37 protein-coding genes, 2 tRNA genes and 2 pseudogenes are annotated in these 44,456 nt (G+C 41.8%); 23 read left to right on the top strand and 18 right to left on the bottom strand.

The window, feature by feature from the left end; translation table 11 throughout:
• The 3 genes from FTU92_RS12795 to FTU92_RS12785 form a co-directional block, all read right to left on the bottom strand.
• Positions 1–925: transposase (locus tag FTU92_RS12795; RefSeq protein WP_180096402.1), on the bottom strand; the 925-nt coding region annotated here is incomplete at its 3' end.
• Positions 926–1,113: 188 nt separating this feature from the next.
• Positions 1,114–1,425: a helix-turn-helix domain-containing protein gene (locus FTU92_RS12790; RefSeq protein ID WP_104852853.1), complete on the bottom strand. Its 312-nt coding sequence runs from the start codon at positions 1,423–1,425 to the stop codon at positions 1,114–1,116.
• Between the two features lie 349 nt (positions 1,426–1,774).
• A tRNA-Gly gene (locus FTU92_RS12785) sits at positions 1,775–1,850 on the bottom strand.
• Positions 1,851–2,086: 236 nt separating this feature from the next.
• On the opposite strand from FTU92_RS12785, the gene FTU92_RS12780 reads away from it, so the two are divergent.
• The 5 genes from FTU92_RS12780 to FTU92_RS12760 all read left to right on the top strand — a co-directional run bounded on the left by FTU92_RS12780 (position 2,087) and on the right by FTU92_RS12760 (position 4,967).
• On the top strand, positions 2,087–2,398 hold the full coding sequence (locus FTU92_RS12780) for a BolA family transcriptional regulator (protein ID WP_104852854.1): 312 nt from the start codon (positions 2,087–2,089) through the stop codon (positions 2,396–2,398).
• Between the two features lie 13 nt (positions 2,399–2,411).
• Positions 2,412–2,804, top strand: a complete 393-nt coding sequence (locus FTU92_RS12775; protein ID WP_104852855.1) for a SirB2 family protein — start codon at positions 2,412–2,414, stop codon at positions 2,802–2,804.
• A 101-nt stretch (positions 2,805–2,905) separates the two neighbouring features.
• Positions 2,906–3,742, top strand: a complete 837-nt coding sequence (locus FTU92_RS12770; RefSeq protein WP_154321185.1) for a ParA family protein — start codon at positions 2,906–2,908, stop codon at positions 3,740–3,742.
• Between the two features lie 13 nt (positions 3,743–3,755).
• Positions 3,756–4,151 carry a hypothetical protein gene (locus FTU92_RS12765; RefSeq protein WP_180096401.1) on the top strand — a complete coding sequence of 132 codons (396 nt, stop codon included), beginning with the start codon at positions 3,756–3,758 and terminating at the stop codon, positions 4,149–4,151.
• A 225-nt stretch (positions 4,152–4,376) separates the two neighbouring features.
• Positions 4,377–4,967 carry a LysE family translocator gene (locus tag FTU92_RS12760; protein WP_168418964.1) on the top strand — a complete coding sequence of 197 codons (591 nt, stop codon included), beginning with the start codon at positions 4,377–4,379 and terminating at the stop codon, positions 4,965–4,967.
• A 104-nt stretch (positions 4,968–5,071) separates the two neighbouring features.
• On the opposite strand, the gene FTU92_RS12755 is transcribed toward FTU92_RS12760, so the two are convergent.
• Entirely contained in the window at positions 5,072–5,707 is a 636-nt protein-coding gene (locus tag FTU92_RS12755) for a DedA family protein (RefSeq protein ID WP_180096400.1), read from the bottom strand.
• A 231-nt stretch (positions 5,708–5,938) separates the two neighbouring features.
• On the opposite strand from FTU92_RS12755, the gene FTU92_RS12750 reads away from it, so the two are divergent.
• Positions 5,939–6,361 carry a DoxX family protein gene (locus tag FTU92_RS12750; protein WP_004970234.1) on the top strand — a complete coding sequence of 141 codons (423 nt, stop codon included), beginning with the start codon at positions 5,939–5,941 and terminating at the stop codon, positions 6,359–6,361.
• Positions 6,362–6,585: 224 nt separating this feature from the next.
• Positions 6,586–8,154, top strand: coding sequence for a glutamine-hydrolyzing GMP synthase (gene guaA / locus FTU92_RS12745; protein WP_180005906.1), 1,569 nt, complete (start codon positions 6,586–6,588; stop codon positions 8,152–8,154).
• A 232-nt stretch (positions 8,155–8,386) separates the two neighbouring features.
• Here the strand turns inward: guaA and FTU92_RS12740 are convergent, their stop codons facing one another.
• Positions 8,387–9,679: a GGDEF domain-containing protein gene (locus tag FTU92_RS12740; protein ID WP_180096399.1), complete on the bottom strand. Its 1,293-nt coding sequence runs from the start codon at positions 9,677–9,679 to the stop codon at positions 8,387–8,389.
• A gap of 245 nt (positions 9,680–9,924) precedes the next feature.
• Here FTU92_RS12740 and FTU92_RS12735 point away from each other — a divergent pair, with 245 nt between their 5' ends.
• The 3 genes from FTU92_RS12735 to FTU92_RS12725 all read left to right on the top strand — a co-directional run bounded on the left by FTU92_RS12735 (position 9,925) and on the right by FTU92_RS12725 (position 12,081).
• On the top strand, positions 9,925–10,872 hold the full coding sequence (locus FTU92_RS12735) for a pirin family protein (protein ID WP_004970229.1): 948 nt from the start codon (positions 9,925–9,927) through the stop codon (positions 10,870–10,872).
• A gap of 32 nt (positions 10,873–10,904) precedes the next feature.
• Positions 10,905–11,303 (top strand): OsmC family protein, encoded by a 399-nt coding sequence (locus FTU92_RS12730; protein ID WP_004970227.1) that lies wholly within the window; start codon positions 10,905–10,907, stop codon positions 11,301–11,303.
• Between the two features lie 124 nt (positions 11,304–11,427).
• The gene (locus FTU92_RS12725) at positions 11,428–12,081 is read left to right on the top strand and encodes a glutathione S-transferase family protein (protein WP_154321182.1); all 654 of its coding nucleotides are present in this window, start codon (positions 11,428–11,430) and stop codon (positions 12,079–12,081) included.
• Positions 12,082–12,176: 95 nt separating this feature from the next.
• On the opposite strand, the gene FTU92_RS12720 is transcribed toward FTU92_RS12725, so the two are convergent.
• Positions 12,177–12,785: an SPOR domain-containing protein gene (locus tag FTU92_RS12720; RefSeq protein WP_004970222.1), complete on the bottom strand. Its 609-nt coding sequence runs from the start codon at positions 12,783–12,785 to the stop codon at positions 12,177–12,179.
• 34 nt (positions 12,786–12,819) lie between these two features.
• Positions 12,820–14,610, bottom strand: a complete 1,791-nt coding sequence (gene argS, locus FTU92_RS12715; protein WP_104852866.1) for an arginine--tRNA ligase — start codon at positions 14,608–14,610, stop codon at positions 12,820–12,822.
• A gap of 195 nt (positions 14,611–14,805) precedes the next feature.
• Here argS and FTU92_RS12710 point away from each other — a divergent pair, with 195 nt between their 5' ends.
• Positions 14,806–15,087 (top strand): DUF2798 domain-containing protein, encoded by a 282-nt coding sequence (locus FTU92_RS12710; protein ID WP_004970219.1) that lies wholly within the window; start codon positions 14,806–14,808, stop codon positions 15,085–15,087.
• Between the two features lie 170 nt (positions 15,088–15,257).
• Positions 15,258–16,958 carry an NAD-dependent malic enzyme gene (locus tag FTU92_RS12705; protein WP_004970216.1) on the top strand — a complete coding sequence of 567 codons (1,701 nt, stop codon included), beginning with the start codon at positions 15,258–15,260 and terminating at the stop codon, positions 16,956–16,958.
• A gap of 125 nt (positions 16,959–17,083) precedes the next feature.
• Here FTU92_RS12705 and FTU92_RS12700 read toward each other — a convergent pair whose 3' ends face one another.
• Both FTU92_RS12700 and FTU92_RS12695 read right to left on the bottom strand, forming a co-directional pair.
• Entirely contained in the window at positions 17,084–17,851 is a 768-nt protein-coding gene (locus FTU92_RS12700) for a hypothetical protein (protein WP_096902222.1), read from the bottom strand.
• Between the two features lie 536 nt (positions 17,852–18,387).
• Complete coding sequence (locus tag FTU92_RS12695; protein ID WP_180062372.1) at positions 18,388–21,879, bottom strand: PAS domain-containing hybrid sensor histidine kinase/response regulator; 3,492 nt, start codon at positions 21,877–21,879, stop codon at positions 18,388–18,390.
• Between the two features lie 185 nt (positions 21,880–22,064).
• Between FTU92_RS12695 and FTU92_RS12690 the strand changes: the two genes are divergently transcribed.
• From FTU92_RS12690 to FTU92_RS12680, 3 genes are all read left to right on the top strand, one after another.
• Positions 22,065–22,397 carry a DUF485 domain-containing protein gene (locus FTU92_RS12690; protein ID WP_167845675.1) on the top strand — a complete coding sequence of 111 codons (333 nt, stop codon included), beginning with the start codon at positions 22,065–22,067 and terminating at the stop codon, positions 22,395–22,397.
• Position 22,398: 1 nt separating this feature from the next.
• Entirely contained in the window at positions 22,399–24,108 is a 1,710-nt protein-coding gene (locus FTU92_RS12685) for a cation acetate symporter (RefSeq protein WP_179996437.1), read from the top strand.
• A 208-nt stretch (positions 24,109–24,316) separates the two neighbouring features.
• Positions 24,317–25,015: an ion channel gene (locus FTU92_RS12680; RefSeq protein WP_180096398.1), complete on the top strand. Its 699-nt coding sequence runs from the start codon at positions 24,317–24,319 to the stop codon at positions 25,013–25,015.
• A 90-nt stretch (positions 25,016–25,105) separates the two neighbouring features.
• On the opposite strand, the gene omp33-36 is transcribed toward FTU92_RS12680, so the two are convergent.
• A complete protein-coding gene (gene omp33-36, locus FTU92_RS12675) occupies positions 25,106–26,053 on the bottom strand; it encodes a porin Omp33-36 (protein WP_257218831.1) in 948 nt (315 codons plus the stop codon).
• 1,070 nt (positions 26,054–27,123) lie between these two features.
• Between omp33-36 and FTU92_RS12670 the strand changes: the two genes are divergently transcribed.
• Positions 27,124–28,824 carry a GGDEF domain-containing protein gene (locus FTU92_RS12670; protein ID WP_180096404.1) on the top strand — a complete coding sequence of 567 codons (1,701 nt, stop codon included), beginning with the start codon at positions 27,124–27,126 and terminating at the stop codon, positions 28,822–28,824.
• A gap of 124 nt (positions 28,825–28,948) precedes the next feature.
• Here FTU92_RS12670 and uvrA read toward each other — a convergent pair whose 3' ends face one another.
• Both uvrA and tenA read right to left on the bottom strand, forming a co-directional pair.
• Positions 28,949–31,783: an excinuclease ABC subunit UvrA gene (uvrA, locus tag FTU92_RS12665; protein WP_179994352.1), complete on the bottom strand. Its 2,835-nt coding sequence runs from the start codon at positions 31,781–31,783 to the stop codon at positions 28,949–28,951.
• A 146-nt stretch (positions 31,784–31,929) separates the two neighbouring features.
• Positions 31,930–32,604: a thiaminase II gene (tenA, locus tag FTU92_RS12660; RefSeq protein ID WP_004970198.1), complete on the bottom strand. Its 675-nt coding sequence runs from the start codon at positions 32,602–32,604 to the stop codon at positions 31,930–31,932.
• A 304-nt stretch (positions 32,605–32,908) separates the two neighbouring features.
• Between tenA and FTU92_RS12655 the strand changes: the two genes are divergently transcribed.
• From FTU92_RS12655 to FTU92_RS12625, 7 genes are all read left to right on the top strand, one after another.
• Positions 32,909–33,994, top strand: coding sequence for a DUF475 domain-containing protein (locus tag FTU92_RS12655; RefSeq protein ID WP_004970195.1), 1,086 nt, complete (start codon positions 32,909–32,911; stop codon positions 33,992–33,994).
• Between the two features lie 215 nt (positions 33,995–34,209).
• Entirely contained in the window at positions 34,210–35,574 is a 1,365-nt protein-coding gene (locus FTU92_RS12650; protein ID WP_104852874.1) for an MFS transporter, read from the top strand.
• A gap of 51 nt (positions 35,575–35,625) precedes the next feature.
• Positions 35,626–36,201 (top strand): single-stranded DNA-binding protein, encoded by a 576-nt coding sequence (gene ssb, locus FTU92_RS12645; protein WP_096902231.1) that lies wholly within the window; start codon positions 35,626–35,628, stop codon positions 36,199–36,201.
• Between the two features lie 250 nt (positions 36,202–36,451).
• A complete protein-coding gene (gene ahpC / locus FTU92_RS12640) occupies positions 36,452–37,015 on the top strand; it encodes an alkyl hydroperoxide reductase subunit C (protein WP_179995287.1) in 564 nt (187 codons plus the stop codon).
• A gap of 196 nt (positions 37,016–37,211) precedes the next feature.
• Complete coding sequence (locus tag FTU92_RS12635; protein WP_154321175.1) at positions 37,212–38,096, top strand: pirin family protein; 885 nt, start codon at positions 37,212–37,214, stop codon at positions 38,094–38,096.
• A 423-nt stretch (positions 38,097–38,519) separates the two neighbouring features.
• Positions 38,520–39,827 carry an FAD-dependent oxidoreductase gene (locus tag FTU92_RS12630; RefSeq protein ID WP_004970183.1) on the top strand — a complete coding sequence of 436 codons (1,308 nt, stop codon included), beginning with the start codon at positions 38,520–38,522 and terminating at the stop codon, positions 39,825–39,827.
• A 297-nt stretch (positions 39,828–40,124) separates the two neighbouring features.
• Entirely contained in the window at positions 40,125–40,955 is an 831-nt protein-coding gene (locus FTU92_RS12625; RefSeq protein WP_154321174.1) for a cyclopropane-fatty-acyl-phospholipid synthase family protein, read from the top strand.
• 70 nt (positions 40,956–41,025) lie between these two features.
• Here FTU92_RS12625 and FTU92_RS12620 read toward each other — a convergent pair.
• From FTU92_RS12620 to FTU92_RS12595, 6 genes and pseudogenes are all read right to left on the bottom strand, one after another.
• Positions 41,026–41,283 (bottom strand): annotated as a pseudogene (locus tag FTU92_RS12620) (PAAR domain-containing protein); the annotation flags it as partial.
• Positions 41,284–41,646: 363 nt separating this feature from the next.
• Positions 41,647–41,722 (bottom strand) — tRNA-Thr (locus tag FTU92_RS12615).
• A gap of 206 nt (positions 41,723–41,928) precedes the next feature.
• The gene (locus tag FTU92_RS12610) at positions 41,929–42,156 is read right to left on the bottom strand and encodes a hypothetical protein (RefSeq protein ID WP_004970172.1); all 228 of its coding nucleotides are present in this window, start codon (positions 42,154–42,156) and stop codon (positions 41,929–41,931) included.
• Positions 42,157–42,362: 206 nt separating this feature from the next.
• Positions 42,363–43,520, bottom strand: a complete 1,158-nt coding sequence (locus tag FTU92_RS12605) for an RNA-guided endonuclease TnpB family protein (protein ID WP_154320786.1) — start codon at positions 43,518–43,520, stop codon at positions 42,363–42,365.
• Positions 43,517–44,080, bottom strand: a complete 564-nt coding sequence (locus FTU92_RS12600) for an IS607 family transposase (protein ID WP_180096403.1) — start codon at positions 44,078–44,080, stop codon at positions 43,517–43,519. Before FTU92_RS12600 ends, FTU92_RS12605 begins: the two co-directional genes overlap by 4 nt.
• A 49-nt stretch (positions 44,081–44,129) precedes the next feature.
• Positions 44,130–44,456: pseudogene (locus FTU92_RS12595) on the bottom strand (integrase core domain-containing protein); the annotation flags it as partial.

Raw genomic sequence — 44,456 nt, 5'->3', positions numbered from 1 at the left:
TGGCTTTATCAACCAACTTGTGAGTTGCTGTAAATATTAATGTTTTGAGCTTTGCTTTTTGAGTATCTTGTCGCTTATCTAGTTTTTTTCGACCTAGATTATTTAACTCAATTTTCTGTTTCTTGTGCGGTTTGGCTTTAGCAATCGCTCTGAGCTTATTTCTACGTTTGTACTTTTGATTTAGGTAGTCTGATTCACTTGAGATCAATTTACCTAAACCATTGCCATATACTTCACCATCAGAATCCACAAAGGCTTCTGAATAACCTTTATCAACACCTACGGTTTCCTGACCACAATCTTGTGTTTCAACTGCATCATAGGTTGAATGAACTTCAATATTGCCATTTTTTAGAATAATTCTTAATGTGCCTTGCGGTGCAAAATCAACAGTCGTATTTAATGGGATTTTAATGGTTTGTCGAGGGATTAGGCTTGGTACTTTAAGCCAACATTGACCATTTAACTCAAAGGTTTTACACATATCCGCACGAACAATAATTTGATTATGTGTGTGATTAACACCATGCCTAAAGTGATTACGCATTTGACGATGGAGGAAATTATCAGTCATCCATTCATCTTTTTTAAGCAAGGTGTATAGTCTTTTTTGTTCATTATTACAGGAGGTGCGTTTTCGGATCGCCTGCTTTACTTTGTCTTTTGATGCTTCTCGATAGGCTTTAATATCACCTATGCAATCACTTAGCGTTTCTTTCCACGCATTTGCAGAAACACCAAAGTCACGACTTTCTTTCATCCACGCATCACGAATAGCTCTGTCACTGATATTCAAACCTGAAATAGCACCATATTTAGCCCACACCTCGCTACGAATACGACCAAGTAAAACAGCTTGTTTCTCAAGCTGTTTGTACTTTTGCACATTCAAGTTTTTACAGTGATGAATGCGTGTTAATTTCACAAAGTCATGCCTAGGTTAAGGGATTGGATAATCAATAGATATGGATGCTAATATACCAAGACACTCACCTAAAATACAAAAGATAATCATTTAAATCTCTAATAAATACCCACCTTGCCACTACTGAATCGACATAGACAAAATGAGCACTTATGCAAATATTTGTCTATATTTTTAGTTATAGTTAATTACTCTCCTCCGAGAAGACCTTTCCATGGGTTAGACATTAAGTCATCTTGATCTTCAATAGTGACTTTAATTTCATCATTCAATAATTGTCTAATCAAATGAACCTTATCATCTGGGATGAGCATCAGTTGAGCATTTAGTCCTGCCGCAATAATTTCTAAGGTATCTAATCGAGGATTGCCTTGACTTTCCAGTTTTTGGTACTGCTGTCTTGAAATGCCTGTACGTGATTGCATATCAACTTGCTTTAAACCCAATAGGGTTCGTCTTTTTTTGACTTGCTGTAGTAAAGACTTATTTAGTGTAGACATATTTATTGCTTTTTGGTGGTATAAGAAGCATATTAGTTGCTTTTTTATTAAGAAGCAATGACAGAAATTATTAACAGGCTCCGCGGCATCAATATTTAGGATCTAGGCAAGCTGATCTTGTTTAACATAAGCCACTTAGTAGTAGCTAATACTATCTTTTGTTTTGGAGTTTTTTTTATCTTGTATGATTGATACTTTGGAGCATCATCTACACGGTTTTTTGTTCACAGTTTTGAAAGAGCACTTTTGTAAACTTACTTTTTTAAGTATAAAAATTTCTTATGAAGTAAAATATTGAATAAAACAACAATAAAAAAGCCCCAGTCATTCAACTGAGGCTTTTAGAATCTGGAGCGGGAAACGAGACTCGAACTCGCGACCCCAACCTTGGCAAGGTTGTGCTCTACCAACTGAGCTATTCCCGCATGCGGTGTATAATACATTATGCAAAAATAGGGTCAATCCATTTATGCAAAAAATTAGCTTAATTGCATAAATAAACGACATTTTTTAGAACAACTGGCGATGAGATCGCCAAATTTAAGTAGAAAAACACGCTGTAACAGCACCAAGCACGAATGATTCTGCCAAAGTGCTGAGAATTGTATAGAACGCAGTTATACTGCTAGGCAGCCTTTAAACCATTTTGGGAAATACAATCATGAGTTTAGAACAACAATTGTTGCAACGCTTAGCTGCTTTAAATCCAAGTCATTTAGAAGTTGTGAATGAATCTGCAGGGCATGGCGGTTATTTCCCAGGAAAAGAATCCCATTTTAAAGTGGTGATGGTCAGTGATGTTTTTCAGGGCTTACGTTCGGTACAACGTCATCAAAAAATTTATGCCGCTGTGGGTGATCTACTCGCGCCAAATAAAATTCATGCGCTTGCGATTCATGCCTTTGTTGCCTCTGAGTGGCAAGGCCAAGATACGTCAAGCCCTGAATGTGCACATGCACCAAAAGATGCGTAAGGGAAGGCTATAGATGGAAAATTTATCAATGCTGAACAATATTCACGTTGCTGCAGTGGCTTTGTTGCTGTTGGTGATTGTGGTGCGTGCCATGACTTTATTTAAAGGTACATTGAACCACTCTCCAAACCCTAAAGCATGGAAAGTCTTTGTAGCTTTGCAGCATTCGGCACTCACGCTGATTGTGGTGACAGGAGTCATTGCCTTATTTCTGAAGGATTTTCAGGTCGAAGCTTGGTTTTATGCCAAAATTATTTTATTTTTTGTGATGCTTTCTTCTTTGATTAAAGCGTATAAAAAAGATGAGCGTATTTTGCTGGTGCAGCGCCGTGTTGGCTGGGGACTGGCCCTGATTGCTTTCATTGCCATTTTAGGTTTGGTTATGCTTAAACCAAGTTTTGGCTAGGGCAAGTTTAAGGATTGTTAGACACTATGTGCCAACAATCATAGCGGGTCGGTTAAACTGAACATATAACAAGAACTGAAGTCATTCAACGAGGGGCGACAATGCGCACACGTGTGGTGTTTAATCAGAAAGGTGGTGTTGGAAAATCCAGTATTACCGTGAATTTGGCAGCAATCAGTGCTCATCAGGGGCTAAAAACACTGGTGATTGATCTCGACCCGCAAGCCAACTCCAGTCAATATTTACTGGGCGATGATGCGACCTATTCTGCCGATAAACCTGCACTTGAACCCAATATTGAAAATTATTTTGAAGAGGTTTTGGGGGGCAATCAGTCCAAAGGTTTATTGGGCAATGCGCTAGGCTCTATTTTAAAAAACCGCAGCAAAGGTTTAGAAGCTTATGTGCATCAGTCACCGTTTAAGAATCTGGATGTGATTCCTGCTAGCCCGCAATTAGGTGGTTTGGCACATGCCTTAGAATCTAAACATAAAATTTACAAACTACGTGATGCCTTGCAACAATTGTCCGATCAATATGACCGCGTGTTTATTGATACCCCGCCTGCATTTAACTTCTTTACCTTGTCGGCATTAATTGCTGCAGATCGGGTGCTCATTCCATTTGACTGCGATGTCTTTTCTAAACGTGCTTTGCAAAGTTTGATTGAAAATGTGTTGGAAACTCAGGATGACCACAATGCAAACTTGCAAATTGAAGGCATTGTGGTGAATCAGTTTCAGGCGCAGGCCAAGTTGCCGCGTGAAGTGGTTCAGCAACTCAAAGATGAAGGTTTACCTGTTTTGAATAGCATGTTACCGCCTTCGGTGTTGATGAAAGAATCACATCATAAAAATTTGCCATTAATTCATTTGGCAACAGATCATAAATTGACGCAGGCCTATCAATCATTGTTCAATGAAATTGAGCAAGCGTGATACAGAGGTAGACATGAAAACATTTGCAATTGGTCTTGTCGCGGCAAGTAGTTTATTGCTAGGGGCTTGTGCGACCACAGTGAAACCTAGCTATGTGTCGCCTACACATTATCAGGCTTTGAATTGCCAACAATTACAAAGCGAATATAACCGTATTCAGCAATATATTGAAAGCGGTGTTGAAGCACCGAAACGTACAGGTGTTGGTGTGGGTATCGGTTTAGGCGGTGGTTGGGGCAGCCGAGGTGGTTGGGGCATTGGACCTAGTGTTTCGGTGAATATGGGACAGTCTTCCAATACCAAAAATACCGAATTAGCACGTTTATTGGGTGAGCAAGAAGCGATTGTGCAGGCTGCAAAATTTAAAGCCTGCCCGATTATAGTGAAGCTTAAACCTGCAACATCTTAAGAAAAAACACTGTGGTTGTGCCTATATGGCACAGCCATAGCTGAAAATTTTTTAGCAAAATGTTTCAGAGCTTCCCTAAAATGAAACATATAAAAACAAAAACTTAGATTGAATTGTCGTTATATTTATACGCTTTGGTCAGTATTGGCGTATTAGAAAAACTTGTCTTTTTTTATGGCTTTCATATAAGGTGTGCTCCTGTTTGACTGGCGTACTTTGGTGTTTATGATTGAAAGTTGGTGGTTTGTCTTGGCCATGATCGCGGTCTTGATGATTCCTGGACCGACCAATGCATTATTGGCAAGTTCAGCGCATCAACAGGGCATTGCGAAAACCAGTATGCTGATTCCTGCAGAATTATTTGGCTATGCTTATGCAATTAGCTTATGGGCTCTGCTGATTCATTTAAGTGCCCCAATCTGGCCGTATTTTATTGATATTTTGCATATTTTGAGTGCGGGCTATGTATTTTGGATGGCCTTTCATTTATGGAAGCAGTCGCATTTAGAGCAGCACAGTCAGAAGCATCCAACCATTCGCCCTGCGCAATTATTTTTCTCAACTTTTAAAAATCCAAAGGCTTTGTTATTTGCTGCAGGTATTTTCCCTGTAGAAACTTGGAATAACCCGACCAATGTAGCTGTGGTCTATGTGCTATTTAGTTTGGTGTTGTTGCCTACCGCATTATTTTGGATGTCATTTGGACGGGTGATTTTGGCCAGAGAAACTAAAAAAGTCACAGCCGATTTGCTCTATAAAGGTTCGGCCTTACTTTTAGTGGTATGTATGTTGCCTGTGGTGGCACGGTTCTTTTAAAGGCACAAATATAGAATCGAAGTAAAGATCATCAAACCAAGGATGCGTAGTGCATCCTTGTAGGTAGAGTATTCAACGCTTGAATTTTTCCAATATGCGTACACTTAAGCAGCCTTTTTCTTGAGTTTTTGGCGAATAAAACCAATCACCCCTGGCAAAACACTCAGAATAATAATACCGAAAATTAAATAGGTGAAATTGTCTTTCACAATTGGCATATTTCCAAATAAGTAGCCTAGGGTAATAAACGAAGCAATCCAACAAAATGCCCCAACCACGTTATAGGTTAGAAAGTATTTATAATTCATGCTACCTGCACCCGCCACAAAGGGTGCAAAGGTACGTGCAAAAGGCACAAAGCGGGCAAAAATAATGGTTTTACCCCCATGACGTTCAAAAAACTTTTGAGTTTCAATCAAATGCTTTTTATTAATAAAACGTGATTCAAGCTCGAAAACTCGCGGGCCAATATATTTACCAATATGATAATTCAGAGTATCGCCCAGTACTGCGGCAATAAATAATAAAATCCCGAGTAACCAAGGATCCATCACGCCTGTTGAAGCCGCGAGTGCACCTGCTGCAAAAAGTAAACTGTCGCCTGGTAAAAATGGCATGACCACTAAGCCTGTTTCTACAAAAATAATCAGGAATAAAATGGCGTAAATCCATACCCCATATTGGGTGATGAATTCGAGCAAATGTTCATCGACGTGTAATATAAAATCAATCAGTTCCATGGGAAAAAACAAGCGAAAGTGTGCTCAAATCCTAGCAGTCCACAGGCGGAAAGTCAGTATGAAAAGGTAAATAATTTTCACAGCAATTTTAGGGATGCCAGACCAGCCACATCGGTTTTTTTTCGTTGCATAGATGCAACAACATGTCTTTTAAATGCGTATTTATCCTAAATTTTGAAAAAACTAAGATGTATTTGTCTTCAAGAATGAATCAAAAATATAGGTGATCTGATGTTTAATCCAAATGTTGTGTTAAAAAGTGTGGTCGAAAAAGCAAGTGTGCAAGCCATTGTAAGTTTATTTGCACGTGCTTTTTTAGCGTATTTATTTATTGTATCTGGTTGGGGCAAAATAGCAGGCTATGATGCGACAGTGGGCTATATGCAAGCTATGGGTGTTTCAGGTTCATTGCTACCTTTGGTGATTTTGCTAGAACTTGGTGGTGGTTTGGCAATTCTATTCGGTTTACAAGCACGTGTCGTGGGTTTGGGTTTAGGTGTTTTTAGTCTTTTAACTGCATTTTTATTCCATGCTGCACCAGAAGATGCGCTGAACTTTATGAAAAATATTGGTTTGGCTGGCGGTTTCTTCTACATCATGCTTTACGGTGCAGGCAAAATAAGTCTAGACCATCTTTTGGAAGCAAAAAAGTAAGTCATTGATTTCCACATCAGCTCAACAATTTAAGCAATCTTCAAGAAGGTTGCTTTTTTTATGCCATAGAAAATGCATAGTCTTTTAAAACTTAGAGTATGTGGTCACTGCAATATCACGAAGAAAAATAGCCATTTTTAGGATTGTCTGAATAGTGTGCGCAAGGCGTGGAAAAATGCTAGAATAGCGCGCTTAATTCGTTTGCCTTTCTATAGTTGTTTGTCATGACTACCAATACTCAAATTACTGAAGATCGTATCCTGATTCTGGATTTCGGTTCGCAATATAGCCAGCTGATCGCACGTCGTGTTCGTGAAGCGGGCGTATATTCTGAAATGTATGCCTACGATATGTCGGAAGAAGACATTCGTGCATTTAATCCAAACGGTATTATCTTATCGGGTGGACCTGAAAGTGTTCACCAAGCGGGTAGTCCACGCGCACCTGAAATTGTATTTAACTTAGGCGTACCTGTACTGGGTATCTGCTATGGTTTACAAACCATGTCAGAACAACTGGGCGGTAAAGTTGAAGCGGGTTCAGTACATGAATTCGGTTATGCCGAAGTCGATATTTTGGTACGTGACAAACTGATTGGTAACTTGCAAGACCGTGAAAACCAATTGCACGTTTGGATGAGCCATGGCGATAAAGTGGCACGCATTCCAGAAGGCTTCCAAATTACGGCTAGCACACCAAGCTGCCCTGTGGCGATGATTTCTGATGAAACACGCCGTTTCTATGGTATTCAATTCCACCCAGAAGTAACGCACACGGCTAAAGGTGCAGAATTACTGTCTAACTTCGTACATCAAATTTGTGGATGTCGTGGTTTGTGGACACCAGAACACATTATCGACTTGCGTGTAGAGCAATTACGTCAGCAAATTGGCGATGAAAAAGTATTGCTTGGTTTGTCGGGCGGTGTGGATTCTTCTGTGGTTGCGGCATTGTTGCATAAAGCCATTGGCGATCAATTAACGTGTGTATTTGTAGACAATGGTTTGTTGCGCTTGAACGAAGGCGATCAAGTGATGCAAATGTTTGCAGAAAACATGGGGATTCGCGTGATTCGTGCCGACGCTGAACAGCGTTTCTTGGGTGCATTGGCTGGCGAAGTTGATCCAGAGAAAAAACGTAAAATCATTGGTCGTGAATTTATTGAAGTTTTTGCCGAAGAAGCACGTAAGCTGGATGGCGTGAAATTCTTGGCACAAGGTACGATTTACCCAGACGTGATTGAATCTGCAGCCAGCAAACAAGGCAAAGCGCATGTGATTAAATCACACCACAACGTGGGTGGTTTACCAGAAGATTTAGCCTTTGAATTGGTTGAACCTTTACGTGATTTATTTAAAGATGAAGTGCGTAAACTCGGCACGACTCTAGGCTTGCCACACAGCATGATTTACCGTCATCCATTCCCAGGTCCAGGTTTGGGCGTGCGTATTTTGGGTGAAGTGAAAAAAGAATATGCAGACATTTTACGTTTAGCCGATGACATTTTCATGCAGGAACTGCGTGCAAGTGGTTGGTATGACAAAACAGCACAAGCGTTTGCGGTATTCCAGCCTGTGAAATCTGTTGGTGTCGTCGGCGATGGTCGTCGTTATGCATGGGTAATTGCACTTCGTGCTGTAGAAACAGTGGACTTTATGACAGCACGTTTCGCACATTTACCGTACGATTTAGTCGACAAAATCTCTACCCGCATCATGAATGAAATTGCAGACGTTTCACGTGTCACTTACGACGTATCGTCTAAACCACCTGCAACAATTGAATGGGAGTAATTCAGGGATTTCACGAAGCACTGCTTCGTGCCTGAATTACGCCAAGCGCTATGCGCGCGGCAGTCGGGGTTTCAAGCAGCACTGCTGCTTGCCAGTTTTACGCCATGAGCCTATTTTAAAACACCGCTATTTAAGATGGGCGCAAGATGCGCGCAGCAGCTAGGGTTTTTTAAACATACTCTAGCCAAAAACCCAAAAAATGAGCACGTAATGTGCTCATTTTTTTATATCTTTAGATCATCCAAGATTTAACTTCTTTTTTTAAAATCGGTTCGGGTGGCTCAGACATTCCCACATCATAACTGATCACGCAGTTACGTCCGCTTTGTTTGGCTTGGTAAAGTGCGAGGTCGGCTTCTTTAATCAACAGCTGTAAGTCAGTTTGTTGCGGTTTTAAACTGGATACTCCAATGGAGACAGTGAAATTAAAACATTTTTTATCAATGCACATTTCATGCTGTGCAATTTTTTGTCTTAAACGCTCTGAAATCATCAGTGCTTCATCTAAGCTGGTTTCACTAAGCAGAGCGATAAACTCTTCACCGCCAAAGCGTGCCAAAATATCCTTGCGGCGCATTTCTTTACGAGCAATTTCAGCAATATTTTGCAACACCCGATCTCCAATATCGTGCCCATAGGTATCGTTAATTTGTTTAAAAAAGTCGACATCAAACATTAGTAAGCAGACCGATTCAGATTTAGGCCATGCATGAATTTTGTGTTCTGCCATGTGTACAAACTGACGTCGGTTATTGAGTTGGGTCAGTTCATCGGTGTGTGCCAAGGCTTGCAAGGTATGAAAATTCCAGTCATCCAGCAAACTGCGTAAAAAGTGATGGCGGGCATTTAGGGTGTTGATCCAACTGATATACAAACTCAACAAACATACAGGGATATACACCACCATAAAAACTAAGGCATCCTGCAAATTGGTGAGGGAAATCACCCCCAAAAACATGAGTACGCTCATGACCAATGAATTGTAGACCGCAGGGCGGAAACGCACTTGAATACATAGGTTCGCCATGAGCACAAAAATGACCGAGGCATACACATAAGTGGAAATCCAAGGGCTTTGTGATTGCGACAGGATATAGAACCAAATACCGCAGCACAGTGTGGCGCTGACCGGTAAAATTAAATCTAGCAGGCGAATATCTTTGATCAATTTAAAGCAGAAATAATTGCCAATCAGCGCCAATACAACAGCACTGAGACGGAGTGTGGCCGAGAGTGTAGTGACATCTGGAATGATGAAATAATCGATAAAGAAATACAGCAGGAACGTCATTTGCCCAATGTAATTGACTTGGCGTAAATAACGACGCTGATGTAAATTCTGGTGTTGATAAAAATGTGTTTCAAATTGCGGCGGGAGTTGCGCAGCAGGGTGCTGCAATGCTTTTTCAATTGCTTGTCGGTTTTCAAGATCACACTCAGTTGTTTTTAAAAGTTTTTCTGAGGCTTCCTGATTGCTTAAAATCTTCGAACGGGTCTGTTCCCCCATTCGAGCTTTTACAGACATAGCGATATTTACTCAAATTGACAACTTATAGTGAGGATTATGCGCAAAATGCAGAAAAAATAACCTCCCTAAATTTGGGTATTTTCTCTATTTTTTTAAATTTTGGTCAAAATTATGCCATATATTTTAAGGTGTAGTTCAAGTTTGAACCATAAAAATCAGAACAACAAATTTCATCTTGCTCTTCGTTAGTGATTTACTATATTTAATAGTCAAGGAATTTACAGAAATATAAGAGGTATAGGATGAGCAACAGCAATTATACCGAGCTTTCCAATTCAGACGATTGTGATAAGTACGTCAAGCAATTTATACAGGAATTTCCACTGCGTAGTGCTGAAATTGGGCAGGGAACTTTAATTAAACGTGCTTTACCGAGTCGGCATAAACGCATGATTGGGGCATGGTGTTTTCTAGATCACGCAGGTCCTGTTAATTTTCCACAAGGTGAAGGCTTAGATGTCGGGCCGCATCCACATATTGGTTTGCAAACATTCACCTGGATGATTGAAGGCAGCATTATGCATACCGACAGTTTGGGTACTAAGCAATTGATTCGTCCCAAACAGGTTAATTTAATGACCGCGGGTTATGGTATTTCACATACCGAAGTTGCTCCCGACACCGAAACACACATGCATACAGCGCAACTGTGGATTGCTTTACCTGATGATCAGCGCAATATGGCGCCACGTTTTGATCATTACCCTGACTTGCCTGTGGTTTTGCTAGATGGAGTGGAATTTACCATCTTAGTTGGTGAATTTTTAAATACCACTTCACCAGTATTAGTACATAGTGAGTTGCTAGGGGTAGATATTTATAGTGAAACCAGCACGACAACCCGTTTGCCGCTGAATCCTAAATTTGAATATGGTTTGATGATGCTGGAAGGCACAGCCACTGTGCATGGGCATGAATTAAACGATGAAAATATGCTGGTGCTTGAACCGGGCTTAACCGAAATTCAGCTAGATTTACATGCGGGTGCGCGTCTGTTGCTATTGGGCGGTTTACCTTTTGAGTCGCCAATTTTGTTGTGGTGGAATCTCGTCGGTCGTACCCAAGAGGAACTCAGCATTGCACGTGAGCAATGGGTCAATCATGATCCTCGTTTTGGCACAATACCAGACTACGATGGACCACGTTTAGAAGCGCCGACTTTCCCCGCAAAAATGCGTGCATCAAAATAAATGATGGAATATCAATCTATAGGGAGCATCTTATGGCCAAGATTGGCACAGCACAGGTACGCAGTTTAGACACGGCATGGCAAGGTCAGATCCAAAGTGGTCAGCACCAATGGAAGGTAGATGAGCCTGAAAAGTTAGGTGGTCAAGATGCAGGTCCTGCACCTTATGATCTGTTATGTAGCAGTTTGGTCGCTTGCACCATGATTACCTTGCGTATGTATGCACAGCATAAGGGTTTGGATTTTGGCAAAATTCAGGTCGAGGCGGACTTCTTTACCAATCAGGAAGGGCAGGAGTGGATTGAACGCCGTGTGCAAACTGAAGCAGCGTTAGATGCAGAATTACAGCAAAAAGTACTGAATATCTGTCAAAAAACACCTGTGACGAAAACCTTGTTACGCAGTGTGGAAATTCGTACTGAATTGGGTTAAACCTAGAGTTGAATCCGTCTCTTATAAAAAGGCATGCAGGACATGCCTTTTTATAATGTTGCGTGAAACAGAAGATATAACAATCACTTAAAAACAGATGTAATAAAAACAAAATAGGACGTTTATGATTACTTTACACCACCTTGATCAATCCCGCTCTTTCCGCATTTTGTGGGCGCTCGAAGAGCTGGGTTTGGACTATGAAATCAAGTTTTACCACCGTCAGCCCAATTTAAGTGCGCCCAATGAATTGAAGCTGATTCACCCATTGGGTAAAGCACCAATTTTGACGGATGCAGAGCAGACCATTGCAGAATCTGCAGTCATTTTGGAGTACTTGCAGCAGCATTATGATACGCAAAGGCAGTTTAAACCGCAGCAGGCTTCAGCACAGCAAGCATATCAATACTGGATGCATTATGCCGAAGGCTCGCTAATGCCATTGTTAGTGATGCAATTGGTGATAACCAATGTGCCGCAGCATGTGCCATGGTTAGTTCGACCAATGGCGCAAAAAATTACTGCAGGTGTTAAAGCAGGGTTTATTCAGCCTCGTTTAAAAGATCATATTGCTTATTTAGAAGATTATTTGGGCAAACATGATTATTTTGCAGGGGATTTTTCTTTTGCCGATATTCAAATGGGTTTCCCGCTCCAAGCATTGCAAAGCCGTACCGGGCATCATTATCCACAGATTGCGGCTTATTTGGCACGCGTGGAACAGCGTCTTGCATTTCAGCGTGCACGCGAACGTGAGCAGCAGTTAATGCAAATCTAGCGATGATTTTTGTGAGTACATCGTTCTATAGACCTAAAAAAAGATGCCGAGGCATCTTTTTTTAATTGATTTTGGTCGATTGATAACAATGAGGCTTAGCGTTTCACGACAATTGAATCAATTCCACTATGCTGCAAAGTTTGCTGAGCAATCACTGCAGCATCGGCTGAATCATAAGGGCCTGAAATCACCCGATACCAAGTTTCACCACCTTCTACACTTTTCACTACATCTGCCGATAAACCATTCAAAATAATTTCGGCACGACGTGCATCTGCAGCATCTGGGTCGGTATAGCTACGCACTTGTAGAATATAGCTGGCTTGTACCACAGGGGCAGGCATTTCTGTCAGACCAACATTGGCTTCGCTGGCCGCTGGCGCCTCTACAGCAGCAGGCGCTTCAACAATGACTACGGTATTCTGTTGCTGTGTTTCAGGCACCGCTTGCTCAGGAATTGGGGTAACCTGTTGCTGTGGCAGCAAATCATAAAAACGATAGTCTTTGTTGGTATCTTCCTGATAATGCTCAGAATTGATTTGCCCTTTAGGCTGTACAGGTGCCCACGGTTTCCATAGCATTAAGGCTACAGCAAAACACAACACGATTAAAATCACCACGAGTGTGCCTAACCACGTTGGAATTAGTGGTTTTTTTGGCTTATTCGGTCGTTCAGATACACCGCGTTGCGTTTTTCCAAACACGTGGACTTCCTCTTGTTATGCTTTTATTTGGCTTTTACATTGTTTCTGGTGCAGAGACACCTAATAATTCTAAACCATTACGCAAGACTTGTTGTACGTTTACTGAAAGCAATAAGCGTGCTTGAGTCAAGGCTGCATCATCATTCAGAACTTTATGCTCATTGTACCAACCGTGGAACAATGCTGCTAATTCTTTCAAATAGTTACCTACCTGATGCGGTTCGTGGCTGTTGGCAGCACGTACTAAAATTTCAGGATACGCAGCCAGTTTGGCTAAAATTTCAGTTTCAGCATCTAGCTCAAGTTTAGCGGCAAACTGACGTGCAGTTGTCGCATTAAAATTCAATTGCGTAGCAGCAGCTTTTTCGAGCATACGACAAATACGTGCATGAGCATATTGAATATAGTAGACCGCATTGTCTTTACTTTGTGAAACGGCCAAATCTAGGTCAAAGTCAATGTGCTGTTCAGATTTGCGCATGACGTAATAGAAACGTGCAGCATCGTTGCCGACTTCTTTACGCAAATCACGCAAGGTCACGTACTGACCTGAACGGGATGACATTTGTACCATTTCACCACCACGCCATAAGCTCACGAACTGCACTAACAGTACCGTTAATTTTTTCGAGTCGTAGCCTAGTGCATCAATGGCCGCTTTCACACGTGAAATATAACCGTGGTGATCTGAACCCCAAATATCAATTAGGTCTGTGTAGCCACGTTGTAATTTATTCAGGTGATAAGCAATGTCTGAAGCAAAGTAAGTGGTTTGACCATTGCGGCGTTTCACCACACGGTCTTTTTCATCGCCAAATGCGGTCGATTTAAACCAGATATTGCCGTCTTGTTCGTATAGATAACCACGTTGATCTAGTGTTTGCAGAGCTTCATCAATTTTTTCAGTCAATGACGCTTCGCTAAACCATTGGTTAAAGGTGACACCAAACTCGCCCAAGTCATCTTTAATGTCGGCCAAAATAGCATTCAGCGCAGCCTGATGGAACACGCGATAATCATCACCCAAGAGCGTTTGTGAATTGAAAATCAAACCATCAATGTGTTTTTCTTTGTCGCCCGACAAGACCACTTTGTTGCCATCGGCATCGAGTTCTGCCGCATATTGCACATCTTCAGGCACATTGTTATATACATCTGCAACAGGGCGTACATGGCGTTCACCATCCTGTTTTAAAATGCTTTGTGCGATGTCTTTAACGTAATCACCCTGATACGCATTTTTGGGGAACACCAGCGTTTGACCTGCCAGTTCCAAATAACGCAAGTAAGTTGAAGTCGCCAAAATATCCATTTGACGGCCAGCATCATTGACATAGTATTCACGGTCAACTTTAGCACCTGTGGCTTCAAGTAAATTGGCAACTGTCATACCATAAGCAGCACCACGACCATGACCCACGTGTAGGCTTGAGGTTGGGTTAGCAGAAACGAACTCGACCTGAATGCGTTTTTCTGCATTGATTTGGCTGCGTCCAAATTGTTGTTTTTGTGCTTGAATTTGATCTAAAACACTAAAACGCTGGTCGGCATTTAAAAAGAAGTTAATAAAACCAGGGCCTGCAATCTCTGCTTTGCTGATGTCTGCAACTTCAGGCAGAGCAGCAAGAATTTTTTCGGCTAAATCGCGTGGCTTCATGCCTGCGGCTTTAGAGGCAATCATGGCAATATTTGATGCGAAATCACCGTGGCTGCGGTCTTTGGTACGGGTTAAATTACTCGTATTGTTCCAGTCAGATGGGAGTACACCTTCAGCTTGAAGGGATTGCACTGCATGATCGAGCGCTGCTTGTATTGCCGTATTCATATTTAGTCGAAAAATAGATGTGCAGAAAAACGCTAAATATAGCAAATTTCAGGGGCTTTAGGGGAGTGCAATTGTATGCTTTATCGAATTTCAGAGATTGTAGCTAAGCATGAACAAATTGCCTGAAAAATCATCCTTTAAGCAAGCAATTCATGGCATAGTATGCGGCATTCAGTGAGGCGAAAAGGCTAGAGCATGAAACAACGTGCAATGATTTTTGGCAATGTACCCAAATTACCCATGAAATGGGCCACGGTGGTAATGCCTTTCTTTTTATCATGTTTGATGAGTGGCATCATTTCGTTGATTAATATGATCCGAAATTTGGGCTGGATTGAGGGATTTTTTACCCTGTGGTTGCATAACTGGATGATTTCTTGGGCGTTTGCTTTTCCAGTCGTATTATGTGTGCTGCCTTTGGTGCGTAAGTTCACTGGCTTAATTGTAGATATGACGCCACTGCAACCACCCAAATAAATTAGGTTCGATGCCTATATAACATGGGCTATCAGAAATAAAAATCATTCAGATTTGGTTATCAAACTTCTAAATGCCCTATTTGCTGCAATTCGGGCTAAGCTAGTCAGATGTCAGATGGTGCATCTCAATCCATGCGCCATCAGCAACCGATTAGAATGAGATGAACAATGACAACCGCAAATTTGCAGCAGAAACGTCCTTTATATATTCCCTATGCGGGCAACGGCCTTTTAGAATTGCCTTTATTAAATAAAGGTTCTGCATTTTCAGAAGAAGAACGCACCCGTTTTAACTTGCATGGCTTAATTCCACATGCAATTGAAAATATTGAAGAACAAAGCCAGCGTTCGTATCAGCAATATTCTGCTTTTAGCGATGCCATCAACAAGCATATTTATTTGCGCAACATTCAGGACACCAATGAAACCCTGTTTTATCACCTGATTGAACAGCATTTGAGTGAAATGATGCCTATTATTTACACCCCAACTGTAGGCGAGGCATGTCAGCGTTTTTCCGATATTTACCGCCGTCATCGGGGTATTTTTATTTCCTATCCAGACCGTGCCCATATTGATGATATTGTACAAAACATCAATAAAAAGAATGTCAAAGTGATTGTGATTACCGATGGTGAGCGTATTTTAGGCTTGGGTGATCAGGGCATTGGCGGCATGGGTATTCCAATTGGAAAACTGTCTTTATATACAGCATGTGGCGGTATTAGTCCTGCCTATACCTTACCCATTACCTTAGATGTAGGCACCAATAACCCACAATTACTGAATGATCCGATCTATATGGGCTGGAATCAGCCACGTATTAGTGGTGAGGAATACTATCAATTTGTCGATCAGGTGATTGATGCGGTGAAACGCCGTTGGCCAAAGGCATTGATTCAGTTTGAAGATTTTGCTCAGAAAAATGCCATGCCGTTATTAAACAAATATCGTGATCAAATTTGTTGTTTTAATGATGATATTCAAGGCACGGCAGCCGTTTCTGTGGGCAGCTTAATTGCAGCATCACGGGCTGCAGGCAAACAACTGAAAGATCAAACCATTGCCTTCTTGGGCGCAGGTTCGGCAGGTTGTGGTATTGCCGAGCAAATTGTGGCGCAAATGGTGGTGGAAGGCTTAAGCGATGCTGAAGCACGTGCTCGTGTGTATATGGTGGATCGTTTTGGCTTATTCACCAGCAATCAGCCAAACTTGCTCGATTTCCAACGTAAATTGGCACAAAGTCCTGACCGTGTTGCACATTGGGGCAATCCTGAAGGTGTGATTTCTCTGTTGGACGTCATTCAAAACGCCAAGCCAACGGTATTGATTGGGGTTTCGGGGCAACCGGGTTTATTTACTGAAGAGGTGATTAAAACCTTGGCTGCCAATTGCGAGCGTCCAATTGTGTTGCCATTGTCAAACCCAACCTCACAAGTTGAAGCATTTCCTGCCGATATTTTGGAGTGGACTGAAGGCAAGGCCTTAATTGCAACAGGTAGCCCATTTGAGCCAGTGAACTATCAGGGCAAACTTTATAATATTTCCCAATGCAATAACTCGTATATTTTCCCAGGTATTGGCTTAGGGGTAATCGCTGCAGGGGCAACACGTGTGACAGACAGTATGTTAATTGCATCCAGTAATGCGCTGGCGGACTGCTCACCATTGTTGCAGGATCCAAATGCAGATTTATTGCCTGATTTAAATGAAATTCAGCAGGTGTCTAAATTTATTGCATTTAGAGTCGCAAAAGCAGCAATGGATGCAGGCGTTGCAGCTGTCATGAGTGATGAGGCATTACGAGAGGCAATTGAGGCTAATTTCTGGAAGCCTGAATATCGTGATTATAAACGTGTGACGTTTTAAGCAAAATTCATTCGTGTATTGTTAATGAAATAAGCCACAAGGCGTGCTATTGCACGCCTTGTTTTTATTTGGAATAGGATGGGGTTTGCGATGTGATTACTTGGAATTTAAGTCTTCAACTCACACTAAGCAATATAGTTCTGTTTTGGATTTAAATCGGCACAATTCAAAGGATTTAAGGCACATTGCAATTCATCAATTTGCTGCTCACTGACATAGCCTTGTCCAATCAGGTATTTTGCAACGTGGTCATCTCTCAGGCTTATAAACGCAGCATCGTACACGCCTAAATCGACAAATAAGGCTGCCGTTTCAAGACTGTTAAAACGGTCTAAATACACGTCATTGCCATACAGTAGAAAAATATGTTCAGTGGGTGCATGCGCATCGACTTTTAAGCGTTCTGCCAGCTCAAAAGGTGAGGTTTTAATGAACAGCAAATCGGACAATTCATCAAATTGAGCTGTATCGAGTTGTGCCTCATCTGTTTTGACTTTGCCTAACCATGCTTTAAAGACCAGTACCGCACCACCACGTAATAACATACTCCAAATATGCTGGCGGGTGCTTTGATCTAAGCCTTGCGCTTCTTGTTCCAAAACATCCAGTAATTGCTCCTCCTGTGCTGAAAGTTTGTTGAACAGACCTAAACCTTGTGGTTGATACGCCGCAGGGCGAAACACATCAAAATTGAGTTCTTCAAAGACTTGTAGGGCTAAGGGTACTGCGGTTTGATACAGGGTATTCAGCGCTTGTAGATGAGGAGCTTTGAGTTTGCTGTTTTGAAACAGACGATCCCAGTGAATTTCGGGCAATAGCGCATTTACGCCATATTGACGCTGTAGCTGCTGTGTTTGTTCTGCGAGCTGCTGTTCATGGTTCACGGTATTCATGAGATTCTTCCTAAAACGTGGAAACAGGTCGATCAACGCTTAATAGGGCAGGAAATTTGTTTGGATGTGGCTTGAAGATGAATGCGCTGATCATTTCTTGTACTTAGTTATGCGCGCAGATAGTCAATAGATGTATAAGACTAAAGTCTAATGTATTGCAATGTGCTCAGAAAAGCCTTTACAAACTCGGCAATTAAAGAAATTGTAAGCAAGTTTGGGTGTATTTGCTTACGATCTTGTCAGACTTTGCCATAGCGAATCTGACCATGATATTTAATGTGAATTGTAGCGCATCAAAAGGCAGTGTTTTTGAAAAGTTTGGTCAATTGGTGTGCTGCATCAGGTCAATCGCTGTCAATATTGACAGCAAATGTGTTGGATTTTCATTGTAGCCATATTTCGCTATGTAAAGTGAAGCTTGGTCATCAGACTAACAAATGTAACCAAACCAGAAAATGTAACAAGGTCGGTGCGTTCATCTCAGCTTTATCTCTGTGGGATGAGCGCCCCAAATTAGCCAAAGTTAGGTATGTGAATCAAGTCTCCGAAATTTTCAGACCCGATAACCAAGAACGTAGCGATGCTGGTTTTAATGGTTTTTTCAGCAAGACGATGTTGAGTTCTTTTAAGCGTTGCGGTAGTTCTGGATCAGAGTCAGCAGTAATTAACGCCACAGGTACATCGGCTTGACGATGTTCCAGAATAAAATCTAAACCGATTTTATCGTCATTTAAGTGCTGATCGACCAACCAAACTTGAATGTGCTCACGTTGAATCAACTCAATTGCTTGTTCAGGTTCGGTGGCTTTAAATACGTGATAGCCCCATTTACTCAGCAGGGTCGCCATGCCTTCCAAAATGGTTTCATCATTGTCTAAACACAAAATTTTATAGGCTTTTGTTTTCAACGGCACCACTTGCACAGGTGCAGCCACTACTTTTGGAGCTTCGACAATCGGCACTTCAATCATAAAGCACGAGCCTTTGCCCAATTCCGAATAGACATGCACAGGGTAGTTCAGCAAACTGGTCATACGCTGCACAATCGCTAACCCAAGACCTAGACCTTGCTCACCCCAAGGCGACGTATGTCCGCAACGCTCAAATTCCTGAAACAGTTTAATACGTTGTTCTTCGGCAATACCCGGACCTGTATCCCACACCCCAATTCTAATATGTTGTGGATGTTCTGCAGAACGTAACACGCCCACGACCACACGCCCTTTGGCGGTATAGCGCAGCGCATTGCTGACAAAGTTTTGAATAATACGACGAATCCATTGTGGGTCGGTATCAATCCAGAACTGTACGTCATGCACACGGAATTCAATGCCACGTTGTGCCGCAATGGATTTAAATTGCAGGCTTAAATCGCTGAGTAAGTCATGCAGTGGATAAGCCTGACGTTTCGGCTGAATCGTACCGCCTTCCAAACGGGCAATATCCAACAAGGCCGAGAGCATACTTTCTGCACCATGCAGGGCACGATCCAGTTGTTGTAGGGTTTTACGGTCTTCATCGGACTGAATACTTTGCTCTAAAGCCGTACTGAATAAGCGCGCTGCATGCATTGGCTGTAATAAGTCATGACTGGCAGCGGCAATAAAGCGGCTTTTGGACATATTGGCTTTGTCGGCTTGTTCACGTGCCAATTGCTGTTCTGCCAAAGCATCGGCCAATTGTTGTGTGCGATCTTGTACCCGTGCTTCAAGTACGGCTTCGTTTTCACGGAAAGCGGTAATATCGGCAAAGGTGGTCACGAAACCACCGCCTTCAATTGGATTACCACGCATTTGAATTACACGACCATCTTTACGGATGCGTTCAAACTCGTGTGCACTGCCCATTTTCATCCAGTGAATACGTTTACGCACGTGTTCTTCAATTGAGCCCGGACCACATTCACCACGTTCTGCGTTATAGCGAATCAAATCGGCAATTGGGCACCCGACATAGACAATATCTTTAGGATAATCAAATAGTTTGAGATATTGATTATTCCATGCTACCAAACACATATTTTCATCTACCACACTCACGCCTTGGGTCATGTGGTCAATCATGGTCATGATTAGGTTTTGGTTAAAGCGTTGCCATTGTGAGGCTTGGTCAAGAATATTCGCAACTTGCCCTAAAGCGAGTCCGTTATTGACCATGGCAGTGGTGAGCAAAGTACGCGCAGATGCTGCACCAATGGTGCCTGCCAAATATTGTTCGGTAAAACGCCACCACATGCCGTTGGCATTGGCATTTTCATTCAGCACCACATTATTTTGCTGACTAAACTGCTCAAAGGCTTGTCGGGTTGGAGATTCGCCTGTAATGCGTTTTGCCAGTGTGATTAAATCGCCTACTTTTAAACGCGCTACATCCTGATGTGAATAGCTGACCTCGTTGCTCATGTTCTGAGTTGGCAAAGGCTTGGTTTCATAATAAAAGAAACTTTCGGCCTGAATCTGTTCTGCCACACTTGGGCGGAAAATACGTGACACCCAAACATATAACAAAATATTTAAACCGAGCGCCCAAACCACCCCATGTGTGAGCGGGGCAAAAGATTCAAAGCCAAGCAAGGCTTCAGGGCGTAACCAGTTGATGCCCAAAGGCCCAAGCAGTAAAAACTCACGGGTAAAGTCGCTGAACTGACTTGGCAGGCTGCGTAAAATGGTCGGAAGCAGCAGGGTATAGGCCCACATCGCAAAACCAACAATTAAACCTGCATAAACGCCCTGTTTACTGCCACCGCGCCAATACAAACCACCAATCAGGGCAGGGGAGAACTGCGCCACTGCACTAAAGGCCAACAAGCCAAACACAGAAAGTTGATCAATATCGTTAAAGAAGTTGAAGAACAGGAAGCCGAGCAGCATCACCGCTAAAATACAAATGCGTCGGGTGAATTTCAGTACCAAAGGCAAGCGCTTGTCATGGCGTGAGAAAATGCCCATGCGCCACAAGGCAGGCATGATCAGGTCATTACTCAGCATGATCGACAGTGCTACTGAAGATACCAATAGCATGCCTGTTGAGGCGGAGAATCCTCCCAAGAACGCCAACAGCGTCAACCAGTCTTGGTTATAACTGAGTGGCAAAGACAAAACCGCTACATCTGGGATGGCTAAATATTGCGGAGCTGCGTGCAAGGCCCAACTGGCAATTGGAACAATCGCGATGGTGGTTAAAATCAGATAAACGGCAAACCAGCGACGCGCACCCCGAATATGTTTTTCATCGCGCAGTTCGACCACAGCAACGTGAAACTGACGCGGCAAACAAATAATCGCTAATGCCGCCAATAAGGTTTGCACCCAAAAGGTTTCAGGCACACCAAACAGCTGTACTTCATGGAAGGTAATTGAAACATCATTGGCAATTTGATGAATATTGTCAGGCGCTTCAAATACAAAGAAGAAGGCCACAGCCAGCAAGGCAAATAGTTTGACAAAGGACTCAAAGGCAACCGCAAGCATTAAGCCGCCGTGTTGTTCGGTATTGGCAATTTGTCGAGTACCAAACAGCATCGCCAAAATAGCCAATAAACCTGTCAGGAATAACACCGCATTGGTGGTACTTTCAACATTGGTGCTTTGATCCAAAATCACTGCGGCACTCAGCGCAATTGCGCGTAATTGCAAAGCCAAATAGGGAATAATTGCAATCACCGCCAAAATTGTGACCAGTGATGCCAATGGCCCGCTTTTACCGTAACGTGCAGCAACAAAGTCAGCAATCGATGAAATGGCGTGGTGTTGTCGCACTCGACCTAAACGTCGCCAAATATCATAACCAACAGCGACAAACAGCAATGGCCCTAAATAAATGGGTAAAAAAATGATCCCTTCACGAACGGCTGCGCCCGTTGCACCATAAAAAGTCCATGATGAACAGTACACCCCTAAAGTTAAGCTGAACATGAGCATGCGCCCACGCGTGCTTAAACGACTGGCGTGTTTTTCCCCATAGAAAGCACAGATAAAAAGTAATGCGATATAGAGGGCTAAAACCCCCATAATGAGCCAGCTGTTCATGATGCCTTAAAAGTATCGACAATAGGGCTATGATAGCCTATTCCATTGCCTTTGCGCTGAGGTTGATCATTTTTTTAGCGACCAAAGTCTAAATTGCAAATCGGCTCCAACATTGTTAATTTTAAGTTCGAAATAATTCGAATTAAAAATTTGCGCCTAAGGCAGGGCGCTTGAAGGAGCAGGTTATGGATGAGGTACAAGTAGAACGCATTCTACAAAACCCAAAATTCAAAGAAATGGTTCGCAGAAAAAGTAACCTAAGTTGGACATTAACAGCAATCATGTTGTTTGTGTACGTAGGTTTCATGCTTTTAGTGGGCTATAACAAAGAATTCTTATTGAGTTCAATTTCTGGCGGTGTGACGACTTGGGGTATTCCATTAGGTCTGAGCATTATCGTTTTATCTTTCATTTTGTGTGCTGTTTATTCATCAATTGCGAATGGCAAACTTGACCAATTGAACGAAGAAGCGATGCGTGAAGTTGAAGCAATTACACATGAGAAAGGAACGCACTAAGATGAAATGGAATTCATTGAAAGCACTGGCTGCGTCTACTGTATTAATGTCAGGTATGGCATTTGCAGGACCAGATTTAGGTGCAGCAGAACAGCAGCCAACCAACTGGCCTGCAATTATTATGTTCTTGATTTTCGTGGGCGCAACTTTGTTCATTACTAAATGGGCAGCGAAGCAAACCACAAGCACTAAGGACTTCTATACCGCAGGTGGTGGTATTTCAGGTTTCCAAAATGGTCTCGCGATTGCAGGTGACTATATGTCAGCAGCGTCGTTCCTGGGTATTTCCGCAATGGTGTTTATGTCAGGCTTTGACGGCTTGCTATACTCACTGGGCTTCATGGTGGGCTGGCCAATCGTATTGTTCTTGATTGCTGAACGTTTACGTAACTTAGGGAAATATAACCTTTCTGACGTGGTCTCGTTCCGTTTATCTGAAAAGCCAGTACGTACCCTTGCAGCATTCAGTTCGCTTGTCGTAGTTGCATTCTACCTGATTGCACAAATGGTAGGTGCGGGTCAGTTAATCAAACTTCTCTTCGGTTTGAACTACAACCTTGCTGTAGTGATCGTGGGTCTACTCATGATGGCTTACGTAATGTTCGGTGGTATGTTGGCAACAACTTGGGTACAGATCATCAAAGCGGTGATGTTACTTTCAGGTGCAACTTTCATGGCCTTCATGGTAATGAAAGGTGTGGGCTTCAGCTTCACTAACATGTTCGAGCAATCGATCCAAGTTTTCTCTAAAGTACATGACTTGAGCTTGGCAGATGCTGCAAACATTATGGGTCCTGGTAAATTAGCATCTAACCCAATTGATGCAATCTCACTTGGTCTTGCGTTAATGTTCGGTACTGCAGGTTTACCACACATCTTGATGCGTTTCTTCACGGTAAAAGACGCGAAAGAAGCACGTAAATCAGTAGTTGTAGCAACCGGTTTCATTGGTTACTTCTACCTATTAACCTTCATCATTGGTTTTGGTGCGATCCTTTATGTATCAAACAACCCACAATTCCTTGATGTTGCGAAAATGGCAGTTACTGGCAAGTTAGAACTTGTTGGTGGTAACAACATGGCTGCGGTGCACTTGGCTGATGCGGTTGGCGGTGACTTGTTCATGGGCTTCATTTCAGCAGTAGCATTCGCAACAATTCTTGCGGTAGTTGCTGGTTTGACATTGTCTGGCGCTTCAGCAATCTCTCACGACTTGTATGCTAACGTATTCAAGAAAGGTCAAACGACACCTGAATCAGAACTTCGCATGTCTAAAATTGCGACTTTAGGTTTAGCAATCTTCGCAATGATCTTGGGTATTCTTTTCGAGAAACAAAACGTTGCGTTCATGGTTGGTTTGGCGTTCTCTGTAGCGGCATGTGCAAACTTCCCAGTACTTGTATTGTCTATGTTCTGGAGAGGCTTAACGACTCGCGGTGCGGTGATTGGTGGTGTAGCAGGCTTAGCTTCAGCAGTAACCTTGATTGTATTGTCTAAAGCAGTTTGGGTAGATACGCTTCAAATTTCTGACACACCAATCAACCCATTTAACGGTCCTGCGATCTTTGCAATGCCACTTTCATTCTTCTGCTGCTGGTTGTTCTCTATCACTGACAACTCTGCGCAAGCACAAGCTGAACGTAAAGCATTTGATGCACAGTTCGTACGCTCACAAACTGGTATTGGTATCTCTGGTGCATCTGACCACTAAGGTCTGAAACACCTCAAAAAAGTCCCAGCAATGGGACTTTTTTTATGGCTAAAATTTCGTGGATGATCTATCTAGCATCTAGGAGGGCTATTTCATCTAAAGCATAGAGAGGTTTTATATATGCAATTTTGATACAGAGTCCATGCATGCGGTGATCTGGCAGCATGTTATGTTAGAAATCAAAACAATAAAAAGGCAGCCGAGGCGTATGCAAGCACTACAAAATGTATGGAAAGGTTTTCGGATATTACCTTCGGCATGGCTGTTGTTCTTACAATTTGTGATTTTGCTGCTCTCACTTTTTGCACATCACAACATGCCCTATAAAGTCATCACGTGGATGGTGGGGGTATTGGTGTTGCTGCTCATTGCTAAAGTGATTCGACAAACGCCAATGTTGAGTGTTTTGGGGCTCAGTTTTGTTTATGCGGCTTTGTTCTTTTCATTCTTTATTTTACTAGGTGTGCGGCATCCTCTTATTTTGGTGATGAGTCATGCTTGTGAAGCTGCAGCCTATTTTAGCGCAGCGTATGGCTTATTGCGTTATATGTTCCATGATCGTTATTTAACTAAAGATGAGCTGTTTGCTGCTGCAGCGGTGTTTACCTTAATCGCTTGGGGGTTTGCCTTTTTATATAGCATCTGTCAAATTTTGATTCCGCAAAGTTTTCAGAACCCAAATGCTGCAGGTTTGCAAAGCTGGCTTGATTTACTGTTTTTAAGTTTTAGTTTGCAGTCCGCGACAGGCTTATCCGACCTTATACCGATCAGCCCAGAAGCACGGGTGATTGCCATGTTGCAAATGTTCTGTGGCGTGATGTATTTGGCATTGATCGTGTCACGTTTAATCGCATTGCAGTACATTCGCCACTTACCACATCATCACCATGATGATTCGGCTGAGTAAAACAGCGTGCAAATTTTTCATGACATATTTCAGGCATAAAAAAAGACGCTCAGATGAGCGTCTTTTTTAACTTCGGTATCTAATGTGAAATTAGAAACGGAATTTAGCGTTTACACCAACAGTTTGAGTGTCAAGTACATCAGCGTCTTCTTCTGCTGCTTTAGCTGCTTCGAAGTTTGCATTTACATAGCTTGCACCTACTGAAACCGCAGGAGTGATGAAGTAGTTTACGTTCGCGCCCCAAGCTTTATTTGGAGAATCGTTGTAGCTTGACTCCATGTATGACGCACCAACGCTAAGCGCTGGTGTTAAGTAAAGATCTGTTTTTAAGTTGTACATAGTATCTTCACCATATACAAGACCTGCTTCAAAACCAACAGCCATATTGGTGCCGTCAATTGCGCCTACGTATTTTGTACGTGCAGTGATTGCATCTTGATCTTGATTGATTGTGCCCGACTCAAGTGCTGCTTTAGCAACACCATTAGAAAGGATGTTGAAAGCATCATAAGAAGCTTGGTCTGCAACGCTTGTATAACCTACAGCAACTAAGAAGTTCGGCGCTACTACTGCACCAAGTTCTAAGGCATAACGGTCGCCTTGGTCATCAAATTTAAGGTTATTTTTGCTGTCATTAATTGTATGGCTATATGCTGCACTTGCATAAACTGGAACCAATTGAGTTGGTACATACGCTTCAGCTTTAGCACCATAAACATGAGATTCAACGTCTGAACGACCACCTGCACGAGGAGCGTCATATTGAGCGTATTGGTAAGCTAAAGCAACGTTAGATGCTTGGTTTAAGAAAGCAGCTTCTGCTAAAGGACCTTTAGTCGCATCAACATTTTTGAAGTAGTAAGTACCTTGAACAGCACCAGTGAAGTTTTGGTTGTTTTCAGTAGTGTCTAGAAATTCTGATTGACCTTGAACTTCGAATTGGTACGCTTGAGCACCGGTCATGGCTAATAATAATGCAGTGGCTAAACCGAGTTTTTTCATGATAGTTACCAGTTTTGTTAAAAATGGATGAAACATTGATCATTTTAGTGTAACAAATTATTAAGTCAATGAACTAAAAGGACTTTATTTAAGAATTAAGTCCAATTGACTTTGGTGTTTAAAAAATATTCAAATAAAATTTTTGCTGTCAACCTAAAAACTGTATGGATAACAAGTCGATATGTTCGTTTTTGCAACAAAAGTAGAAATAATAAGCAAAGCATTAATTGGATTAATCGATAAATTTAATTGAAATTATCTGTAATAATAATTCTTGGAGAGTGAAGAATAACGGAAAAATTCACCTGTTTTAGGGTGAAATCATGATATTTGGGTAAAAAACAAGCAATAAAGAAGGCTTGTTTAGACTGAATTTGAGTGGAATATTTGAATTAATGTGATTTTAGTCACATTAAATTTTAATATTTGTATAAAAATAAATCAGACTGGTTGACTAGGCTTTACATAAACTGTGATTTATTTCATAATTCCACCATGAAGTCCTACTACTTAAGTCGGGTTTGTAAATTATGTGACTTATCTCATAATTTAACCATCAAATCCTAAGCTTGGTTCATCCAGTAGTGCGATCTGATTCTCCATAATTGTTTGCTTTTTATCTGCCCAACTTTCCCCAAGGTTGGGTTTTTTTTTGCATGTGAAAACGCAAATGGTTTTGCGAAAATTGCACCGATATGGTGCAGTATGAGGGTGTGATATGATCAAAACCCATAAAAAAATCCCAGTTTTCTTTCAAAAACTGGGATTTTTCGCCAAAATTTGCGGGTAAATTTAGTTTACTGCTGAGGAAAAACTAAACTCGCCCTAATGAGGTGCATTATGCACCCAAATGTTGCATCTGTAAAATATTTTCTGCATGCTGAAACATTATTTTTTGTATTTGTTGTTTTAGGTAAGTCGGCGCAGGGCATGCTTTTAGAAATTTTCTTGAATGAGATGACTTAGTTAGACGGCTTTAAAATATAAGTGAATTAATTATCTTTTTTGTAAGTAATTTAAAGATTGCTCATGTAATATAGTCGCCGATTAAGTGATCAAGTCCACGATTTTGCACAGTTATAATGACGTAGGTGAAACTTAGCATGATGATGAAATTGCGCACAGAGCATATCAGTCAGCGACTGTTGATCTCGATGATCATTATTATCGTGTCATTGCTTTTTATTTGCGTTCCTCTGATGGTGAATAGTTATCAGAGTTATCAAAAAACAAAACGTGCTTTAATTGAAATTTCCGTATTAGGCAAAGTGGCTGAACTGACCAATAGTATTTCGCGTGAACGAGCGCCTGCGAATAAAGTCATGTCGAGTTCAGCAGCTGAATTTCAGCAAAATTTACAAGAACTGAAAGCGTACCGTGCTGGCGTGGATCAACAAGTAGAACAGACCATCAATATTTTAAGAAAAGAAGGTTTTATTATCCATGCGCATCATTTATCGCATCAATTAAAGACCGCTTTAGAACAAGGGCGTCAGGCGGTCGATGAATATGCAGCAACTCCACAGCATTTGCGTAGCTCTCAACAGATGGATCATGCGATTCAAAAAATGTTTGCGGCATGGGACAGTTCTCAGCATGTGCTGAAACACGTCATGCTCGATTCAGTGGCAAAAGACTCATCGGTATCGACCTATTATAGTGTGATTTTTGTTCTTTCAGATTTGCGTGATCAAGCGGGAAGGGTGGCATCCAATATTATTGCCGCGGTAACGTTTGCTGAAAAAATTCCTGAAACCAATTTGGCGAGCTCTTTGCAAATCCAACGCCAAGCTTATTATTTGTGGGATTTAATCCATACCATTTTGCCTGAAGCACATAAAATTCCTGAATATAATATTTTGCATGATCAATTAAAAAAGGAGTTTCTGGATGAGGGAATTCCTATCGTCAATCAATTGATTCAGCAAAGTATTGATGGGCAACCCTATTCATTGACAGGCACTGAATTCACCCAAAAAATGGTGGATAAATTCAACACTGTGGTCAGTTTGCAGTCATTTATATTAGCGCACAGTTTGCAGGTTGCACACAAAGATTATCATCAGGCTCAGCGTACTTTTATTTTAACGCTAGTGGTGTCAATTATTTCGTTATTGGCTGCTATTTTTACCATGGTCTATGCGCGTTCGAAGGTATTTATTCCTTTAATTCAGGCACGCAACCAAATTTTGCGCTTGGCAGCTTATGATGATGAAGCTCATGGTACGCAAAATCCAGACAAAGTAACACTTTTGGAGGCCATTCAAAAACTAAAACAACGCCTAGAGCAACGCGATATTTTAGAATTTCAGCTGCGTAATATTGCCAATACCGATGTCTTAACGGGTGTTTCCAACCGTTTGGCACTTGAGGAATACATCAAATATTTGGAACATCGACCTGAAAAATTGACCAAAACTGGTCTGATTATTATAGATGTGGATAAATTCAAGCATATTAACGATACCTACGGGCATGTGGTGGGTGACCAAGCTATAAAATGTATTGCCGATACACTCAAGGCACATGTCCGTGCCTCAGACTTGGTGGTGCGTTATGGTGGCGATGAGTTTTTGGTTTTGATTGAGCAAATAGAATTTACTGAGGCACTGTATTTGGCAGATAAATTGCGCTGTCATATTGTGAATCAAGAAATTTTTATTCCAGAACTGAATGATTATATTCAAGTATCGGTCAGCGCGGGTGTTGCCGTGGGTGCTGCGTCATGGAGCAGCTTGTTGGAAAAAGCCGATAAACACTTATTTAGAGCCAAAGCACGTGGGCGCAATGCCGTTGCTGGTGACTAAGTCACAGTAATTGATCCACGAGCATTTCCGAAGTGATAAAAAGCCTAGAGTGAAAGATTCAGCACAAGTTTGTGCTGAATCTGTATTTAAACTTGAATGGGCTTAAAAACTGAAATAATCTATTTTAGCCTTTTAACATCGGTTTTAAGAATTTTGCGGTATGTGAAATTTTAGATTTTGCGACAGTTTCAGGTGTGCCTTCGGCAATGATTTGTCCACCGCCTGCACCACCTTCAGGGCCTAAATCGACAATCCAGTCTGCAGTTTTAATCACATCTAGGTTGTGTTCAATCACCACAATGGTATTACCCTTGTTGCGTAGCTCATGCAGGATGTCGAGCAATTTGGCAATGTCATGGAAGTGCAAACCAGTGGTCGGTTCATCCAGTACATACAGGGTTTTGCCTGTATCTCGCTTGGCCAGTTCACGCGCCAGTTTTACGCGCTGTGCTTCACCGCCTGACAAAGTTGTAGCTGATTGTCCAAGACGAATATAACCTAAGCCCACCTGATTTAAGGTTTCCAAACGACGATGAATCACAGGAATGGCATCAAAGAAATGCATGGCATCTTCAACGGTCATTTCCAAAACATCAGAAATATTGCGACCTTTATAACTGACTTCCAAAGTTTCGCGGTTATAGCGTTTACCATGACAGGCATCGCAAGGCACGTACATATCTGGCAAGAAGTGCATGGCAACTTTAATCATGCCATCACCCTCACAAGCTTCGCAGCGTCCACCTTTAACGTTAAAGGAGAAGCGTCCTGCTGCATAGCCACGTGCTTTAGCTTCAGGGGTTTGCGCAAACAGCTCACGAATTGGAGTGAACAAGCCTGTATAGGTCGCGGGGTTCGAGCGTGGCGTTCGCCCAATCGGGCTTTGGTCAATATCCACCACTTTATCTAAATATTGCAAACCATCAATCGAGTCGAATTTTTCTGCGGTTAATGTAGTTGCGCCATTTAATTGTGTTGCAGCCAAAGGCAACAAAGTACGGTTAATTAGGGTGGATTTTCCTGAACCCGACACGCCTGTGACACAAGTCATTACCCCTAAAGGCAAAGTGAGATCCACTTTTTTCAGGTTATGTCCTGCTGCGCCCATTAGCTTAATTTGTTGTTCGGGATGTGGCGGTTGGGTGCGCGTTTTCGGCACTTCAATTTTTAATTTGCCCGATAAATACTGCCCTGTTAGGGAGTCTGCATGTTCGGCCAGTTCTGCATAGGTGCCTTCGGCAATAATATGTCCACCATGCACACCTGCACCTGGGCCAATATCAATAATATGGTCGGCAGCGCGAATCGCATCTTCATCGTGTTCTACCACCAACACCGTGTTACCCAAGTCACGTAAACGAATCAGGGTTTCCAACAGGCGATCATTGTCACGCTGGTGCAAGCCAATTGAAGGTTCATCTAGCACATACATCACGCCCATAAGCCCCGCACCAATTTGAGATGCCAAGCGGATACGTTGTGCTTCACCGCCTGAAAGAGTTTCGGCGGAGCGTGACAGACTTAAATAATTCAAACCCACCGACACTAAAAAGTGCAGACGTTCACGAATTTCTTTAAAGATTTTATCTGCGACTTCACCTTTAGCCCCTTCAAGATTTAAGCCTTGATAGTAGTCTTCGGCATCGCCAATCGACATTTGGGTAATTTGAGCAATGGTTTTGTCTTTCACGCGGACATTACGAGAGATTTCATTTAAACGTGAACCACCGCAGGCATCACAGGCAGCATTAGATAAATACTGCGCCAAATCATCACGTACATAATTACTTTCGGTTTCACGGTAACGACGTTCTAAATGCGGTAACACGCCTTCAAACGCAATCACACGTTTATGGTGGCGTCCACGTTCATCAGTATAGCTCAGGTCAATTTTGTCTTTACCTGTGCCATACAGGAATTTCTTTTGTGTCACGCTGTCCAGCTGATTCCATGCCGTATCGAGTGAGAGTTCATAATGTGCCGCGACTTTTTCCAGCATGCTGTAATAATACGGACGCTGTCTGTCCCAGCCGCGAATTGCGCCCTGACTAATCGACAGTTCAGGGTTTGGAATCAATTTTTCCGCACTGAAATGGCTACGTGTCCCCAAACCATCACAAGTTGGACAAGCGCCAAAAGGGTTGTTAAATGAGAACAGGCGCGGTTCAAGTTCTGCCACGGCACGGTCACATTGCGGGCAAGAGTGCTTGGCCGAAAAAATACGATCATGTTGTTCCGCATTCATCCACGATAAAATGGCTAAATCGCCACCTAAACGCAGTGCAGTTTCAAAGCTTTCGGCAATACGGTTGCCCAAATCATCTCGGACTTTAAAACGGTCTACCACCACTTCAATGGTATGTTTTTTCTTTTTATCGAGTTCTGGTGGTGGGTCAATGTCCATGACTTCGCCATCAACTCGGGCGCGTACAAAACCCTGACTTTGTAGCTGTTCAAACAGATGCACATATTCGCCTTTACGCTCACGAATCACAGGCGCGAGTAGCATTAAGGCAGTGCCTTCTTCCAGTGCTTTTACAGCATCGACCATTTCTGAAACAGTTTGCGCCACCATTGGTAAATCATGTTCAGGACAGTAAGGTGTGCCGACACGTGCATACAGTAAACGCAAATAGTCGTAAATTTCGGTAATGGTACCCACGGTTGAACGCGGGTTATGGCTGGTCGATTTCTGTTCAATGGCAATTGCGGGACTTAGACCTTCAATCGAGTCGACTTCAGGTTTTTCCATTTGCGATAAAAACTGGCGTGCGTATGCAGAAAGCGATTCGACATAACGACGCTGTCCTTCGGCATAAAGGGTATCAAACGCCAGTGAAGATTTTCCTGAACCAGATAAACCCGTAATTACCACAAATTTATCGCGTGGAATATCAAGGTTCACGTTTTTTAGGTTATGGGTACGTGCACCTCGAATACGGATATGACTTTGGCTCATAAAAACTTCTCGATATTTTGCAAATGAAAAACCTATATATGATAGCGCATGAAAATTGTTCAAGTGTTATTTTTCATGCTTTATCGGTCATGAGCTGTCGCACTGTATGTATGGAGCTATTGCCATACGGTGCGTGAGGGCGGCCGTTAAGCTTGATCTAAACCCGGCCACTGACGTTGATGATAGGCGCTATCCCAGAATAACCATTCCAGTTCTGCAGCTTTGGTGTAGGCGTGGTGCATTTTTTCAAGGGTATCGGCATCACAGCGCGCAGCAACACGGTCTATGGTTTGAATCACATTATTGACTGCGGTGTGGAATTCCTCGCCCGAATAGGTATCGACCCATGCCTGATACGGATTATTCGGTGCAGAATTATTGACGATATCTTTACCAACTTCGGCATAAATCCAGAAACATGGCAGTAGTGATGCCAATACCACAGGATAGCTTTCTGACCATGCGGTTGCGACTAAATAAGAAGTGTAGTGATGACAGGCAAGGGTCAGCGGAGTACTTTCAAATTCCTGTTTGGAAATATCAAACTCCTGCATAAAGCTGTCATGTAAGGTACGTTCCACCACAATTGCGATTTTGGCGGCATCTGCGAACTGAATAATATCATCTGCATCAAAAGCTTTAGCCGCACAGACTGCCAGTGCACGCCCGTAGGCAATTAAGTAATGTGAATCTTGAATCACATAATGTGCAAAAGCAGCTTTACTTAAGGTGCCTTGTGCCAACTCCTGATTAAATGGTAAAGCGAGCGTCTTGTGATAAAGGGCAAGGTTACGTTGCCAAGCGTCTTGAGAAAAGCGCATCCTAAATTCCTAATATGTCGTTGCATTTCACTATAGCAGTTTGGGAATGAAAAACACGGTTTTCACGGTATCTGATCGGGAAACCAAAAATCATACGAAGAATTTTGCCGAAGTTGAGGAAAAAGCGTCATAATTGCAGCATAAAATTTTACATTCTCAGTTTTTGTCCGATTTAAAATTCGGGCAATTCAATTTTCAGAATTTTTGTATCTGTTAAAGCTTAATCAAAACTGTACTTTGCGTTGATGGTACAGATTCGGCAGATGAAAAGTTCAGATCAAAATATAGTGATAGGTCGTTTCTCATGATGAAACATTTTGGTTTCTCAATCGTATTTTCGATTGTGTGTCTTGCGCTATCTGCATACTGGGGCTATACCCATGGCCCAGAAGCAGGTGTGCAAACCATGCTTACCGCACTAACCATTACCGCAATTTTGGCGATTATGGAAGTGTCGTTGTCGTTTGATAACGCGGTGGTGAATGCGTCAGTGCTGCGCGGTTGGGATCATTTCTGGAAAATGCTGTTTTTAACCGTGGGGATTATCATTGCAGTTTTTGGTATGCGTTTAATTTTCCCTGTGGTCATTGTGGCGGTCACTGCCGATATGGGCATGATGGAAGTGGTGCAACTGGCATTGAATGATCCGAAGCAATATTCGGCTAAACTGATGGCACATCACCCTGAAATTGCTGCTTTTGGTGGCGCATTCTTGTTGATGGTTTTCCTAAACTTTTTCTTGGATGATGAAAAAGACACGCACTGGTTTAGATGGTTTGAGCGTCGTTTGAGCAATCTGGCAAGCGTGCCTGCCATGTCGGTATTTTTGGCCTTAGTGACTTTGTTAATCATGGCGGCCAATGTGGTGGAAGATAAGCGCCTTGTGGTGACGATGGCGGGTATTTGGGGCATCGTGATTTATATTGGCGTACAAGTGCTGAGTCACATGTTGGGCGGTGAACCAGAGGTCGATGAACAGGGCAATGCTGTGCGTCATGACGAAAATGGCGTACCGACAGGCGTGGTGAAAGCGGGTATTGGGGGCTTTTTATATCTGGAAGTGCTAGATGCCTCGTTCAGTTTTGATGGTGTCATTGGTGCATTTGCAATCACCTCTGATGTGGTGATCATCATGTTAGGCTTGGCGATTGGTGCAATTTTCGTGCGTTCGATGACGATTTATTTAGTCGAAAAAGGCACGTTGGATGCCTATATTTACCTTGAACACGGTGCGCACTATGCGATTGGTGCGTTGGCCTTTATTATGATTGCCAGCGGTACAGGCTTGCATGTGCCAGAAGTGGTGACAGGTTTAATTGGTGTTGCCTTTATTGTTTGGGCGGTGATTGCATCTATTCAATTTAAAAAACGTCAGGCAAAAGCGGGTTAATGCTATGGTGATGCCCGTTGCTGTATTGCCGCGAAATCACAGAGCAATACGGTGATGAAGACTGTATAAAATATAAATTTGGGTGCACAACGTTGCGCCCTTTTTTATTGAAAAAGTAGGGTCTGTTGAATAAACATCGGGAAAAATCAGCATCCTTAAGCTGAATGTTGTAGGATATCTGCAAATTCAAAATTATTTAGTTTTAGTCGATTGATATGATGAATGCCTTAGAACGCCGCTCGACCTTTGCTTTAAGCAGTATTTTTGCATTGCGCATGTTGGGTCTGTTCATGATTATTCCTGTATTTTCAGTAGCAGGGCAGTCATATCAATACTCAACTCCTGCACTGATTGGTCTTGCCGTTGGTGTTTATGGACTCACCCAAGCCATTTTACAAATTCCGTTTAGCTTAATTGCAGACCGTTATAGCCGTAAGCCATTGGTGGTTTTTGGCTTATTACTGTTTGCTTTGGGTGGTGCAATTGCAGCCATGTCTGACACCATTTATGGCGTGATTATTGGTCGTGCCATTGCAGGTGGTGGCGCAGTATCTGCCGTGGTGATGGCATTACTGGCCGATGTGACCCGCGAAGAAAACCGCATGAAAGCCATGGCGGTGATGGGGATGAGTATCGGTATGTCCTTTGTGGTGGCCTTTAGTTTAGGGCCATGGCTTACGGGCTGGGTTGGTATTTCAGGGTTATTTTGGGTCACCACAGTGATGGGACTAGCAGCGATTCTCATGTTGTTATTGGTGCCTAAAGTCACGCGTCATCATCGTAATTTTCAGCAAGGCTATATCACTCAGTTAAAGCAAGTCCTGAAAATGGGCGATTTAAACCGTCTGCATGTATCGGTATTTACCCTACATTTATTGCTGACTGCCATGTTTATTTATGTGCCTTCGCAATTAATCCAATTTGCCGATATTCCTTTGCAGCATCATGGTTGGGTGTATTTGCCATTGTTGTTGGTCAGTCTGTTCGTGGCATTTCCAAGCATTGTTTTGGCAGAAAAATATCGCAAAATGCGTGGCATTTTCCTGACCGCGATTGCAGGTATTATTTTAGGGCTGTTGGTGCTGATTTTCGGGTTTGAATCGAAATACATCCTTTTATTGGGTTTGGGTTTATTCTTTATTGCCTTTAACGTTATGGAAGCCTTATTACCTTCGTGGTTGTCAAAGGCTGCACCAATTCAATCTAAAGCCACCGCGATGGGTGTAAATGCCAGCAGTCAGTTTTTGGGTGCATTCTTTGGTGGGATGATTGGCGGACAATTATTGATGCTCAACCACACCGCAATGGGTTGGAGTATTTTGACCGCGATTGCTATAATTTGGCTATTCGTTAGTTTTGGATTGGCGCAGCCGCGCTATCTTTCGTCTTTGGTGTTGCGTTTGCCTGAGAACCGAGAAACAGATGAATGGACTTCTCAACTTTTGGCAATTCGTGGTATTGAAGAGGTCGTGGTGATGTCTGACCAGCAAGTGGCTTATGTGAAAGTGGATAAACAGCAAATTGATGATGCTGCGCGACAACAATTAACGCACTTGTTTGGGAAAGAGGTAGCCATTTAAGCATAACTCTTATAAAGTAAATAATAGAAACAAATAGGAAGAAAACGTCTAATGCGTGGTGTAAATAAAGTCATTTTAGTGGGTACTTTAGGTCGTGATCCTGAAACAAAAACTTTCCCAAATGGTGGTTCTCTCACTCAATTTTCTATCGCAACCAGTGATGTCTGGACAGACAAAAACACAGGTGAGCGTAAAGAGCAAACAGAGTGGCATCGCATTGTTTTACATAACCGTTTAGGCGAGATTGCACAGCAATATTTACGCAAAGGTTCTAAAGTATATATTGAAGGTTCATTGCGTACGCGTCAGTGGACAGACCAAAATGGTCAAGAGCGTTACACCACTGAAATTCGTGGCGATCAAATGCAAATGCTCGACTCTGCTAACCGTGGACAATCTGACCAGCAAGATGGTGGCTTTGCTCAACCACGTTTTAACAATAACCAAGGCGGTTATGGCAATCAGAACCAAGCTCCAGCCACAGGTTATGCGAATCAAAATCAAGGCGGTTTTAACCAAAATCAGGGTGGTGGCTATGCCAACAATAACCCAAGTGGTTTTGCACCGAAGCCACAAGCTGCGCCTGCAACCGCACCTGCAGATTTAGATGATGATTTGCCGTTTTGAGACATACTAGAGATAGCCATTTGATTAAAAATGGAAAATCATCATCCAAACCCTTTGTTTCGACAAAGGGTTTTTTATGCAGATATTTAGCAAATATCTATTTTCTCGATTAAATTTCAAACTATGATAGGATTTATAATTCATAAATCCGATTATTTTTATAAAAAAACACTGTTTTACCGATTCTTTCGATTTTCGTATTCTAGCTACACAAGATAAGCAATCCCCGAAACGAATTGAGGAGTCATCCATGAGTTTAATCAATACCCAAGTCAAAGCATTTAACGCAACCGCTTACCACAATGGTCAATTTATTGACGTATCTGAGCAAGACTTTATTGGTAAATGGTCAGTGGTGTTTTTCTACCCTGCAGATTTCACCTTTGTTTGCCCAACTGAACTTGCCGATTTAGCCGATCAATATGCTGAATTCCAAAAAATGGGTGTGGAAATTTACTCAGTATCTACAGACACACACTTTACCCATAAAGCATGGCACGACACCTCAGAAGAAATTAAAAAGATTCAATATCCAATGATTGGCGACCCAACTTGGACATTGTCTAAAAACTTTGAAGTGCTGATTGAAGCAGAAGGTTTGGCAGATCGTGGTACTTTCGTGATTGACCCTGAAGGTAAAATCCAAATTGTAGAAATCAATGCAGGTGGTATTGGTCGTGACGCGCAAGAATTGTTGCGTAAAGTGAAAGCAGCGCAATATGTACATGTGCATCCTGGCGAAGTTTGCCCTGCCAAGTGGAAAGAAGGCGATGCAACCCTAGCACCATCTATTGATTTAGTGGGTAAAATCTAACCGAATCATCGCACTCAATTTTAAAAATCCAGAACTGCGCTTCTGGATTTTTTATGCCCATGATTTATTTCACTATGTATAAGTTTCAACAAGATTATTCCATTCTTGCAATGCTGTATGCCAAATTTGCACTAGGTTGTGGTGCGATGAGCGATTAAGATCAAAACATCTATTCTCCTAGCAATAGGTGTAACACATGAAAAAAATAATCGGTTTATATCGCAACCAAAACATGCATTGGGTGGGCGATGGTTTTCCAGTCAAAAATCTATTTTCTTATGACCGTTTAGGGCAGGCGATCAGTCCATTTTTACTCTTGGATTATGCAGCGCCGTATCATTTTGATGCGACTACCGCACAACATGGTGTTGGTTCGCATCCACATCGCGGTTTTGAAACGGTGACGCTTGCCTATCGGGGCGAAGTGACGCATAAAGATTCGGCAGGTGGTGGTGGCACCATCAAAACAGGCGATGTGCAGTGGATGACAGCAGGTGCGGGTGTGGTGCATGAGGAATTTCACTCCAAAGACTATGCAGCACAAGGCGGATTGTTTGAAATGGTGCAGCTTTGGGTGAATTTGCCTGCCGCAGACAAAATGACATCGCCACGTTATCAAGCCATTGAATCTCAAAATATTCCGAAAATTGAGTTTGAAAATCAGGCGGGGCATTTACGCATTATTGCAGGTCAGTACGCAGAGCAATCTGGGCCTGCCAGCACCTTTAGCCCTGTCAATGTTTGGGATGGACAATTGAAAGCTGCACAGACCCAAGCGCTGCATGTGCCGGTAGATCACAATACTTTATTGGTGGTGTTGGCAGGTGAAGTGCGGGTCAATGGCAGTCAACTTGTGCAAGATCACTCAGTGGTGTTATTTGCTCAAGATGGCGAAGCGTTAATTCAGCTTGAAGCACTGCAAGATACGCAATTTTTAGTGCTGACAGGCAAGCCATTAAATGAACCTATTCAAGGCTATGGTCCATTTGTCATGAATACCAAGCAGGAAATCATTCAAGCTTTTGAAGATTTTAATCAAGGCAAGTTTGGTGAAATTCCGATTCAACATCAAGCGGGTTAAGCTTTAAAAAATCTTAGCCAAGAAAAAAGCCTCATGTCGATGTCCCGACCGAGGCTTTTGTTGTTCTGGCGCTGTCAAATTTCTAGTTTTAGCGGATTGATCATATTCCTTATGATAATTATATGTGATGTAGTTATCATTTCTGTGCTTGGTATCATAGCGTTTAGAGATTTATTTGTAAAACGAAAATTATAAAATTGGTGAATTTATCTACATGGTTTAGAACACTATTTATAGTATTAAAGAAATAATATGAATAAATTCTAAGGCTTATTTAAGCACTTTCTGATTGTTAAAAAATGTAATCATATTGCCAATGTACTTTGTGTTGTTTCTCTGTGAAAAGTACACAATCTGGTAGTTTTTAATAGCTCATTTTCCTTAGGCATGGTTCATAATTTCATAAAGTATGTAAAAAGATGGATGATCGGTTTGGATATCGCAGTGATCGGTAGTGGTATGGCTGGACTGGCTACCGCAAGAATTCTTAAAGATGCAGGGCATAACATTACAATTTTTGAGGCGCTGCCTGGTCGTGGAATGGACAGTCATAGCATCGAATTTGAGGATGGTTTAATTGATGCGCCGTTACGGGTCATGAACCCACATTTGTGGAAAAACACCCTCAGCTTGGCCACACATTTAGGCATTAAAACTTATCCTGTGCGTACTTATATGGCGTGCAGTTGGTTATTTGAAGATCGTACCGAAACTTGGCTGACCACAAGCCGTACCCGTATTGGTAATTTCCCAATCATTAACAACCGTAAAGGCATACAACAATACGGCTGGCGTTTGGTAAAAGGCATGTTGCAGTTAAAAACAGCCATCGCTAAATTTTTCAAATCTAAAAACCAAGACATTACCCTTGCGGAATTTATCAACCGTAACGAAATTGAAGAAGTGTTTTGGCATGGTGCAGTGATGCCAGTGCTTTACACCATTTGTACTTGTGACCCTAAAACCATTGGTGAATGGCCAGCAAAACCATTGTTGGTATTTTTACGCCAATTGACTGATGGTGATGCATTATTGCGTTTACAAGGTGGCACGCCTGCATTGGTTGATAAGTTGATTGAAGGTATTAATATTCAAAGTGGTGCAGCGATTACTCGTGTTCATCAACAAGAAGATGGTGTAATTGTTGAAAATTCTGAGGGTCAGTCGCAAACATTTGACCGTGTGGTGATTGCAACGCCAACCACTAAAGTCCAAGACTTCTTGGACAATCAACAATTTGCAGAAGATATTGAATTGCTTAAACAGTTCAAATTCGAGCAGGGTGATTTGGTGATTCACACTGATCAAACGGTGATGCCGCCAAAACGTAAAGATTGGTCTGTTTTAAGTTATATGATGGATCGTAAATTTACTCGTCAGCAATTTACGGTATGGCTTAACTCGATCGAACCAACTTTGGTCGGTAAATCGCCAGTGTTCCAAACATGGCGTCCAGTTACACCAATTGATCCGAAAAAGATCATTTCAACGGTAACTTTAACCCGCGCTGTGGTGGATTCAAAGACAGTGGCATTAAACAAAGAGTTGCAGCAGCGCCATCACCAAGACAATCGTAAAGTGTTCTTCTGCGGTTCATGGTCGTGCGATGGTTTACCAATTTTAGAATCTGCAGTGACTTCCGCTATGCATATTGCAGAAATTTTTGGTGCACCATTACCGTTTATTGATTTAAAACCACAAGTTGAGGTTGCGCCGCAATTAGGTTATTAAGTTTAGGGTCTGTTGATATTTCATAAATGGTTTGTGCTGTAGGCTAAAACTGAGCAGATCAGGCATGAAACGCAGGGAATAGCGAGACTATTGCCAAGTTTCATAACGCAATCTGAGAAAGTTTTAGCCACAGCCTTTCAGGACAAGCATATTTTTTGCTGCTATTGCGTTATGAGTCAGTCATTTAGAATGACTAAATTTCCTGCCTCATGCCTTATATCAGCTAAAAAATATGCGTTGTCGCAAACATAGATGAATTATCAACAGCCCCTCTTTTTTGAATTAGACTGAGTCAGTATGAAATGGCAACAGGCGATACGACAGCATTTTCCAAAACATAAATATGCCATTCAAGCGGCATATTTGGGAGATACTTCCGCACTGCCGTGGAGCAATTTAGGTTATTGGTCAGATGCAGTGGGATCTGATTATCCCGCTGCATGTCAAAATTTAGCAGCGCATTTGGCCGCAGCAGTGCATTTAAATTCAAAAGATGTTGTACTGGATTTAGGCTGTGGGCAAGGTGCCAGTCTTAAATATTGGTTGGAACACTATCAAATACAACGACTTGAAGCTGTTGAGCTACAAGATCATCATGTGCAGTCGATTCGACAACATTTAAATTCAAATATTAAAATTCACGCTGCTTCATTTTTAAATTTAAAAGCACTTTTTCCACAACCACGTTTTGATGTGGTGTTCTGTATCGATGCAGCATATCACAGTCATTTGAATTCATTTTTAAGTCAGGTCAGTGCGGTTTTGAATTCAAATGGACGTTTGGGCTTTCATTATTTAATTTGGGCAGAACAAGCGCCAACGCATGCGTTCAAACAGCTGCAATATCGTGCCTTATTAAAATCTGCCGCTGTCAATTTTAAAGATCTGATGTCTGAAAGTCAGCTTCGAGCGGTTTTAGAACAGTTTGAATTTAAACAGATTCAGGTGGAAGATTTGTCGGCACAAGTTTTGGCGGGTTTTGCTGACTATGTGAATCAGCATCTCAAGCATCGAGTACAAACGCGAGATACAGACTGGTTTAAAATTGCCATGACCGCACGTTTATGTGCCAAGCTCTATGCGGATGGCTGGATTAAATATGTGCAGGTGAGTGCGGAAAAAGCTTAATCTATCGTAATCAGCTGCTAGATAATGAAGTTTTTCGGTGTTTGGATGTTCATAATTGGCTTTAAATCCCACCCACCACATGAAACTGTTTCGGTAAAATTTTTGCGCCACACGTCAATTGATCCCCGACATAACCCACGGCTTTGTCATCAAAAAGAATATGATCGTGACTTTTTATAATTGTGGACCAACGCTGGCACTTAGGGCAGAAATGTCCATTACCCGCCACTAAAAATAAATTTCCCATTTGAGAAACACGCATTTGATTGGCAAGGATGATTCCACCATGATTGGTCATGGAATGATGCGTTGCAAAGCTTTGAGCCATGAGGTATTCCTTAAACTAGAAAACTTTAGAGAAGCATTGTTTTTTATACTAAATTTTCTAAGACTTATAATTTTAAATTTTTATTTTAATTCACAAAAATATTTTTAAATGTCAGTCTATATGGATGAAACATCAACAAAATAGACCATCAATATAAAAATAAGCTCTGAAATATGTGTATTGCATTCTAAAGTATAAAATACATTTAACAAGCTAAAAATCACAATCCCGTATTGCGGTTAAAGTTTTGCAGATAGATAGACGCCCTGAATAAATTGGAGATTCGGGCAGCATGAGGAAGATAAAAATATACGTTTATAAAAACAAAAAACCTCATAAATTTTTAATTTATGAGGTTTAATATGGTGCCGGCACACGGATTCGAACTGTGGACCTACTGATTACAAGTCAGTTGCTCTACCAACTGAGCTATGCCGGCGTTGTGTAGAGAATTTTACAGAATTTTTACGTGTGCGCAAGCCAAAAAGTAACCGTTTAATGCATGGCATAGATTTTTTGCAGATTTTGTATGCAGGGTTTTGGCGCGTTACAAACGAGGAAATCACACAGAAGATTTTGTAGGAAATGAGCCCAGCGGGTGGGCTCATTGAAGAAAACAACCTGAAATGAGGTGTGAAAAAGCGATTATTTATTTCTTAAGATACGATCTAAATCCTGTGCACATTCTTCTAAGGTAAAGGCCATATCAAGTTGCATTTGTGGTTTGAGTTCATTTGCGAGCGTTCTCCATTGTTCAATTAGGCGAATGGCTTTTTGAATCTTATGTTTGTTGATGTCTTTGGCGATGGTAGGCGTGTATCCTCCACGTTTAGCATTTTTAATTTGTTTGACATAATTTTGGCTGTTATTCATGTTCGCTCCCGAATAGCAGTTATATATGTAAGGCATATGCATGCTTTTATTATGCTAAAGCTTAATGATGACCGTTATTTAAAACCTACTCAATGTGGGTTTGATGTTTAATTCCTACTTCACCATCAAGAACCTAAAACATTTGCTTTAGGGATTACCTCAATTCCATAGGCTGTCACGGTGTAACTCACCGCCTTAATCACCACTTATGCAGTGATTAAATCTTTATCCGCATATCGCAGGATATTAATTGATGCATTAACATCACGATTTTGGATGGTTTGGCAAACTAAGCACTTCCACTCTCGCGCAGAAAGTGTGAGAGATTGATTTAATTCACCACAGCACGAACACATTTTACTACTTGGGAAGAATCGACCAACCGAAAGTACCGATTTTCCATGCTGTTTGGCTTTATAAATCAACTGCCTTTTAAACTCATAAAAACCCATATCGGATATAGCTCTTGCGAGTTTACGATTCCTCAACATGCCTTTAACATTCAAATCTTCAATCGCAATCACATCAAAACGTGTTACCAAATCCGTTGTGACTTGATGAAGATTATTCTTGCGTAGACAGGCAATTTTATAGTGCAGGCGAGATAGCTTGGCTTTTGCTTTTTCTCGATTCTGACTACCTTTTTTCTTACGACTAAAAGACTTGTTGAGTCGCCTTAGTTTTGCAAGCTGTCTTTTAAGTGGTGCGTTAGAAGGAATAACCTCACCATTTGAAAGGGTGGCAAGATTAGAGACACCCAAATCAACACCGATACTTAAACCTGTTTTCGGTTTAAGCTTTTCGATCTGGGTGAGTTCGACAGCGATTGATACAAACCACTTACCACCTTGTTTAAATATTTTGGCCGAGAGAATTTTACCCTTATAGCGCAGATTCTCAGTCATTTTCACCCAACCCAAATTAGGGATTTTAATAGACCGACCCTTTACGCTAAATTGATCATTTGATAATGAAAAACGGTCATCCTTGCCTTTTTTTCTTGGCTTGGGGTATCCTGATTTGCCGTTAAAAAATCTATCAAAAGCACTACCCAACTGCTTAATCGCCAACTGTGGTGCGCACTTAGTCACTTTCTTCATGAAAGGATATTTTTCAAATTTAAAAGTGTTTAGGTGCTTTCTTAATTTACTCTCTTTAGGTCTATTAAGAAGCATTTCATTCACCGCAACATCATAATACTCACACTGATCTCGATATTCCTTATCAGCCTTGTATTGTCGCTGCCACTCTCTTAAAGCCCAATTATACGACAAACGAGCAACACCACTTGCCTGAGCAAAATGGCTTGCTTGTTTATTATTGGGCATCAATTCAATGATATGCCCTCGTATAAATCGACTCATAGTGCTTCTTTGACCGCCTGTATTAGCTTTTGGTTCTTTTTACTTCGGCTTCCATATAATCGTGCTGAAAATACAGTGATAATTTCCAGGACATCTTGAGCCAGTTCCTCCTCAAAACTCAAATTTTCACCCTGATTAATAATTACAATTTCAACATTCCGAGCTTCACATAAAGCAAAAACCAATTCAGCACCAAAACGTAATAATCGATCTTTGTGGGTTAAAACCAATCGACCAATTTCATTATTAATAATTCCATCCAAAAGAGCCTTAAGCCCTTTTTTGTGATAATTCATCCCTGAGCCTAAATCACTAATAATCTCAAATGTCCATCCCTGCTTGGCACAGTACATTTCCAAAACTTGTTTTTGTCGCTCAAGATCAGCCTTTTGATCGTGACTAGATACTCTTGCATAAGCAATAGTTTTTCGGCTGTTCTGAATTGATAGATCATGGATAAGTTCAGGTGTGATCTTGCTTAGATCGTAACGTCTGTGATTTTTTGGGGTTCTATCTGCGACTAAAGTGCCTTCCTCATCCCATCTTCTTAGGGTTTGGATGGAAACACCCTGAACCGTACCGGGTTTGTCGGAGACTTTTTTATTTAAGTTAGGCCACCTGACCTAACGGGTTAATCTTATCATAGTACATTGCTTCAAACTCAAAAGGCGACTTGTAACCCAATGCACTGTGTACACGCTCTTTATTGAACCAATCTACCCAGTTGAGTGTCGCGTTGTACATCCGCTAAACCTTTCCAATCTGCTTTTAAATACTCAATCACCTCTGTTTTGTATAAGCCATTCACTGTTTCAGCCAAAGCATTATCGTATGAATCACCAGTCGTACCGACTGATGCTCGTAAATTTGCAGCTTCTAAACGATTGGTATAGCGAATAGAAAGATATTGAACACCTCTATCGGAATGATGAATCA

The sequence above is a fragment of the Acinetobacter sp. YH12205 genome (genome assembly GCF_013418125.1).
Lineage (GTDB): Bacteria > Pseudomonadota > Gammaproteobacteria > Pseudomonadales > Moraxellaceae > Acinetobacter > Acinetobacter towneri.
This window is presented reverse-complemented; position numbering and strand designations above follow the sequence as displayed.

What these genes read in the sequence shown, in the direction of transcription:
- FTU92_RS12790 (WP_104852853.1), bottom strand. Translation starts at nt 1,425, where the DNA reads ATGTCTACACTAAATAAGTCTTTACTACAGCAAGTCAAAAAAAGACGA.
- FTU92_RS12780 (WP_104852854.1), top strand. Translation starts at nt 2,087, where the DNA reads ATGAGTTTAGAACAACAATTGTTGCAACGCTTAGCTGCTTTAAATCCA.
- FTU92_RS12775 (WP_104852855.1), top strand. Translation starts at nt 2,412, where the DNA reads ATGGAAAATTTATCAATGCTGAACAATATTCACGTTGCTGCAGTGGCT.
- FTU92_RS12770 (WP_154321185.1), top strand. Translation starts at nt 2,906, where the DNA reads ATGCGCACACGTGTGGTGTTTAATCAGAAAGGTGGTGTTGGAAAATCC.
- FTU92_RS12765 (WP_180096401.1), top strand. Translation starts at nt 3,756, where the DNA reads ATGAAAACATTTGCAATTGGTCTTGTCGCGGCAAGTAGTTTATTGCTA.
- FTU92_RS12760 (WP_168418964.1), top strand. Translation starts at nt 4,377, where the DNA reads ATGATTGAAAGTTGGTGGTTTGTCTTGGCCATGATCGCGGTCTTGATG.
- FTU92_RS12755 (WP_180096400.1), bottom strand. Translation starts at nt 5,707, where the DNA reads ATGGAACTGATTGATTTTATATTACACGTCGATGAACATTTGCTCGAA.
- FTU92_RS12750 (WP_004970234.1), top strand. Translation starts at nt 5,939, where the DNA reads ATGTTTAATCCAAATGTTGTGTTAAAAAGTGTGGTCGAAAAAGCAAGT.
- guaA (WP_180005906.1), top strand. Translation starts at nt 6,586, where the DNA reads ATGACTACCAATACTCAAATTACTGAAGATCGTATCCTGATTCTGGAT.
- FTU92_RS12740 (WP_180096399.1), bottom strand. Translation starts at nt 9,679, where the DNA reads ATGTCTGTAAAAGCTCGAATGGGGGAACAGACCCGTTCGAAGATTTTA.
- FTU92_RS12735 (WP_004970229.1), top strand. Translation starts at nt 9,925, where the DNA reads ATGAGCAACAGCAATTATACCGAGCTTTCCAATTCAGACGATTGTGAT.
- FTU92_RS12730 (WP_004970227.1), top strand. Translation starts at nt 10,905, where the DNA reads ATGGCCAAGATTGGCACAGCACAGGTACGCAGTTTAGACACGGCATGG.
- FTU92_RS12725 (WP_154321182.1), top strand. Translation starts at nt 11,428, where the DNA reads ATGATTACTTTACACCACCTTGATCAATCCCGCTCTTTCCGCATTTTG.
- argS (WP_104852866.1), bottom strand. Translation starts at nt 14,610, where the DNA reads ATGAATACGGCAATACAAGCAGCGCTCGATCATGCAGTGCAATCCCTT.
- FTU92_RS12710 (WP_004970219.1), top strand. Translation starts at nt 14,806, where the DNA reads ATGAAACAACGTGCAATGATTTTTGGCAATGTACCCAAATTACCCATG.
- FTU92_RS12705 (WP_004970216.1), top strand. Translation starts at nt 15,258, where the DNA reads ATGACAACCGCAAATTTGCAGCAGAAACGTCCTTTATATATTCCCTAT.
- FTU92_RS12700 (WP_096902222.1), bottom strand. Translation starts at nt 17,851, where the DNA reads ATGAATACCGTGAACCATGAACAGCAGCTCGCAGAACAAACACAGCAG.
- FTU92_RS12695 (WP_180062372.1), bottom strand. Translation starts at nt 21,879, where the DNA reads ATGAACAGCTGGCTCATTATGGGGGTTTTAGCCCTCTATATCGCATTA.
- FTU92_RS12690 (WP_167845675.1), top strand. Translation starts at nt 22,065, where the DNA reads ATGGATGAGGTACAAGTAGAACGCATTCTACAAAACCCAAAATTCAAA.
- FTU92_RS12685 (WP_179996437.1), top strand. Translation starts at nt 22,399, where the DNA reads ATGAAATGGAATTCATTGAAAGCACTGGCTGCGTCTACTGTATTAATG.
- FTU92_RS12680 (WP_180096398.1), top strand. Translation starts at nt 24,317, where the DNA reads ATGCAAGCACTACAAAATGTATGGAAAGGTTTTCGGATATTACCTTCG.
- omp33-36 (WP_257218831.1), bottom strand. Translation starts at nt 26,053, where the DNA reads ATGTTTCATCCATTTTTAACAAAACTGGTAACTATCATGAAAAAACTC.
- FTU92_RS12670 (WP_180096404.1), top strand. Translation starts at nt 27,124, where the DNA reads ATGATGAAATTGCGCACAGAGCATATCAGTCAGCGACTGTTGATCTCG.
- uvrA (WP_179994352.1), bottom strand. Translation starts at nt 31,783, where the DNA reads ATGAGCCAAAGTCATATCCGTATTCGAGGTGCACGTACCCATAACCTA.
- tenA (WP_004970198.1), bottom strand. Translation starts at nt 32,604, where the DNA reads ATGCGCTTTTCTCAAGACGCTTGGCAACGTAACCTTGCCCTTTATCAC.
- FTU92_RS12655 (WP_004970195.1), top strand. Translation starts at nt 32,909, where the DNA reads ATGATGAAACATTTTGGTTTCTCAATCGTATTTTCGATTGTGTGTCTT.
- FTU92_RS12650 (WP_104852874.1), top strand. Translation starts at nt 34,210, where the DNA reads ATGATGAATGCCTTAGAACGCCGCTCGACCTTTGCTTTAAGCAGTATT.
- ssb (WP_096902231.1), top strand. Translation starts at nt 35,626, where the DNA reads ATGCGTGGTGTAAATAAAGTCATTTTAGTGGGTACTTTAGGTCGTGAT.
- ahpC (WP_179995287.1), top strand. Translation starts at nt 36,452, where the DNA reads ATGAGTTTAATCAATACCCAAGTCAAAGCATTTAACGCAACCGCTTAC.
- FTU92_RS12635 (WP_154321175.1), top strand. Translation starts at nt 37,212, where the DNA reads ATGAAAAAAATAATCGGTTTATATCGCAACCAAAACATGCATTGGGTG.
- FTU92_RS12630 (WP_004970183.1), top strand. Translation starts at nt 38,520, where the DNA reads ATGATCGGTTTGGATATCGCAGTGATCGGTAGTGGTATGGCTGGACTG.
- FTU92_RS12625 (WP_154321174.1), top strand. Translation starts at nt 40,125, where the DNA reads ATGAAATGGCAACAGGCGATACGACAGCATTTTCCAAAACATAAATAT.
- FTU92_RS12610 (WP_004970172.1), bottom strand. Translation starts at nt 42,156, where the DNA reads ATGAATAACAGCCAAAATTATGTCAAACAAATTAAAAATGCTAAACGT.
- FTU92_RS12605 (WP_154320786.1), bottom strand. Translation starts at nt 43,520, where the DNA reads ATGAGTCGATTTATACGAGGGCATATCATTGAATTGATGCCCAATAAT.